This is a genomic window from Arthrobacter sp. ISL-95, assembly GCF_018613695.1.
Lineage (GTDB): Bacteria > Actinomycetota > Actinomycetes > Actinomycetales > Micrococcaceae > Arthrobacter.
In genome coordinates this window covers 318218-375888 of sequence record NZ_JAGGPR010000008.1, presented here as the reverse complement: position 1 = coordinate 375888, position 57671 = coordinate 318218, and the positions used below count along the sequence as shown (strand labels likewise).

Genomic DNA, 57671 nt, shown 5'->3' with positions numbered 1-57671 from the left:
GGCAGGGGCCGAAGGATCAGAAGGTCAGCATAGGGGTGACTGTGACGGTGTCTGCGCCTACGTCCAGCTGGGTGGTGAAGCTGAAATCGTGCTCTATGTTGAGGTCGTTGACGAAGCCTGTGAAGAGGTTGATTTCCCGGGCGGTCAGTGTGGCCTTGCCGTTGAGTGGGGCCACTACCCACTTGCCGCCGAACGGCTCAATGGTGATCTTGGGGTACTCGGTGATGGCCCACTTGATGGTTCCGTCCACCACGCGGGCATTGCTGGCGTGATAGAACGGGCAATCGGGCTGCAGGCGCTGCTGCTCGGTGGCTTGGGCGGCACACGTGTCCAGGAACTCCCGGACTTTGCCCCCCACGGCCTCATTCATGGCCTTGGTGGACCGCGTCTGCAGGTTCAGGGGCGCCTGTCCGCCGTCGCGCGTTGAAACAAGGGCCGACGCGGCCGGGGCTTCGAAGTAGGTGCCGTTCAGGCTTGCCTCGTACTTGCCGGGGAAGAAGACGGCGAAGTTGTTGCGCCCGTTGGGCATGTTCACGGGTACGCCGTTGAGGGTGGCCTCGCTGGAATTGACCACGGTGACTTCTATGGTGGGAAGCGTGGTGGGCACGAAGGCCCATTTGGCGAAGAACAGCCACTGGGTCCCGGTCCGTTCCATCAGGAATTCCGTGTGTAGACGGCTGCCATCAAGGGTGTAGTCCACCGGCACGGCCGTCCGGTTGCTGCCCCGGGCTTCAGGGTTTCCCACCTTGATATCGGACATCTTGGAGGCTGCCGTTTGCAGTGCTGTGCCGTCCAGCATGGCGGCGTTCGCACTGGGGACTTTGGCGCGTAGCAGGCCCAGCGCTTCTTCGCCTTCGCCCTTCTGGATGGCCTCCAAGTACTCCTTGACAGGCTGCTGCGGACTGGCCACAGAGGAGCTCACCAGGTTGATGCACACGATGGCTCCGGCGGCAGCAAGCATCAGACCGAGCAGCCATCCGGCTGCGGTCTTGACGAACGCTTGACTCAACTGCACGCCCTTTACGTTACCTGCCGCAGCAGCCAACGCCGTGCACGAAGGCCTCGGAACGACTTATATCCACCGATTGGAGAAGGCCCGACGCCGGGTGGCAGCAGGGATTGCTGCCACCCGGCGTCGTGGTTTCGGCCGTCACACAGGACTAGCGGCGACGCCGCGAGGACGTGCCGAAAACCCCGCGCATGAGGTCGCGGCCAAGTTGCGTTCCCATGGATCGGGCCATGCTCTTGAGCCCGCCACCCAGCGCTCCACCGAGGGCACCAGCGATGTCACCGAACATCCCTTCCTGCGGGGATGACTGCGGCGCGGGAGCCGGAGCGGGAGGAGCAGACGGTGCCGGGAATGACTCAGGCGACGAGGAACGTGAACTGGGACGGCCGAGGATTTCCTCTTCGATCCGGCGCGCTTCGGCGTCGATGTCGCCCTGTGAAGCCCCGGAGGCACCCGAAGCCCCGGCATCCCCGGAAGAGGGCGTTGGCGGCAACCCGGGTGCGGCGTCTCCGGTAGGGGCGGCTGCCTGGCCGGTGAGCTTCTCGTATGCGGAGAGGTTGTCCACGGCGGTGCCGTATTTCACCAGCAAAGAGGATGCGGCTACGGTGCTTTGGATAAGTTCGTCAGTGCTGGGGCCCATCACGGACTCGGGAGCACGGAGCCGGGTCAAGGCGACGGGGGTGGGTGCGCCTTTCTCATTCATCACGGTAATGACGGCCTCGCCGATGCCTGCAGAGGTGAGTGTCTCCTCGAGGTCGTAGTCGCTGACCGGGAACGTGGACACCGTGGCCTTCAATGCCTTGGCATCTTCGGGGGTGAAGGCGCGCAGGGCGTGCTGGACACGGTTGGCCAACTGCCCGAGGACGTCTGCCGGAACATCCTTGGGTGTCTGGGTGACAAAGAAGATGCCCACGCCTTTGGAGCGGATGAGCCGGACGGTGGTGGTGATGGCTTCAAGGAAGGCCTTGGACGCACCGTTGAAGAGCAGGTGTGCCTCGTCAAGGAAGAAGACGAGCTTGGGTTTGTCCAGGTCGCCGGCTTCGGGCAGGTCCTCGAAGAGGTCGGCCAGGAGCCACATGAGGAACGTGGAGAAGAGGAGCGGTTTGGTCTGCAGTGTGGGCAGTTCGAGGCAGCTGATCACACCCCGGCCATCCGGTGCTGTGCGGAGGAGCTCTGCGGTATCGAACTCGGGCTCGCCGAAGAACTTCTCCATACCTTGGGCTTCAAGGGTGACCAGCTCACGAAGGATCACGCCGGCCGTAGCTTTGGAAAGGCCGCCAAGGTTTGCGAGCTCTGCCTTGCCCTCGTCCGAGGTGAGGAACTGGATGACCGCCCTCAAATCCTTAAGATCAATGAGTTCCAGGTTGTTCTTGTCCGCGAAGTGGAAGATCAGTTGGAGGCTGGACTCTTGGGTGTCGTTGAGGTCCATGATGCGGGAGAGCAGGATGGGCCCGAACGAGGTGATGGTGGCGCGGACGGGGATGCCGTTGCCGTCCCCGCCGAGCGAGAGGAACTCAACCGGAAAATTCTTCGCAGACCATTCCTGCCCCAGCGCCGACGTGCGTGCGGTCAGCTTCTCACTGCCGGTGGCGGGCGTCGCCAGCCCTGACAGATCACCTTTGATGTCCGCGAGGAAAACCGGAACACCGGCGGTAGACAATTGCTCGGCAATCATGTGCAGCGTGACCGTCTTGCCGGTGCCCGTAGCGCCGGCCACCAGCCCGTGGCGGTTCATCATGGCGAGCGGAAGCCGGACCTGGGCCTCTTTGTGGATCTCGCCGTCAACGATCGCCGCCCCCAGCTCGATAGTGGCACCTTCCAAGGTGTACCCCTGCTGGATGGTGGCAAGTTTTTCGGCAGTTGTCGCGGTGGGTTTGTTGGCCATGCGCATAGCTTAGCTCTGCACGGGAAGATCCTTGCTGAAGGCCAAGTGCTTGATGTCCTCGGGGTCGGCGGCGAGGTCGAACAGTGCTTTGTAGCCGGTGGCGAGGTAGAGGTGCTTGGCTTCCGGCTGGCGTGGCCCGGTGGTGAGGTATAGCTTCCGATAGCCCCGGCGTCGAGCTTCATTCTCCAGTTCCGTCAGCACCAGCCGTGCCAGACCGCGACGACGATGGGCTGAGTGCGTCCAGATCCGCTTCAATTCAGCGGTGTGCTGGTCGTAGCGCCGGAACGCGCCGCCGGCCACGGACTCGCCGTTTTCCTGAATGATGATCAGCGCGCCGTGCGGAGCTTCGAATTCCTCTGCCGGGTACCTGTTCAGTTCCTCCGCAGCTCCTTCGCTGCTGAACAGGTCCCCGTAGCGGGTGTTGTATTCGACGGCGAGCTCGTCAAGGAGCGGACGAACGCGGGGATCGCGCATAGGCAGTCTGAGGACGGTAAGGCCCGACGTCGGCAGGGTTGGCGTTGTTGTCATGTCAGGCCTTTCGTAGGGCGTCGGTCAGCTGGCGGGTGGCAGCAATTGTGGACAGGATCCGGCGTGCCAGGGCGTCGTTTTCCCGGAAGGGTGCTGCGTTGGTGTTGGGACGGGCAAACGCACCCGCACCCCAACCGGACGTCCACGGTCCCACCGCGAACAAACCCTTCTGAGGAGTAGCAACAGGGGACAGGACCTCGTGATTCCCGGAGACCAGGAGTTTGCCGGTGGAGTGGGCGCCCTCGGACGTGAGAAGCCTCTGCTCGGTGCCCCATCCGGAGTGGTGCAGGTCAGCCAAGGCGGGATTCGCAGAACGTTCCACGGACGCGGAAGGCAGCCTGGCCTCAATGTACGCGGACGCATCCACCACCACAGGCGACTGGAACGTCCCGGCCACGAACCTGCCAACAGAGTCGTCTGCGCGGACCCACATGCCGGGGCCCAGGAACTTCAGGAGCCCGGCCCTGTGCAGTGCGAGCATTTCACGCAGACGGTGCGCCGGCGGTCCCGAGTCCACGAAACTGAAGAAACCGTGCCACCAACCATGGATGGTCTGCTGAGAGCGTGCGTTGAGCCGCTCCTGCGGAACCAGCCGGCCGAGGTCCATGTACACGAACAACAGGGCGGTGAACAGGGCGAGGGTCTCGGAATGGTCCGGGCTGGTCCGGAGGTTCAGGTCGTTCTGGATGTAGGCGGCCACGGAGCGCTGGACGGTGTTATGGTCCGCGAAAGCGCAGCCGCTCAGGGGGTGGTCAAGCTTTTCGAGGTCCAGGCGCAGAGCAGGATCCGGCACCGAGAATGCCACCAATTCCTCTCGGGCAGCGCTGTACCAATCAAGGGCATCGAGGCGCGACTCAAAGTCGGCCCACGTCCCCAGCACCCGTGACGGGTAGCCAGTGAACAGCTCGCGGTAGTAGGCGTAGCCCGCGTCCTTGGCGATCAACGGCCACAGGTGTGCACGGAAATCGAGTTCCTGGTGCTTAGCGAGCAGGGCGTCGATGGCTGAGGACGTGAAGTACCGCGGGCGGGATATCGGCTCGCCCTGCAGAACGGAGGAGATCTTGGAGTGGTACGGCACTCCGCGTCGTGAACCTGCCCAGACCCGCGGCTCGGCGCCGGAGGGCACGTAGTCCAGTTCGCCGTCGGGCCTTTCTTCAAAGCGGCCGCCGCGGCCCTCAAACAGCAGCACCATCAGGTCCACGAAGGCGAGCCCCATGCCGGAGACGATCACGTCCTGCCCGGCTTCAATCGCGGAGTAGTCCACGTCCGTGGTGTATGACGGCGGCGCATGGAACCCGCTGTGCCGGGCAGCGAATTCACTGAGGCGGGCGGACTCGGGATCAGTCAAGGAATCGGTGTGGCCCAGCGCGTAAACCACAACGTCGGCAACCACCTCGGCGCCGGAAGCCAGCCGCACGCGGTGCGGATGGTCGTCGTGCGTGTCAGACGAACCAGTGCCGTCCGCAGAAGAACGCACGACGCCGGTGGCTGTGTCGCGATGAACGGTCGCCGTGACTTCGGGACCAAGGTTGCTGACCGCCCGGCGGAAGAACCACTCAAGGTACTTGCTCTGCAGTTGCCGGGTGGGAAAAGACGCCGGCGTCAGCGCCCGGAGTTGGTCCAGCAGGTGCGGCTCCAACGCCGGGACGTCCCGGATGCTGCCATCGAGGACACCTGCCGCCCACGTGGACAGCCCGGGTCCGTCAACCGACGGACCATCGCAGGCCACAGAGGCATCGGTGAACATGGTGACGTCCGCAGCCGTGGAGTTCAGCAGCAGCCCGGGATCCTGGTCATAGCGCCAGATCCTCCCGGAACCGGGTTCATGGGGTTCGATCACGTGCAAGTGAAGGGGACCGCCGAAAAGTTCGGGCCGGTTGGCTGCAAGCCGCTCGAGGACACCGGCCGTGCGCGGGCCGCCGCCGATGAAGGCGATGGCGGGTACTCGTGACGGCATGGGATCTCCTGAAAAACAGTGGTTGGTGATGCCCAATCTAAGGACGAAGCAGGCTGCCGGTCGAGGCGGCGGTAACCGCCGTTCACCACACGTCACGCAACGTTAAGGCGCGCAAAATCCCGACGCACATGGCGCCTCATGACGAGGTTTGTGACGCCGTGCGAACCCCTGCGAAGCCGCGCGAAGTCCAGTGAAGAAGTGCAAATTCCCGCCTTGCTGTCGGGTTTCGCGCGGCCCTAGATTGGCAGCCATCCGATAGACAACAACCGATCTGAAATGAGGTGGCGCATGAGTGCAATCGCACCGCCTGCCACGGCGGAAACTGCACCGCCCACCCCGGATTACTCCGACTACCAGTTGGTTCCGGCCCGGCACCCCTGGCGTTGGGTGGGCACCGTACTGGTAGCCGCCGGCGTCGCGGCCATTGCGTGGTCGCTGGTCACCAACCCGCGCTGGGAGTGGGGCGTCGTGGCCGAATGGTTCACAGCCCAGTCGGTAGTCAACGGACTGATCGAGACCCTCAAGCTCACGGCCATTTCCGGTGTCCTTGGCTTCGTCCTCGGTTTCATCCTGGCCCTCATGCGTCTGTCCTCCTCTCCGCTGTTGGTCTCGGTGTCTTGGACGTTCTCCTGGATCTTCCGTTCCACGCCGCTGCTGGTCCAGCTTCTGCTCTGGTACAACCTGGGCTATCTGTACGAGAAGATCAGCCTGGGCATCCCTTTCACGGACGTCCGCTTCTTCGAGGCACAGACCACCACGCTCATCAGCCAGTTCGCTGCCGCCGTCCTGGGGCTCACGCTGAACCAGGCTGCCTACTCCGCCGAAATCATCCGCGGCGGCATTCTCTCCGTGGACCAGGGCCAGTTGGAAGCTGCCTCCGCGTTGGGCATCCCGGCATGGAAGCGGTCCACAAGGATTGTGCTGCCGCAAGCCATGCGGGCCATCCTGCCCAACGCGTTCAACGAGATCATCGGCCTGGTCAAGGGCACCTCGATTGTTTACGTCCTTGCTTACTCCGAGCTCTTTTACACGGTCCAGGTCATCTACAACCGGACCCAGCAGGTGCTTCCCCTGCTGCTGGTCGCCACGCTCTGGTACGTGGTGATCACCTCCGTGCTGAGCGTTTTCCAGTACTACATTGAGCGCCACTTCTCCAAGGGCGCCCTGCGGACCCTGCCGCTCACGCCGTTGCAGAAGGCCCGGAAGTTCTTCACTACCCACGTTGCTGCCTCTCCCACGAAGGACGCCCGATGAGCATCATCGCTGCACGCAAAGACTCCTCTGCTGCCGCTCAGGCCGCGGAAAAGACCCGGACAGCAGGTCCGGCGGGATCGGCCGGCGATCCTGACGGCACGACGACGGCACAGCCCGCCTCAGCGGACAGGCCGGCAACCCGCGGCCAGGTGGACATCACCAATGTCCGCAAGTCCTTTGGAGCGACCGAGGTCCTCAAGGGTGTCTCCTTGTCCGTGCCGCCGGGTGGTGTTGCCGTGATCGTGGGCCCGTCCGGCTCCGGCAAGTCCACCCTGCTGCGCACCATCAACCACTTGGAAAAAGTCGACGGCGGATACATCACCATCGACGGCGAACTGGTGGGCTACGAGGTCCGCGGCAACAAGCTCCACGAGCTTCGTGAGAAGGACATCCTCAAGCAGCGCACCCACATTGGCATGGTGTTCCAGAGCTTCAACCTGTTCCCGCACCTCACCGCTTTGGAGAACGTGATCGAGGCACCCATCGTGGCGCAGAAGCGGTCCAAAGCCGAAGCCCGGAAACGCGGCCTGGAACTCCTGGACCGTGTGGGTCTGAAGGACCGCGCCGGTGCCTACCCGCGGCAGCTTTCCGGCGGCCAACAGCAGCGCGTTGCGATTGCCCGCGCGCTGGCCCTCGATCCCAAGATCCTCCTGTTCGACGAGCCAACCTCGGCACTGGACCCGGAACTGGTGAACGAGGTCCTGGACGTCATCCGTGAACTGGCCAAGTCCGGTACCACCCTGATTGTGGTGACGCACGAGATGGGCTTCGCCCGGGATGTGGCGGACACCGTGGTGTTCATGGACCAGGGCCAGATTGTGGAGTCGGGCACGCCCCAGGAAATCTTTGCAAATCCCCGCGAGGAACGCACCCGCAGCTTCTTCTCCAAAGTCATCGAACCAGCCTTCAACATCTAGGACACCCCATGCTTCGCACTACCCGCGCCCTCGCTACCAACAAGAGCAAACTCCTGGCGCTCGCTGTACTTCCCGCCGTCGTGCTTCCGGTGCTGGCCGGGTGCTCCGATCCTGGAGCGTCGGCCGCCCAGCCGGAGTCCGAAGCTGCCAAGAACGGCATTGTTTACAACACTTCCGTGGACCAGAACCGAATCCGCGGTGAGAAAGACGCCGCTGCCACCTCCAAGGTTCCCGCAGCGATCGCCAAGGACGGCAAACTGACCGTTGCCACCACGGCGGGTTCAATTCCGCTGTCCTTCCACGCCACTGATGACAAGACGCCGATTGGTGTTGAGGTGGACATCGCCCAGCTCGTGGCGGACAAGCTTGGGCTGGAACTGGACCTCCAGGTGACGTCCTGGGAGAACTGGCCTCTCAAAACCCAGTCCGGTGACTTCGAGGCCGTTTTCTCCAACGTGGGCATCAACGCAGCCCGTGTGAAGCTGTTCGACTTCTCCACCTACCGCGCCGCGTACATGGGTTTCGAGGCGAAGAAGAGCTCCACGTACGACATCAAGGGCTCGGACGACATTTCCGGACTGAAGATCTCCGTGGGCTCAGGCACCAATCAGGAGAAAATCCTGTTGGCCTGGAACAAGGAACTCGAGGACAAGGGCAAGGCGCCGGCCACGCTGCAGTACTACTCATCGGACGCCGACACCATCCTGGCGCTTTCCTCGGGCCGCACCGACCTGAACTTGGCACCATACCCGTCGGTGACCTACCGCGAAAACACCCAGGATGACCTCAAAGTGGTAGGCAAGGTCAACGCCGGCTGGCCCGCAGAAACACTGGTTGCCGCCACCACCCTGAAAGGCAACGGGCTGGCTCCGGCCATCACCGACGCCCTGAACTCCACCATCAAGGACGGTTCCTACGGCAAGGTCCTGGAACGCTGGGGCCTCTCCGAGGAAGCCATCCCGGAATCCAAGACGGTCACTGAAGCGACCTTTGGTACCGGCAAATGAAGTTCCAGGTCCTGGACATCATTCCCCACCTGAAGAATCCGGTGACGGGGGAGATCGTCTCCACCGCTGACCGATTGAACCAGGTGGTGGAGACGGCCCGCCGTGCCGAGGAACTCGGCTTCGACAGTTTCTCCGTGGGGGAACGCCACGCCGGCGAGTTCGTCTCGTCATCCCCGACGACGGTCCTCGCCGCGATTGCCGCCGTCACCAGCCGCATCCGCCTCCAGACCGGTGTCACCGTGCTCTCCGTGCTGGATCCGGTGCGCGTGGCCGAGGACTACGCCACCATCGATCAACTCAGCCGGGGACGCCTGGAACTGGTGATCGGCAAAGGCAACGAAGTCCTGCAGTACCCGCTTTTCGGTCTGTCCCTGGATGATCAGTGGGACCTCCTGGCCGAGAAGTACGCGTTGCTGCGCACGCTGTGGCGCAAGGAAAGTGTCACCTGGTCCGGCCGCTTCAGGCCGGCGCTCACCGAGCCAACCACGACGACGCCCCGCCCCTTTGCCGGTTCGCCCCGGATTTGGCACGGCTCGGCTACAACCCTGACGTCCGCTGCGCTCGCCGCCAAATGGGGAGATCCTCTGTTCACGGCCAACGCCATCCAACCCCGGGAGAACTACAAGGTCCTGATCGACCACTACCGCGAAGAGTACGAGCGCCACGGGCACGATCCTCGGCACCAGTACCTGGGCTCGGGCAGTGGAGCGGGCGGGGTTTTCATTGCGGACACCACGCAGGAAGCCATTCGCCAGTACGGGCCGGTTTATGAAGGGCTGACCGCGAGCCGGAATGTCCCGGGCAATAACTCACCCTTCAGGGATATCCAGCACGCAGTGGCCGAGGGGCCTGCATTGGTTGGCAGTCCGGAACAGGTGATCGACAAGATCCTCAGCTACCACTCGCTGTACAACCACGATCTCCAGTCGATCTCCTTGCCCACCACGCTGCCGTTCGAGCAGCAGTTGGAGATCCTGGAACGCTTCGCGCTGGAGGTTATCCCGGCCGTCCGGGCTTCGGCGCCCACCACCTTGTGGGAATCCAGCGATCCATTCGGGGGCCGCCCGGAGTTCGCCGGGGCCACCGAACCTGACGCTGCAGCAGCAGTCACCGCCGATCACGCCTTCAACAGGAGCGACAACGCACATCCCCAGCTGCCCACTAACCTCGCAAGCTCGGCCAGGGAACCCGGCAGTCGTGGGCCCACGCACCACGGCCTCGAATCCTTTGACGAGGAATGGCAGGAATGGCACGCCGCCCACGAGCGTCACCGTGCTCACCCCCATGGCTTCCTCGCAGTGACCCACCTGCACTGGCTCAGTAACGAAGCCACCCGGCTGGAAGGTGCGCCGGGCGCGTGGAGTGTGCACGCCGACGTCGTACGTGTTGTCCTGGAACCGGGCGAAAGCCTGCAGCAAGACGGCGTTGAACTGAACACCGTCTCAGGCAAGACATTGGAGTTCGGGCCCATCGAGGAACGCGGTGGCATCAACCTGGTCTCCGGCGACACCGTCATTGAGGTGGCCAAGCGCGGCGGCGAGTACATTGTGCGGCCGCGAAACCCGGCCAACACCCTCCTGCAGGAGTATCAGGGCACGCCCGCCTACACGCCCAATGCTGCGTTTGCCGTGGCGGGTACGTTCGTCCCGTTCGAGGCTCCGCGCCCCACCACGATGGGCGCCGCCGTCGAGGGCATCCAGCACGTTTACGAAGCTCCGGGTGAGATTCGCTTCAAACTGGCCGGCGAGGAGCTGGCGCTGACCGCGTTTAACGGTTACGCGCCGGGATCCTTGTCCGTGCTGTTCACGGATCAGACCTCCGGCAAAACCACCTATGCGGCCAATCGCTCGCTGTCCGTGCTCCCGGCAGCTGACGGTTCCGTGGAACTCGACTTCAACCGGGCCGTCAATCTGCCCTGCGCCTATACCGACCTCGCCACCTGCCCGTTGCCGCCCGCCGAAAACCGGCTTCCGGTGGCCATTGAAGCCGGCGAAAAGATTCCCTACGAACGTCAGGACCAGCAGTGAGTACTTTCGAAGAACGCAAGGCCGGTTTCCTGGCCATTGAACTTGACGGCGCGGGGTATGAAAACCTTGCCACCGCCGTCCTCGCGGCCGAGTCCGCCGGTTTCCATGCGGCAACCTTCAAGGACACGCCGGAAGCCGGACGGACCAACGCCCTGCAGCGCGCCGCCTTTGCCGGGCCGGTGACCCGCACCATCGCGGTGGTCCCTGAGGTGGATACCGTCTACACGGAGCCTTTCCACGTGTCCACGCAACTCGCCAGCCTGGACTACGTGTCCGGAGGCCGGGCCGGGTGGATCGCTACCGCAGCGGAGTCGCGCGAGGCTGCTGCCGCCGTCGGACGTTCCTTTGTTCAGGGTGAGGCGTTGGCTCAGGAAGCCGCCGCGTCCATAGAGGTGAGCCGCCGCTTGTGGGATTCCTGGGAAGACGACGCCGTGATCCGCGACGTCGCCACAGGGCGCTACATCGACGTGGACAAGCTGCACTACGCGGACTTCGAAACTCCCGCGGACTTCGCCGGCCCCGCATATTCGGTGAAGGGCCCGTCCATCATTCCAAGGCCGCTCCAAGGGCAGCTGCCGGTGCTCGCCGCGGCGTCGCTGGTGGGCGAGGGCTTGGTTCCGGCCGATGCCGTGGACGCCGTGCTGGTGTCCGCTCCGACGCCGGAACTGCTGGCCGCCGAGATCCGCGACGCGCGGGCCCGGCTTGGTGCTTCGGTGGCGATTGTTGCCGAGCTCGACGTCGTTTTGGACTCGCGCGGGCAGGCTGCGGAGTTACGCGCCTTGACGTCTCAGGAAAGTGGCCCGGCCCGGTTCGTCGGTTCCGCAGCAGACCTCACCGAACTGCTTGACTCGCTGCTCCAGGAAGCCGACGGCGTTCGACTCCACACGGCTGTCCTGGACGTGGAGCTGGAAGAACTTTCACGGCTCGTCCTCCCGGAGCTGCGCCGCCGCGGGGCCTTGCGGCCGCCGATCCAGGACGGCACGTTCCGCGATGTCCTCGGCCTTGCACCGGCGGAGAACCGCTATTCAACCACTGCCGCGGCCACTGTTGCCGCCGAAAAGTAGGGGAACACCATGACACGCGATATCTTCCAGCCGAGCGGCCAGATCCAGTTCGGAATCTTCTTCCAAGGAGTCAACTCCGGCACCATCTGGAAGGCACCCCAAGCGGGCTCGCAGACGGACTTCGAATCCTTCCGCCACATCGCTCAAACCGCCGAGCGCGGTAAGTTCGCCGCCTTTTTCCTGGGCGAAGGGCTGCGCCTGCGTGAGCACCTCGGCCGTCCGCATGCACTCGATGTGGTGGGCAGGCCCGATGCCCAGACCATGCTTGCCGCGCTCGCCGCGGTGACCAAGAACATCGGTTTGGTGGCCACACAAAACACCACGTATAACGACCCCGCTGACCTGGCACACCGCTTGTCCTCACTGGATCTGATCTCGGGCGGCCGGGCTGCTTGGAACATCGTCACCACGGACAACGCCTGGACCGGTGCGAATTTCCGTCGCGGTGGTTACCTGGACCACGCCGACCGTTACAAGCACGCCGAAGCGTTTGTGGAAACCTCCAAGCGCCTTTGGGACTCGTGGGAAACTCCCACCGGACCCGCCCGGCGAGTCCACCACGAAGGCCAGCACTACACCGTTGACGTCACCCCGCGCCTGCTGCGCAGCGCCCAGTACCGCCCGGTGCTCTTCCAGGCCGGCGATTCCCCGGACGGCCGCGACTTCGCAGCCCGCCAGGCAGACGTGATCTTCTCCGCCCACCCCAAGTTCGATGACGCTGTGGAGTTCCGCCGCGATATTGTGGCACGCTCCATCGCCGCCGGCCGCGGTGCTAGCGCCGTGCAGATCATGCCTGCCAGTGAGTTCATCCTGGGCGCCACCGATCAGGAAGCGCAGGAGAAGAAGGCGTGGGTCCGCAGCTTGCAGATCGGTCCGCAGCAGGCCATCGCCTACCTGGAACAGTTCTGGGGCCGGGAACTCTCTTCCTATGACCCCGATGGCCCCCTGCCGGAGATCGACCCCGTGGTGGAGGAAACCTCGGAGACACGCGGCAGCGGCTTCCACGGTGCGAAGGCCCGCCAGCTTGCGGATCAGTGGAGGGCCGAGGCCAAAGACAAGGGCCTCTCCATCCGCCAATTCGTCACGTCCAAGACGGCACGAATCGACTCCACCTTTACCGGCTCCTACACCGCCGTGGCGGACCACCTCGCCGAATATGCGCGGGTTGGCGCCGTGGATGGCTTCAACATTTCACCGTGGCTCATCCCCACAGGTTTGGATGACATTGTCAACCACTTGGTGCCGGAGCTCCAGGAACGCGGCGTCTACCCGACGGAATACCGGGGCACCACGCTGCGCGAAAACCTGGGGCTGGAGACGCCGGTGCGGTCCGGAGAGCCGGCGCACGTCTGATGAAGGCTGAACGCCTGCTGAAGAACTTGCTGCGGCGGCTCGGCTTTCAGCCTCGCCACACTGCAAAAGCGCCCGACGCAATGGCGCCCGACGCAATGGCGCCCGACGACGGCGGCTCGAGTGCCGCCGTCGTCGACGTTTCGCGCGGGACAGTCAGCTTGCAACTGACGGTGGGTAGCCAGCCGCTGTAGTGGTTTACTAGAGGAGCTCGCGGAACACGTTCCAGCCATTGCCCACGGGCCCGTACGGTCCATAGAGGCCTGTAGTGGCGGCACCCGTGGAATACAACACCAGGTCACCGTTCTGGTTGACGGCTGCAAGGTTGTTGTACTTCTGGTGCGCGTAACTGCCCATGCCCGCGACGCTCCGGAAGTCGTTCCAGCCGCCCCCCATGAACGCTTGGGCGCCCCAGCCGCCTTGACCGTTGGCTGAGTACAGCTGAAGACCGCCAGCGTGGTCCCGGCCGAAGACCTCAACGGTGCCGTCACCGTTCATGTCGCCGCCGGGGATGATCTTGTCCATGACCTGCCAGCCCCAACCCACTTTGGACGGGGCGAGCCAGCCGCCGTCGCCGTCACCGGGGTAGAGGAACAAGTCGCCGGCGGCATTTCTGGCCAGGACGTCGTTGGTGCCGTCGCCGTTGAAATCTCCGGGTCCCACGATCGAATCGAAGACGTTCCACCCTGCACCCACCTGACGGGTGGGGAGCCAGCCGCCGTCGCCGTCACCGAGGTAGAGGAACAGCTGGCCGGACGCGTTCCTTGCCAGGAGATCGTTGAATCCATCACCATCGAAATCTCCGGGAGAGAAGACGATGTTGAACATGTTCCAGCCGGCACCCACCTGCCGGGGTTCATCCCAGGAACCGAAGTAGACCGGGCACGGGCCCTCGCACATGCCCTTGTAATAGGTGTAGGTACGCGGATACAGGACGAGCCTGCCGTCGTCGGTGCGGGCCAGAGGTTCAAAATTGCCGCGTCCCGTCCAGCCCATTGCGCGGCTGGAGGCCTTGATGGGCTTGGTCTCAGCGCTGAGTTGTGATCCGGTGGGGCAGCCTGGTTCGCCAGGGGTGAGCGGGTACACCCTCAAGGAGATGCGGCTGCCCAGGTCTTCAGGGAGGACACGCAAAGTCTCACCTTGACGCTCGGCAGGGAGAGGTTCGCCGTCGCGCAACCATTCCAGGGTGATCGCGTCCCCGGAACCGTCCGGGTTCCTGCAGCCCCAGTAGTCGTAGTTGTACTGCCGCCTCATCTCCGAGCCGACGTACGGAACGCCGTCGATGAACGGCGTGGGCTGGGACGCAGCAGTGGCTGGACCGGCAGCGAGCAGCCCGGAGCCAAGTAGTCCCATTGCAAGTGCGGTGGTGATAGTGCGCCTCAACGAGCGCGCCTGAAAGATCCCCATGTTTCCCCCCGGAAAGTATCGCGTCATAGCCGCGTGGTGTGTGCTGAGGGTACCGCACATCCGTCCTGGGAGTCAGGGCTTGACGGGAGCCACCATGAACACGTCAATGGGGTCCTCGGATTCCAGCACGAAGCCGTGGCGCTCGTAGAGGCGACGGGCCGGGCTTCCTTGCAACACGTCCAGACGGAACGGGCGCTCATCCACAGAAGCCGACATCACGTGGCGGAGCACGGCACTGCCCAGCCCTTTGCCCTGATGCGCCGGAGCCACGTAGAAGTGCTCAATCCATCGGCTGTCCGGTTCGGGGCGAATAGCGATCACGCCCGCGTCCACGCCGTCCGAATGGATGATGTACGTGTGCTCGGGCTCGAAGCCGTTCAGGAAGCGCTCGCGGACCCGAACAGGATCGAAACGCTGCAACCGTTCGAGGTCCGGACGCATCACCACGGCGCGCAGTTCTGCAATCCAGGCGGCATCGGTGGCAACAGTGGGGCGAAGAACGAAGTCAACAGACATGGGGACAAGCCTATGCCGGGAAGGCAGGCGCCCGCCCACGCAAACCATAGGATGAAACGGACGAAAGGTGCAGCCACGATGGTCACACGCGAAGAAGTAGAAGCAGCGTACTCACGGACGGCAGGGTGGGTTCGCCATACGCCGCTGGCCGAGAGCGGCGACCAGGAGACCTATCACCTGTGGTTCAAATGCGAGTACATGCAGCACACCGGCTCCTTCAAAGCGCGCGGAGCTTTCAACAGGCTCCTCACGGCGAAGGAAAACGGTGAGCTCAACCCGGAGGTGGGCGTCGTGGTGGCTTCCGGTGGCAATGCCGGCCTGGCCAATGCCTACGCAGCGGCCAAACTTGGGGTCCCGGCAACTGTGTTTGTCCCGGAGTCGGCTCCGGCAAACAAGGTCCATAAGCTCTACGCAATCGGTGCCACAGTGGTCCAGGGCGGCGCCGAGTACGCGGAGGCCTATGCCGCCGCGATCCGCTTCGCCGAGGATAAGGGTGCCGTCTACTGCCACGCTTATGATCAGCCCGAGATCGTGGCTGGCGCGGGTGGCGTGGGGCTCGAGTTGCTGGACGAACTGCCCGACGTCGATACCATCCTCGTTGCCGTGGGCGGCGGCGGGTTGATGGGTGGCATTGCTGCGGCCGCCGAAGGCAGGGCGCAGGTGGTGGGCGTGGAACCCGAGACGGTCCCCACCCTGCACACCGCGTTGGCCCAAGGTGAGCCGGTGGATGTAGCCGTGTCCGGCATCGCCGCGGATTCCCTCGGGGCCCGGCGGATCGGTGAGATTGGCTTTGGAGTTGCCCGGCGTACCGGTGTGCGGAGCCTGTTGGTTACGGACGAGGACATTGTCCAAGCACGCCGTGCCCTGTGGGAGAAGCACCGCATTGTAGTGGAGCATGGTGCCGCGGCGGCCTACGCGGCGTTGCTTTCCGGAGCGTACAAGCCGAACGACGGCGAGACCGTGGCGGTGATCCTCTGCGGAGCCAACACCGATCCCGCCCACTTCTAGCCCCACCCAACTGAGTCGCAGTAGCGCGCGTTTTGAGCGCTCAGAACGACCTCAACTGCGACTCAGTTGGGTCGGCGGGTATTCGGCGTCGGCAGGTTGCCCTGCCATAGCGATTCCTACTTCTTGGGCAGACCTGCCGGGTTCAGCTCGGACGTGGGAACCGCCTCGGAGGAGAGGCCCCAACGGTCCAGGATCTTGGCGTAGCTTCCGTCCTTGATGAGGGTGTTGAGTGCAGCCTGGGCCGCCACAGCCAGGCCGTTGCCCTTCTGGGTGGTGAAAGCAATTTCAGCCTTCAGCGGCCAGCCGCCTTCCAGCGTGCCCACTTCCTTGGTCTTCCCGTCTTTGGCGGCCTTGTAGGCCGCGGACGCGTTGGGTCCGAACGTCAGGTCCGCACGGCCTGACTGGAGGGCGAGCTGGGAGGCTGAGTCGTCGTCGTAATACTGGAACTCAACCGGCTTCAAGCCGTTCTTCTTGTTCTCCTCGTCCCAGCGCACCAGGATGGCTTCCTGGTTGGTGCCCGAACCAACCACGATCCGCTTGCCGGCCACATCCTTGGCTTCCTTGATGGGTGCTATGTCCGAGTCGGTTTTCGCATAGAAGCCCAAAAGGTCATTGCGGTACGTGGCGAAATCGAACTTCTCCTTGCGTGCCTCGGTGACCGTGACGTTGGAGAGAACGGCCTCGTACTTGCCGGATTCGACACCCAGCGGCCAGTCCGCCCACGCCACCGGCAGCACCTCAACCTGAAGGCCAAGGCTCTCGCCCACGGCATAGGCAATATCCACTTCGCTGCCAATGAGGGTCTTGTTATCCGTGGCGAAGGTGCTCAACGGGGGAGTGCCGCCGGTGGTCACCACGGTCAGTTTGCCGTCGGCCTTGATGGCGTCAGGAACCAGGGCCGCCGCGGCAGAGTCTACCGTCACCTTGATGCGATCCTGCTGCGGAGTCAGGTTGAACTCTTTGGTGCTGGAGGAAGCGTTCGCGCTTGCCGATCCCTGCGGGGCGGAGGCCCCCGTTGCGGCGGTCGCCCCAGGATCGGAGCAGGCAGCCAGCCCCAGTAACGCCGTAGCGGCCAGCGCCGCGGTGGCGCCGGTCTTGAGAGCAAAGCGTGCCATTGTGTCTCCTTGGGTTCCCCTGATCGTCGCGACAGGGAGGTCTGATGCGTACTTGTGGCTGCAACTATCCGGCAGCGTCCGGGAGTGGGTCAAAGCGGTCTGAAACGCTGGGATACAGGGGTTCACGGCGGTTAATCGGGCGTCGAACAGGGTCACAAAACTGCTCCGAAACCGCATGAATGGAATGCGCGACGCAACTCACAGAAATAAGCCGGGTGCCGCCGTCGTTGTCGCTAGAGTGCCCGGCAATCAACCGTGCGGACACCAAAACGTACCGAAAGGCCTTCCTGTGACTGTTCCTCTTTCCATCCTCGACCTGGCAACCATCGGGAAGGGCCAGACGGTGGCGGAAAGCCTGGCGGGCAGTGTTGCCATGGCGCAGAAAGCCGAAGAGCTGGGGTACCGCCGCGTTTGGTACGCCGAGCACCACAACATGTCGGCGATTGCCTCCTCCGCTACGAGCGTCTTGATCGCCCACGTCGCCGCGCACACCAACACCATCCGCCTCGGCGCAGGAGGTGTGATGCTGCCGAACCACTCGCCGCTGACCATCGCTGAGCAGTTCGGCACCTTGGAGACGCTGCACCCGGGACGGATCGATCTTGGCTTGGGCCGTGCCCCCGGCAGCGACCAGAACACCATGCGCGCGCTGCGCCGCGACCACACGTCCTCGGACAGATTCCCGCAGGACGTTCTGGAACTGCAGGGCTACCTCACCGGTCCCACCCGCATCCAAGGTGTTGAAGCGACGCCGGGCAAGGGCACCAACGTGCCGCTGTACATCCTGGGGTCTTCGCTGTTCGGCGCCCAGCTGGCCGCCCAATTGGGTCTTCCTTACGCTTTCGCTTCACACTTTGCGCCCGCCGCGCTGCAGGACGCTGTTGCCGTTTACCGCCGCGAATTCAAGCCCTCGGATCAGTTGTCCGAGCCCCACGTGATTGCCGGTGTGAACGTCACTGCCGCGGACTCCAACGCCGAGGCGCAGGCCATCCATCTCGCTGTGAAGCGCGCCCGCGTCTCGCTCTTCTTTGGTGGCGGCCGTGAGTTCACTGATGACGAGGCGGACATGGTGCTTGATTCCCCCCAGGGCCAGCACATCGCCCAGATGATGAAGTTCTCCGCCGTAGGTACCAAAGACGTGGTGCGCGAATACCTGGACGAGTTTGCGGCGTTCGCCGACGCCGATGAACTGATTGTGGCGCACCAAAGCATCGGCACCGAAGAGCGCCTGCGGTCGGTGGAACTCGTGGCCGAGGTTGCCGGGCTGGTGAGCGCGTAGGGCCTGACGCGCCGCTCACTGTCCCCGGATGAGGTGCGCCAGGAGCGCCACATGCAATGAGGTCCGCGATTCGGCGTCGTCCAGGTCCGCGCCCAGTAGTTCCTCCAGTTTGGCGAGCCGGGCGTATAGCGTGGGCCGGCTCAGATATCCGCTGCGTGCCATGGCAGCCTTGTTGCCACCGGATCCGAGGTAAAGCCCCAGCAGTTCCAGGTATTCGCCTTTGCCCTCGGCGTCCGCTTGGAGGACGGCGGACAACTCCGATTCCACGAATTGCTGAACGCGGGGATCTTTGCGCAAGAGGGCCAGCAGCCCGCGAAGGCGTACGTCCGTAGCGCGGAAGTAGGGCTTGCCCGCGTCCCGGAGCGTGGCAGCGCTTTCGGCCACATGGGCTGCTTCGTCGATGCCTGCTGCGGCCTCCAAGAGCGTTGCCTTCATGCGGCCAACGCCGATGATCCATGCAGGGGATGCCGCTTCAACCGACGGACCGGCGGCTGCATCGGCGAGGACGTGGAGCGTAGGCTCCTCCTGCTTCCGGGCGGGGAGGGCGAGAATCATCCCTACGGAACCGGACTGGATGCTTGCCGCCAAGGCTGTCCCCGCGCTGGACTTCAATCCCTTGGCCAGCCGTTCAAGAAGTTCGCGCTCGTCCTGCTGCCCGGCGAAGGGGTCACCGGGAAGGATGGCCGAGCCCCAGGCTGGGAGTGCGGTCCTGAAAACGATCGGGACGTAGTAGGACGAGCGCTTCAACCCCAGGGAACCGGCGCGTGCCAGCGCCTCGGCTTCACTGAGTCCCCGGGGCTGGCGGAGTGCGTTGAGGAGTCCGGCTTGTGCGTGGTGGCTGAGCTCGCGTTGATCCCGATCCGCCAGACGGTTGATGGCCAAGGTCTGGGCCGCCCGCTCCAGAACCATGATGGCCATGTCGTCATCAGCGTCCAAAGCAGCCGGGGGCATGGGCACCACCAACCTGCCCCACACTTGTTGACGAACCCCCACTGCCGCTTGGAGCCAGTGCTCCGGTCCGGATCGTCCGGTGTGCGCCGGGAAGGGCGTAGTCCGGGATCGTCTTTCCCAATCATGCAGAAGATCCGTGGTGGATACCCGCTGCCCCGCGTAGGCGAGAACCAGATGCGAAAGGTCCTCCAGCACTACCGAAGCACCGATCATGGTGGCCGCTTGCTCCACCACACGTTGGGTGTCGGCACTTTCCAAGCTCAGCACGGTGAACGCTTCATGGACGTCCCGGGCACGTTCCACGCGCTCCAGTTGTTCGGCCACGATCATCCTGTGGACGATCTCCGTGACTTGAACAAACCTGACTCGCTGTTCCACCACAACCACGGGCATTGATGCGGTACGGGCCGCTCTTTCCAGGGCCTTCCGACTGCGGGGCCGGTGGCCTACGAGTTCCACGATCAGTCCGGCCGCTCCGGCAGCTTCCAACGAACGGATGAACGACGCCGACTCTTCAGGGGACTTCTCCAGCTCCAGTCCCGTGGTCAGCACCAATTCCCCGCCTGACAGAAGGCCTCCGACGTCGAGGACTTCGCTGACGTGAACCCAGCGAACAGGTGCGTCCAAGCTGTGAGCGCCGCCGAGCACAGTGGGTGCGGCGGCTCGCAACACGGGAAGGTCAAGGATGGCACTGACGGTGGGCAGCATTTACACAGTGTAAGGCTCTCCAACAATTCTCTTACACAAGGGCTCTTCTGCAGTCGCTCAGCGGCGAACAGACTGATTCCAGGCTTCACACGACACCGCATCAAGGAGAACTCTTGAACACCATCGAGCACTGGATCAACGGCAGCTACGTCCCGGCCGGAGACCGCACCGCTCCCGTCACCAACCCGGCCACAGGAAAGGTAACCGGGCAGGTTGCTGTGGCCGGCGTGGAGGAGGGCAACGCCGCCGTCGCCGCTGCCAAAGCCGCCTTCCCGGCATGGCGGGATACCTCGTTGGCCCGCCGAACCCAGGTCCTTTTCGCTTTCCGTGAGCTTCTCAACTCCCGCAAGGACGAGCTCGCCGCGATCATCACCTCCGAGCACGGCAAGGTCCTGGACGATGCTCTGGGCGAGGTAAGCCGCGGCCAGGAAGTGGTGGAATTCGCCTGCGGTATCCCGCACCTGCTCAAGGGCAGTTACACCGAAAACGCCTCCACCAAGGTGGACATCCACTCCATCCGCCAAGCACTGGGTCCCGTGGCAATCATCAGCCCGTTCAACTTTCCGGCAATGGTCCCTATGTGGTTCTTCCCCATTGCGATCGCCGCAGGCAATACCGTGATCATCAAGCCCAGCGAGAAGGACCCCACGGCCGTCAATTGGGTGGCCGAGCTCTGGAAGGAAGCCGGCCTGCCCAACGGCGTCTTCAACGTCCTTCACGGCGACAAAGTAGCAGTGGATACCCTGCTGACCCACCCCGACGTCAAGGCCGTTTCCTTCGTGGGCTCCACGCCGATCGCCAAGTACGTCTACGAGACCGCCACAGCCCACGGCAAGCGGGTTCAGGCGCTTGGCGGTGCGAAGAACCACATGATTGTCCTGCCCGACGCCGATCTTGACCTTGCTGCCGACGCCGCCATCAACGCCGGGTTCGGTTCCGCCGGTGAACGGTGCATGGCTGTCTCAGCGCTCCTGGCCGTGGGTGACATTGCCGATGCGTTGGTGGATAAGATCGCGGATCGTGCCCGAACCCTGCGTACCGGTGACGGAATGCGTGGTTGCGATATGGGCCCCTTGGTGACGTCCCAGCATAGGGACAAGGTCTCGGGATACGTCGATGCCGGTGAAGCGTCAGGTGCCACGCTCGTCGTCGACGGCCGCGGCGTCATTCCGGACGCGGAAGGCGACGGGTTCTTCGTGGGCCCCACCCTCTTCGATCATGTCTCCACGGACATGTCCATCTACCAGGAAGAGATCTTCGGGCCCGTGCTCTCGGTGGTCCGGGTGGACAGCTACGACGACGCCCTGGCCACCATCAACGCCAATCCGTACGGCAACGGCACCGCGATTTTCACGAACGACGGCGGTGCGGCCCGCCGCTTCGAGAACGAGGTTGAGGTGGGAATGGTGGGCATCAACGTCCCCGTCCCGGTGCCCATGGCGTACTACTCCTTCGGCGGATGGAAGAACTCCCTGTTCGGCGACACCCATGCCCACGGCTCTGAAGGCGTTGGCTTCTTCACCCGGGGCAAGGCAGTGACCACACGCTGGCTGGATCCCAGCCACGGCGGGATCAACCTCGGCTTCCCACAGAACTCCTAAGCGTTCCCCAAAACTCCTCAGCGCCGACGTCAGGACAACCACCATGACCACCATCCTTGAACCACCACAGACGGACCGCCAGGCAGCGCAGCGCGCCTATGAGCTGGACCGCAAACACGTCTTCCACTCCTGGTCCGCCCAGGACACATTGGATCCCATGGTTATCAGCGCAGCAGAGGGCTCGCACGTCTGGGATGGCGAGGGCAACAAGTACCTGGACTTCTCCTCCCAGCTGGTCAACACCAACATCGGACACCAACACCCGGCCGTTGTTGCAGCGATCGCCGCGCAGGCGGCCAAGCTGTGCACCATTGCTCCCGGCTACGTCAACGACGCCCGATCGGAGGCCGCGCGGTTGATCGCCGAGCGAACCCCGGGGGAGCTGGACCGGATCTTCTTCACCAACGGCGGGGCGGATGCCAACGAGCACGCGGTCCGGATGGCCAGGCTGCACACGGGCCGCCACAAGGTCCTTTCCGCTTACCGCTCCTATCACGGCGGGACGCACTTGGCCGTCAATATCACCGGTGACCCCCGGCGGTGGGCCAGCGACAACGCCTCCACGGGCACCCTGCACTTCTTCCCGCCATACCTCTACCGCACGGCGTTCCACTCCACCACCGAGGCGGAGGAAGCCCAACGGGCCTTGGAACACCTGGAACAGCTCATCGAGTTCGAAGGTCCGTCCAGCATCGCGGCAATCATGCTGGAGAGCATCCCCGGGACGGCCGGGATCTACGTTCCGCCGATTGACTACATGCAGGGCGTGCGGGAACTGTGCACCAAACACGGCATCGTCCTGATCGCGGACGAGGTCATGGCCGGCTTCGGACGTACGGGCAAGTGGTTCGCCGTGGAGCATTTTGATGTTGTCCCGGACCTGATCACCTTCGCGAAAGGCGTGAACTCCGGCTACGTACCGTTGGGCGGCGTAGCCATCAGCCCGGAAATCGCAGCCACCTTTGGTACTCGCGCCTATCCCGGCGGGCTGACCTACTCCGGCCACCCGCTGGCTACCGCGGCCGCCGTCGCCACCATCAACGCCATGGAACGCGAAGGCATGGTGCAGCACGCGGCAACTCTGGGCAACGACGTGATCGGGCCGGCGCTCGCAGGTTTCGCCGAACGCCACCAGTCCGTGGGCGAAGTGCGGGGCCGGGGCGTTTTCTGGGCCATCGAGCTGGTCAAGGACCGCGCCAGCCGCGAACCGCTGGCTCCCTACGGTTCTTCCAGCCCCGAGATGAACCACCTCGTGGCAGCCTGCAAGTCGCGCGGACTGATCCCTTTTGCCAACTTCAACCGGATCCATGTTGTTCCGCCGTGCAATATCAGTGTTGAGGATGCCCGGGCGGGACTGGCCATTCTGGACGACGTCCTGGACATCGCGGACACGTTCGCGGCCTAGCCGTTGCGTCAGGTCCCGCCCCCGAGCCGGTAGGAAGAACCATTGCGCACGGGTGCGGGACCTTCGCGCATAAATCCAAGGAAAAGCTTTACGCATTTGCAATCTACTAGGTAGTCAAGCGAAACCGTGCGGGCGGAAACTGTAGCTATCCGCTTCGGAAGGATTCGCCATGCCTACGCACCTGAACCAAGCAGTGGCCGACTCGGCGCTGCTCATGAAATCGCTCCCGCTTGGCCTTCTTCGTACCGTCCTCCAGTCCGACGCGGAGAACGGCATTACGCCGCAACTGTTCTCGGAACTGAGGGCATTGGCCCGAGTCCCCGGCCTGCTGGTGGCGTGCAACTATGGCGGGACGCTTTGCTCCGCAGAAGGCGTGTCTACGGAAACGTTGCCGTTAGATAGCGCGGCGGTGGCGCTCCGGGCGCTCGCTGCCTTGCCCAACACGCACACGGCCGTCATCTCCGGACGGTCATTGCGGGATCTTGCAGCGGTTTCCCGTCTTCCTGCCGAGGTCCACCTGGTGGGTTCCCACGGTATGGAATTCGACATGGGCTATGCCTACACCCTGTCTCTGGCCACGGAACAGTTGCTCCAACAGGTGGCTACGGCGTTGACCGAGGCGGTGGGCTTTGAGAAGGGCATCAGCGTAGTCCGTAAGCCAGTGGGTATGGCGGTGCATACCCGGCCGGCCACACCCGAGGTAGTGGAACGGGTGATTTTCCTTTCGCAGCATATCGCCATCGAGTTCGGTCTCTACTTCATCATCGACGGCACCGTTTTGGACCTCACCGTGGAGGAGCCGGCCAAAGGCCAAGCGCTTGAGCAGCTGCGCGCACGGCTCGGGGTCAGCGCCGCGCTTTACGCAGGTGACGCCGAGAGTGACGAAAAAGCACTCGCCACCCTGCGCGGACCGGACCTGGGCCTTCATGTGGGTACGGGGGATACGACGGCGGCGCACACCATTGCGGACCCGGAAGCTTTTGCGCGCGTGCTGGCCTTGTTGTTCGAGCTGCGGCGGGCATGGCTGTTCGGCGAGGATGCGGTGGGGCTGGAACGGCATTCCATGATCGGCAACGGGAGCTCCACGGCATTGCTGACCCCCGACGCGAAGGTTTGTTGGATGAGCCACCCCTTGCCGGATTCGGGATCCATTTTTGCCCACATTCTTGGCGGTGAACCCGCCGGTCATTTCAGCATAGAGCCGGTGAAACCATCGCAGGTGCTGGCGCAGCGATATGTGGAGAACACCATGATCGTGGAGACGCGCTGGGCTGACGTCACGGTGATCGACTACTTGGAGCCGACGCCGGAAGGTATCACCAGCCTGGTACGGGTACTCTCCGGGACGGGCATGGCACGCGTAGTCTTCGCACCCAGGCCGGACTACGCCAACGCGCCCTTCAGCATGGAGATCCGGGGAGACGACGTCCACATCATGGGTACATCGGATCCCATCATCCTCTCCGCGCCCGGGGTTCCTTTCCGGATCACCAGTGACGGCAAGTACGCCACGGCCACCGCGGAAGTTCCACTCAACCATGGGCCTGTGGTGCTGAACCTTCGTTGCGGTGACACCGAGCCGCCACCCGCAGACCCGGGCGGCGAACCAAACCGGCGCACCGCCGTCGGGCAGTCTTCGCGTGATTGGATCAAGGCCTTGCAGCTGCCCACCATCAAAACGTCGTTGGTGCGCCGTTCGGCTTTGGTGCTGAAGTCGCTCGTCCATGAGCCCACCGGCGCTGTGTTGGCTGCGCCCACCACATCACTGCCTGAGGGCATCGGCGGGACCCGAAACTGGGATTACCGGTATTGCTGGCTGCGTGACGGGTCCATGACCGTGAATGCCCTGGTGTCGTTGGGCTCCACGCAGGAGGCCGACGGGTTCCTTGCCTGGTTGGGTCGCATCATCGAGAATGCGCCGGGACCCGAGTGGCTTCACCCCCTCTACTCGGTGACGGGGGCGCCGCTCTCCACGGAAGCAATCGTGGAAAGCCTGCCCGGTTATGCTGGCTCGCGACCCGTGCGCATTGGCAACGCGGCAGACCACCAGGTGCAGTTGGATGTGTTTGGACCCATCGCCGAGCTGATCCACGATCTTGCCGAGCGCCGCGGGTTCCTGCCCGATGAACACTGGTACCTGATAGAGCAGATGGCCCATGCGGTGCTGGCCCGCTGGCATGAACCTGACCACGGGATTTGGGAAGCAAGAAAGCCGCCCAGGCACCACGTTTACACCAAAGTGATGTGCTGGGTCACGCTGGACCGGGCCATCCGGGCTGCCGCTCAGCATGGGCGCCCGCCTCATACAGATTGGGCACCCACTGCCGAAACCATCCGCGAGGAAGTCCTGCACGAGGGTTGGGATTCGTCCGCAGCTTCCTACACGGTGGCCTATGACAGCCCCGACCTGGATGCCGCTGTTCTCCACATCGGGATCTCGGGCCTGCTGGACGTTCAGGATCAGCGCTTCCTGGATACCGTCACGGCCGTTGAACGCGAGTTGCGCGTAGGGCCCACCGTTTTCAGGTACAGGTACGACGACGGCCTGCCGGGTTTGGAGGGCGGCTTCCACATTTGCACCACCTGGCTGATCGAGGCCTACCTTGCCGTTGGCCGCCTGGATGACGCCTTGGAGCTGTTCAACCAGTTGGTGGCACTGTTCGGACCTACGGGCCTGTTGCCGGAAGAGTACGATCCCGGAACGGAAACGCACCTAGGCAACCATCCTCAGGCGTACTCGCATCTGGGCTTCATCCGCTGCGCCCAGCTTCTGGACTACTACCTGGCCAGTGCGGACGTGGAGTAACCCAATCTGGCTACCTACTTGGGTGGAACAGCGCTAGGCGAGCAGCAGTGCCACGGCGATCATGGCCGGCACCGCCACGATGGTGGTGATCAGCACTGTGTCCTTGGCCACGGTGATTCCTGCTTGGTAGCGGTTCGCTGCCACAAAGACGTTCTGTGCGGTAGGCAACGCAGAGGTGACCACCACGGCAAACAGTGCGTGCCCGTCCATCCCCAGTGCGAAGCGGGCAAACAGGTACGCGATCAGGGGGTGGACAATCAGCTTGAATCCGCTGGCCAGCAAGGTATCCATGCGGCGTCCTGCGGCCTTTTGCAGTGGCTTGGATCCGTTCAGGCTCATGCCGAAGGACATCAACATGGCCGGAATCGCCGCGCCGCCAATGAGATGGATGGGCTCCAGAATGAGCGTGGGGACTTGGAAACCAGTGCCCGCTACCAGGAGTCCCAGCGCTGAGCCCACGATCATGGGGTTCTTCACGATCATCAACAGGAAGCGCAGGGGAGTGGTGCGGTGCGAGCTTGTGCTGGCGTCAAGGGCCATCAAGTACAGGGGCGTGAAGAACGCCAACTGGAAGATCAACAGGGGCGCCACATAGCTGGCGTCTCCCAGGACAAACACGGCGATGGGGATGCCGAGGTTGGCTGAGTTGGCCAAGGACGCGCTCATGGATGACATGAGCGACTCCGGCAGGCTGCGCTTGAGCCAGAACTTCACGATCATAAAGAACAGCAGGCCGGTCAGCACGGCGCCCACTGCCGTGACCAGGAGGGGAGCCGCGAAGACATCGTGCAACTTGGCCTTGCTCAGTGTCTCGAACAGCAGAGCAGGGCTGGCCACGAAGAACGTCAGCGAACTCAGTACGGACCGGGCGTTCTCACCCAGGATGTTCCGCCGTCCAACAAACATGCCCACCAGGATGATGGCCCACACCACGAAGAACCCGGACAGTACGCCGATCATGGGGTAGCGCGGGAGCAGATTCGTCGGGTCACGAATGACAGCTTAGCCACAAACCCGATCTGAGTAAGCGTTTTCTCATGAGAATTCCGTCATACGGACGGTGGAAGTGTACGACGTCGGCACTCACCTGAGTGCCGACGGCGGACGCTTACCTGTGTGCCGACGTCGGGCCTTAACTGTCCTGGGGCTGATTCTTCGCCGGCTTTTCAGTCGTTTCGTTCGCGGTCTCGAGCGCGGATATCAATCGCCCCACTTGAATCACGGCGGACCTGATGCGGTGGGGGTCGCTGATGGTGAGGAATTGAAGCATAAGCCCGTCAAGGGCGGCGAAGACGGCCAGGGACGCTTCGTTGCGTGTATCCAGCCCACGGCGCGTCAATGCCTCTTCCACGGTGCTGACGTAATTGGCATAGAGGCGCTCAACCATCTCGCGGATCCGGGGGTTGCGCCTGGATTCGAGGATCATTTCGAACTGGAACAACTGCAGTTCAGGTTCGGCGGAGACGGTAGCAATAAGTGTGTCAGCGAAAGTTCCGTCAAAGTCCGCGATCCCGGAGAGCCCGGTTTCCTCAATGGACCGCTGGACGGACCATTCCATGGTGGCGGCCAGGAGCCCTTCCATGGAACCGAAGTGGTGGGTGACCAGTGCATGGTTGACGCCGGCCTTGGCGGCAACTGATCTGTAGGTTGCGCCGCGCAGGCCCTTCTCCGCCACAACATCCAGCACGGCAGCCAGCAGGGCATCCCGACCGTCTCCGTAGGGCAGCTTGCGCGCTTCCTGGCTCATACAGCGAGTCTAGCGGTGAAGAAATGAGGGGGAGGAACCCATTGACACCTCAAACTATACAAACGTATAGTTTGAAATGTGGCCCGGATCACCCGCCACCAAGAGTAGCTTCAGCCTCACCGCCCGGACACTTGTCCTCCGGCCGCAGGGCCCCCTATCCCTCCGCAGTGGCGATGGCGCCAGTGCATTCCGGAAAGAACAGCCTCATGAACGATTCCAGTCAGACCTCGGCCCCGGTCGGGCCCAAAGGCGCCAGCCCCAAAGACTCCAGCCCCAAAGGCGCCGATCCCTCGGCAGGTGCCGTCCGGCTCAGGGCGAACAAGCTTGGCGTTGTTGCCATTGCCTTCTTCGCCATTGCTGCCGCTGCCCCCATGGCCGCAGTGGTGGGCGCCAGCCCCGTCATTTTCTCCGCGAGCGGGCCCGGAACCCCGGTGATTTATGTGATTGCGGCACTTTTGGTAGCCCTCTTTTCGGTGGGATACCTGAGAATGAGCCAGCACATCACCAACGCCGGCGGATTCGTTGCCTACATAGCCAAGGGCTTGGGCAACAAGTGGGCCACGGGTGGTGCGGGAATCGCCATCCTTACCTATCTCAGCCTTCAGATCGGGTTGTGGTCCCAGTTTGGCGTCTTCGCGCAGCAGCTCGTGGAAAGCCTCACGGGCATTGGGCTACCCGTCTATTTCTGGATCGTTGTGGTCATGGCACTCACTACTGTGCTGACCATGAAAGGCGTGGACGCCAGCTTGAAGGTGCTGGGAGTACTCATCCTCGGCGAAACTCTGGTGGTGGCCGCGCTGGTCGCCTCCTTGATTGCGCAAAAAGGGTTGGGGATCTTCACGTTCGCCGGTTTCACCGGTGAGAACATCTTTGGGCCAGGCCTGGGAATCTCACTGCTGTTCGCCTTTGCATGCTTCACCAGCTTTGAGGCCACGGTTGTCTTCGCTGAAGAGGCAAGAAATCCGCGCCGCACCATCCCGCGTGCCGCCTACCTCGTCATTGCCTTCATCGGCGTGTTCTACATGTTGTCCACGTGGGCCATCAGCGGAGCCGTGGGGATCGATGGGATTCAGGCTGTAGCCACCGGGAATCCGTCCGGGATGATCTTCGACCTCGCTGAGTCCAGCGGCGGAGCCTGGCTGAGTCTTGCCATGCAGGTATTAGTGGTCACGAGCTTCGTAGCGATGCTCCTGGGCCTGTCCAACATGTTCTCCCGCTACCTCTTTGCTCTTGGCAGGGCAGGCGCGCTCCCGGCCAAGCTGTCTTCAGTTTCCTCAACAGGGGCGCCCTCCTTTGCCGGACTGGTCAATTCCTTGGTTGTCCTGGCAGTGATCAGTGCCTTCCTCCTGGCCGGTGCTGACCCGATCGCCACGGTCTTCGCCTGGTTTGTAGCCCTGGGAACGGCAGGATTCATCTCCATCCTGCTGCTGACCTCCGCCGCGGTTCTGGTGTACTTCGCCAGGTCCCGGACCCGCGACAACCTCTGGGTCACCGTGATCGCACCCGCCCTTTCCTTCCTGGCGTTCGTGGTGGTGGGCTACCTGACCTTGGACAACTATGACGTCCTGCTCGGCGGCGCAGGAGGGGTAGCGCGCTGGCTCCTTCTTGGCATCCCGCTGATCTTTGTGGTCGGCCTGATCCGGGGACGGCAAAAGCCTGCCATCAACTACGCCGCCGAAATTGTCTGAACCGACCTTCTCAGAACCGAATCGCCTCTATAACAAAAGGACCAAGCTCATGACCACCACTGAACTGCAGGACTACGTTCCCGAGGAAGAATGGCCGCCGGTCTCCACCATGCTGGACGGGTTCGGCGATCAGACCCTGCCTGCGTCTCCTGCGCTGGCTGCCACAACTATTTCCTTTCAGACAGCCGACGGAACCCTCATCGAGCACAACTTCCTCACGACCTCAACGCTCACGTGGTCCGAGGGCGATGCCAGCGGAACCGCTGCCTACAAGGCCATTGAAGCCCGCCCGGGAATCTTCATCATCGATTTCGTCCGTGGACAAAACCAAGGCAAAGACGCCGACGCCGAAAACGTCACCATTGTCTTCGACCAGTCCACAGGTGCCGTCACCGCAGCCGTCTCCAGGTTTGTCAGCTCGGACGGCAAGGTCCGGGGAACTACCGACTTCACGCACTCCAACGCCGGCGCCGAGGCTACGGTGCACCAGCGGTCCTCGGACCTCGTTGGGAAGCGCATCTTCTACCGTTACAGCGACGTCGAATCCTATGAGCACATTTACCTGAATCAAGGAACCTTCACGTGGCACTGCGTCCGGGGAGGGGAAGCGGGGCTGGCTGACACCGACCGTTGCATGACGTGGGCCGTCGCGGAGGACCTGTACATCTTCTTCTGGACCGAACAGGTGATGACCGTTGAAGCAGTGCTCCTGATCGACCTCCGCGAGCAGCGCTCCATCGGGCGGATGTTTGGCTGGGACAATCCTGCCGCGGAACCAGTCACCTTGCCGTTCAACTCCAGGCTCACTGTCCTGAACACCACGAGCTACCCCCAGGACACGCACAAGCACTGAACCCCTACAAGCACTGAACCCCCACAAACACTGAGTGGAGGCCCATCTCCGCGAATCCACCATAGAGGAGCAACACCATGTCTCAGGTCTTTCATGCCCACCTTGACCACGCAGCGTTTGAACCGTTCGCGCTTGGCTGTGTCCAATGGCTTCGGCGCCCCGGGGACAACGGAAACGACGTGCTCAGCGGCGGCATCTGGAAAGTTACGCCCGAGGAAGCGCCGGAACCGTTCGACCTGCCGATTGACCAGGATGAAACCATTTACATCATCTCCGGTCACCTTCGCATCGAGGTCAAGGGCGGGAGCACCCTTGAGCTGGAGGAAGGTTCCATGGCTTCGCTGTCCAAGGGGGCAATGACCCGCTGGAGTGTCCTGGAGCCGACCATCGAATTCTTCGTCTACAGCTGAGGAACGGGCAAAGTGGAAAACTCTGAGGTCATCGTTATCGGCGCTGGCTTTGCCGGTCTCACAGCGGCGAGGGAACTATCCCGCGGCGGACACACAACCATCTTGCTGGAGGCCAAGGACCGCATCGCCGGGCGAACCCACCTGGAGGAGCACCTTGGCCGGAACCTGGAACTTGGCGGCACCTGGGTGCACTGGACCCAGCCGTATGTCTGGGCGGAAATGGGGCGGTACGGAATCAAGGCTTTGCCGGGGCCGGAGTTCACCAAGGCCTTCTGGACTGTTGACGGACAAAGGCATCAAGGGAGCGCAGACAGCCTTCTGGAATTGCTTGATGGCCCGAATCGCCTGCTCCTGGCTGCGGCCCGGCGCTATTTTCCCCTTCCGTGGTCACCCCTGAATAACGCCGAAGTGGCAGATATCGATGAGCTCACACTTTCGGACGCCATTGAGCAGTTGAACCTCCAGGAAGATCAGCGTCAGCTCCTGAGATCTTTCTGGACCCTGAACTTCAACGGCAGGCTGGACCAAGCGGCCTACACCCAGGCATTGCGCTGGTGTGCCGTGGCCAGTGGTGACTGGCAGCTGATGTTTGAGGCATGCGCCAGCTTCAAGATCGACGGCGGCACCCGTCGCCTCGCCGAGGCAATCCTTGCCGACTCAACGTCAGAGCTGCGGCTGAACCAGGTGGTTGCCTCAATCGAGCAGGATCACGAGAGAGTCCTCGTGACAACAAAAGCGGGCAAACAATACAAGGCCCGTCAGGTCATTCTTGCGCTCCCGCTCAGCGTACTCAATGACATCGATATCCAACCCGCTTTGTCTCCCGGTAAGAGGGAGGCAGCAGCAAGGGGACAGGCAGGCCGCGGCGCAAAATTGTGGATCAAGGTGGACGGCCGGCAGGAAAGGTTCGTCGCGTTTGGGCCCGAGACGGCCGCCCTGAACTTCGTCCAAGCTGAGTACATCGATGAGGACACCACCACCCTTGTCTGCTTCGGTCCCGACGCCGGGGCCGTCGACGTCGCCGACGTCCCTGCAGCACAACGGCACCTTGACGCAATCGTCCCGGGGTTGAAAGTTCTGGATGTTGCCGGACACGACTGGGTAGCCGACGAACACGCACGGTCCACTTGGCCCATGCATTACGCCGGATACCTCACCCGGTACCTGGCGGAACTCCAGCAGCCCGAGGGAAGAATCGGGCTCGCGGGATCTGACATCGCCAACGGCTGGGGAGGGTTCATTGACGGTGCCATCGAGAGCGGCCTCGACGCTGCCCGCCAAGCAGCCTCCGCACTCGGCAATGACGCTAGATCACCCCTTCAGGCTCCTGCCATCGTGGGCTAAAGAAGCCGAAACGCGCCCGACGTCGGCACTCACCTGAGTTGCCGACGTCGAACGCTGTTGTGGAGACTGAGTTGTTGTGGCCTTAGCTGAGGTGCGCTGCGTTGCTCAGAGCGTGCGGCGGGCGCATCAGACCGGGGGTGTGGCCCTCGGCGGGGTCGTTGCCGAGTTGCAGGATCTTGTTGTCCTTGCCCACGTGGACCACCCGGGGCTCGTACGTCCGGGCCTCTTCCGTGGTCATCTCCGCGTAGGTGATGAGGATGACGGTGTCGCCAACGTGGACCATGTGGGCCGCAGCGCCGTTGATCCCGATCACGCCGGAACCGCGCTCGCCGGCAATGGTGTACGTCTCCAGCCGGGCGCCGTTGGTGACGTCCACAATGGAGACGAGCTCACCGGGAAGGATGTCGGCCGCGTCCAGGAGGTCCAGGTCGACAGTGACTGAACCGACGTAGTGGAGGTCGGCGTGGGTCACCGTTGCGCGGTGGATCTTGGACTTGAACATTGTGCGGATCATAATGCGACCAGTTTAGCGCGGTACCCCTATCCGGCGCTGTGACGTAGCAGACGTTCAGCACGCGCTGGCTCGCGGGTCTCGACCAGCGGACGCCGATCCGTGGCTTCCTGACCTTGATTGGAGACAGGATGGCCGCAAAGCAACCGTTGTAGGTTGTTTGGCGGCCAACCTCGTGTCAAAGAGGGTCAGGAAGGTACGCCGCTGACCTCATGTGCCGGTTGGTAGCGCACCAGCTCCTCGCCCGCGGCCACAAGTCCGCGCAGCTCGGCCAGTCCGCCGGCCACCACCCCTGCAGCGCGGGCCTGGACCAGGACATTGCCCTGCGCAGTCGCTTCGACGGGCCCCGCGATCACGGGCTTGCCCGTGGCATCAGCAGTGAGCTGGCACAGGAGCCGGTTTTGCGAACCGCCGCCCACAATGTGCACCACGCTGGTGCTGCCGCCCGTCAGGCGCTCAGCATCAGCGAGCGTCCGGGCGTACCCCGCCGCAAGGCTGTCCATGATGCAACGCACGACGGCGGCAGGCCGGTCCGGGAGCACCGCACCGGTGTTACGCACGGCTGCGCGGATACGGTCCGGCATGTTGTCGGGGGCCGTGAAGGCGGGATCGTCGGCGTTGATCTGCGGTCCGCCGCTAGGAAGCGCAGCAGCTGAGTCGAGCAAGGCCGGCAGCGACTGGCTGAACCCTTGGGCAGCCCACGCCCGCTGGCATTCGCTTAGAAGCCAGAGGCCACCGACGTTGCGCAGGTACCGGATGGTGCCATCCACGCCGCGTTCGTTGGTGAAGTTGGCCTTGCGGCTCGCTTCGCTCAGCACAGGAGCGTCCAACTCCACGCCCACCAGGGACCAGGTCCCTGAGGAGATGTAGGCGAAATCCTGCTCTCCAGTTGAATCCAAAACCTGTGCTGGGACGGCTGCCACGGCCGAGGCTGTGTCATGTGAGCCCACGGCCACCACGGTGGTGTCCGCTGGCAGGCCCGTCTGCTCGAGTATCCCCGGGAGCAGTGTGCCCACGGTTTCACCGGGCTGGATGAGCGGCGGGAAGATGTCGAAGGGGAGCCCCAGGGCATCCAGGAAGTCCGTGGCCCACTGGCCAGCCATGGCGTCGAAGAGCCCGGTGGTGGAGGCATTGGTAGCCTCGGTGCGGCGAACACCGGTGAGAAGGAACGCGATCAGATCCGGGATGAGGAGAGCCTGCACCCCGTCCAGGTTCGGTTCCGCAGCCAGTTGGTACACGGTGTTGAACTGCAAGTACTGCAAGCCAGTAGTGGCATACAGCTTCTCCGGGGAAATGACCGCATGAACCCGTTCCACAGTGGCCCGGCTGCGCTCGTCCCGGTAGCTGTACGGTTGCGCCGTGAGCTCGCCGGCTTTGTTCACCAGGCCGTAGTCCACCGCCCACGTGTCAATGCCGATGCTAAGGATGTGTTCCCCGTTCTCACGCGCCACGGCAGCAGCAGCCGCCAAGCCCTTGAGTACCTCAGCGAACAGGGCGTCGAAGTCCCAGCGGAGGCCGCCGTCGAGCTCCACAACCCCGTTGGGAAAGCGGTGAATCGTCTCGAGGGCCACACCGGAGGCTGCGGAAACGCGACCCAGCATGACGCGGCCGGAGGAGGCGCCGATGTCAATGGCGACAAACACGTTGTGCGAGGACACCGCCCCGGCGGGTGCCGGGACGGTGCTCGCGGTGGTTCGGTTGTTCACAGTCCGTCCTAGCGCAGGAAAGCTGCCGCGACGCCGGCGTCTACGGGGATGTGGAGGCCGGTGGTGTGGGAAAGCTCGTTGCTGGTGAGCACGGAGGCGGCGTTGGCCACGTGTTCCGGCAGGACTTCGCGTTTGAGGAGCGTGCGCTGGGCGTAGTACTTGCCCAGTTCCTGCTCATCCACGCCGTACACAGCTGCGCGCTTGGCACCCCAGCCGCCGGCGAAGATGCCGGAGCCACGGACCACACCGTCGGGGTTGATGCCGTTGACCCGGACACCGTATTCGCCCAGTTCAGCGGCGAGTAGGCGGACCTGATGGGCCTGGTCAGCCTTGGTGGCGGAGTAGGCGATGTTGTTGGGGCCGGCGAAGACCGAGTTCTTGGAGGAGATGTAGATGATGTCTCCACCCAGCCCCTGTTCGATCATCACCTTTGCAGCGGCCTTGGACACCAGGAACGAGCCCTTGGCCATGACGTTGTGCTGCAGGTCCCAGTCCTTCTCGGTGGTTTCCAGCAACGGCTTGGAGATGGACAGGCCGGCGTTGTTGACCACCAGGTCCAGGCCACCGAACGCGAGCACGGCTTCCTGGATGGCGGCGGCGATCTGGGCTTCGTCGGTGACGTCAGCCTGGACACCGATGGCGACGTCGGAACCGCCCAGTTCCTCGGCAACCTTTTGCGCGTTCTCAAGGTTCAGATCGGCAATCACTACGCACGCGCCGTCGGACGCCAAACGGGTGGCGATCGCCTTGCCAATGCCCGACGCCGCTCCGGTCACCAGTGCGATGCGGGTGGCGTGTGACTTTGGCTTGGGCATGCGGGCAAGCTTGGCTTCTTCCAGCGCCCAGTACTCGATGCGGAATTTCTCGGATTCCTCAATCGGGGCATAGGTGGAAATCGCCTCGGCGCCGCGCATCACGTTGATGGCGTTGATGTAGAACTCGCCGGCCACGCGGGCGGTCTGCTTGTCCTTGCCGAAGGAGAACATGCCGACGCCGGGGATCAGCACGATCGCTGGGTCTGCGCCGCGCAGTGCCGGGCTGTTCTCGTCTGCATGGCGGTCGTAGTACGCCTGGTAGTCCTCGCGGTAGGCCGCGTGCAGTTCCTTCAGCCGGGTGACCGAGTCCTCGATCGAGGCGTCGGCCGGGAGGTCCAGGACCAGCGGCTTGACCTTGGTGCGCAGGAAGTGATCCGGGCAGGAGGTGCCCAGCGAGCCGAGGCGCGGGTGCTCTTCCGAGGCAAGGAATTCAAGAACTACGCCGTCATCACTGAAGTGCCCCAGTTGCGGCTTGTCTGTGGAAGCCAGGCCGCGGATCACGGGAGCGAGGGCGGCAGCTTTCGCTTTGCGCTCAGCTTCGGGGAGGGCGCCGTAGCCGGGGAGCTTGGCGCCGAATGGCTCGGACTTGCCGTTTTCCTTGATGTAAGTCTCAGCCTGGTCAATGATCCAGAGCGAGTTGGCCTCGGCCTCTTCGCTGGTGGCACCCCAGGCGGTGATTCCGTGGCCACCCAGGATGGTGCCGATGGCCTGCGGGTTGGCTTCCTTGATCGCGGCGATGTCCAGGCCCAGCTGGAAACCGGGGCGACGCCAAGGAACCCACACAACCTTGCTGCCGAACACCTTCGAGGTCAGCGCTTCGCCGTCAACGGCGGTTGCGATGGCGATGCCCGAGTCCGGGTGCAGGTGGTCAACGTGTGCAGCATCAACGAGGCCGTGCATGGCGGTATCGATCGACGGCGCAGCGCCGCCCTTGCCGTGCAGGCAGTAGTCGAACGCGGCCACCATTTCGTCTTCACGCTCGACGCCGGGGTAAACATCCTTGAGTGCCTGCAGCCGGTCCAGGCGGAGTACGGCAAGGTTCTCAGCTTTCAGTGTGCCGAGGTCGCCACCGGAACCCTTCACCCAGAGGAGCTCGACGTCCTGGCCCGTGACAGGGTCCTTTTCGGTGCCCTTGGCAGAGGTGTTGCCGCCGGCGAAGTTGGTGTTCCGCTTGTCCGCACCGAGGCGGTTGGAACGGGAGATCAGTTCTTCAACAGTTGTGGTGGTCATTTTGTTAAGCGCCCCATCCGGCTTGCTGGCCGCCTGCGCGGTCCTCGTTGATCTTCTTCTGGTATCCGCTGGCTTTGTAGGCAGCCATCGGATCGGCGGGGAGGCCGCGGGATTCGCGCCACTCGGCCAGGACCGGGCGGACATCGGTGTAGAAGGCATCGTTGAAGATGCCGTTGGCGGCCAGGACATCGCCGGCACGCTGGGCTTCGGAAAGCGCCGCGGTGTCAATGAGCAGGGCGCGGGCGGTCATTTCCTGGACGTTGAGCACCGAGCGGATTTGGCCCGGGATCTTTTCTTCCAGGTTGTGGCACTGATCCAGCATCAGCGCGACGCCCGAATCCTTGCCGAAACCGCCCCCACGGATGACTTCGTGCATGATGCGGAACAACTGGAACGGATCAGCTGCACCAACAATCAGGTCGTCGTCCGCGTAGAAGCGGGAGTTGAAGTCGAACGAGCCGAGTTTGCCCAGGCGCAGGAGCTGCATGACGATGAACTCGATGTTGGTACCCGGCGCATGGTGGCCGGTGTCCAGGCAGACGAACGCCTTCTCGCCCAGGGCAAGGGTCTGTGCGTAGGACGTACCCCAGTCCGGAACATCGGTGTGATAGAAAGCGGGCTCGAAGAACTTGTACTCCAGGACCAGGCGCTGCTCGTCGCCGAGGCCCGCGTAGATTTCCTGGAGGGACTCTGCCAGGCGGTCCTGGCGGCCGCGAATGTCATCCTGGCCAGGGTAGTTGGTGCCGTCGGCCAGCCAAATCTTCAGGTCCTTGGACCCGGTGGCGTGCATGATCTCGATGCACTCAAGGTGGTGATCGATCGCCCGGCGGCGCACGGACTCGTTGGAGGAGGTCAGGGAGCCGAACTTGTACTCGTCATCCTGGAAGGTGTTGGAGTTGATGGTGCCCAGCCCAACGCCAAGTCCTGCTGCGTACTCGCGCAGTGCTGCGTAGTCATCCACCTTGTCCCACGGAATGTGCAGAGCCACGGTGGGGGCCAGGCCGGTGAGCTCGTGAACCTTTGCGGCGTCGGCGATCTTTTCCTGGACGGTGCGCGGAGTACCCGGGGTGCCGAAGACCTTGAACCGGGTCCCGGAGTTTCCGTAGGCCCAGGACGGCACTTCAATGGCCAGTTCTCCCAGACGGCCCAGGGCCGATTCTGTGGTGTTCATGCTTGTTCCTTTTGGTTTTCGTGGGCGGGGTCTTTGTCTATATGTGTGTGGTGGGCGGCATCTGTGACGCCTGCAGCGGCGAGCTGGTCCTCGAGGTTGAAGACTTCTTCGACGATTTCAAAGCCCTGGTCCGGCGGGACATCGCTGTTCGCAAAGAGGGTGGCCATCTCCGCCTGCCAGCGGGCATTGACCTCCGTGAGGGCCATGCGGGCCTGGGCTGACTCGTAGTTTTCGCATTCCAAATAGCCGATGAGTTGGCCGTCCGAAGCGAGGAACAGCGAGTAGTTGTTCCACCCTGCTTTCTTCAGTGCGGACAGCATCTCCGGCCATACTGCGGCGTGGCGCTGCTTGTACTCGGCCATCAGTTCCGGCTGGACTGAAGAGCGGAAACAAACCCTCATGTGCGGTTCTCCAGGGTCACTCGTCTTTGAATCGTTTCATTTGTTACGATTCAAATTACCCTCGTAAACGGGAGGGTGTCAAGGCGTTTCCAACACATTGACGTCAGCCAGCGGAGATCGGAAAGCATGTCCCAGACAGCGAGCATCAAAGACGTTGCCACTCACGCCCAGGTAGCAGTGGGAACTGTTTCCAATGTGCTGAATTATCCGGACAGGGTTTCGCAGAGGACCAAGGAACGCGTCCTGAAATCCATCGCTGAACTTGGCTTCGTCCGCAACGACGCCGCCCGCCAGCTCCGCGCCGGCCAGAGCCGGACCATCGGCTTGATCGTGCTGGACGTTGGGAACCCCTTCTTCTCCTCCGTGGCTCGCGCGGCGGAAGATGCGGCAACGGCCCTGGGCAGCGTCGTACTGGTGGGGGACAGCGGGCAAGATGCCTCGCGCGAAGCCCACTACATGGACCTTTTCCAAGAGCAGCGCGTCCAGGGCCTGCTGATCTCTCCCGTAGGCAATGTGGCGGAGCGGATCGATACCCTCCGCGAACGCGGTGTGCCCACCGTCCTGGTGGACGAACTCGCGGACACCGATCGCTGCAGCTCAGTCTCCGTGGATGACGAGGAAGGCGGGTACCTGGCCGCCAAGCACGTGCTGGACCTGGGCCGCCGTCGTCTGGCCTTTGTTGGTACGCCCTCCATTCGCCAGGTGGCCAGCCGACTCAAGGGCGCGCAGCGTGCTGTGGCCGAAGTGTCGGATGCCAGTGTTGAAGTTCTGGACTCCGCCGGTCAGACCGTGCTGGCCGGACGGCAGGTGGGTAACAGCTTGGTGGAACGTGCCCCGGAGCTTCGGCCTGAAGCGGTGTTCTGCTCCAACGACCTCCTGGCGCTGGGTGTCATGCAGTCGCTGACCATGTTGCGGACGGTTCGGATTCCCGAGGACATCGCGCTGATCGGCTATGACGACATCGACTTCGCCATCTCCGCCGTAGTCCCCTTGTCCTCCATCCGCCAGCCCACCGAGGCCTTGGGCCGGACCGCCATCGAGTTGCTCGCGGAGGAACAGGAGAGCGGCGGAACCAAGCACCGGTCCGTGGTGTTCACGCCCGAACTGGTGGTCCGCCAAAGCACTGCGGGCGCTGGCAGTTAAGTCCCCGCGCACCCAACTGAGTCGCAGTTAAGCGCGTTTTGAGTGGTCAAAACGCGCTTAACTGCTACTTAGTTGGGTGGCTACAGGGCGTAGATGCTCCAGGACGCCGTGTGCTGGGCGCCCGGTTCCAGCCGGATCAGGTCCGTGCCGCTGTTGAAGGCGTCCGGCGGGCAGGTCATGGGCTCCACGGCAAGGCCGATCCGGCTGGGGATCGGCGCTGGCTTGTCGGCCGTGTGGATTTGCAGCCACGGGCAGCTTTCGTCCCACGACATCCCTACCCCGGACGTCCCGACGCCGGTGCCCGCCGGGTCGCGCAGCGACAACCGCGCCAGACCGCCGTCGAACGCTATTCCCGTAAAGGCGTGATCGATCTCGGTGCTGCCGATGGCGCGCGCGGAACGGAAGTCGAAAGCGTGGCCGTCCACGGGAACAACGCCAACGGGCAGTAGCCGGTCCGGCGTGACGTCCAGGAAAGAGTCGGCGTCAAACTCGAGAACCCATTCGTCCAGCGGCGACGAGCCGGCCACGAGGTACGGGTGCGGGCACACTCCGTAGGGAGCGGCGACATCAGCGGCGTTCCGGGCAGTGATGGAGGTGTGCAGACCGGCCTTATCCAGCGTGAACCGGGCCGAAAGCTCAAGCACGAACGGGTATCCCGCGGTGGGCCCCACCGTGCACGTCAAGGTAAGCGCGCCGGCGTCGGACTCTTTCACCGCCCAGTCGAGCGCGAAGGCGAGCCCGTGCAAGGCAGTTGCCCGCTCAGGTTCGTTGATCGGCACCTGGTGCTCGACGCCGTCGAAACTGTACGTGCCGTCCGCGATCCTGTTGGGCCACGGCGCGGCAATGACGCCGCGGTAGTCCGGGATGGGACCACCCTCCGGAAATGGAACAACGAGATCCCGGCCCTCATACTGCAGAACGCGCAGCGCGGCCGCGCGGGCGGTCACAACTGCTGTGTAACCGCCCGCGCTCAGCGTGAATTCCGTGCTCACAGGCCGCCGGCCAACTTGTAGTAGGCGGCGTTCCAGTTGAGTTCCTTCTTAAACTGTTTGATGGTGGTGCCTTCGTCAATGGTAAGGAGTTCCGTTTTGGCGATTTCGGCGAAATCCTCGAACACGTCCAGGCCCACCTGCGTGGACAATACCGTGTGGTGAGCTGCGCCGGCGGTGAGCCACGCGGCGGCGGAGGTAGCGAAGTTGGGCTTCGGTTCCCAGAGCGCGCGGGCAACCGGCAGGTTCGGGAGTGGCTGGTCGAGGTCCACGACGTCCACCACGTTCGCCACCAGGCGGAACCGATCGCGCATATCGGACAGCGCTACCACAATGCCGGGGCCGGCGTCGGTATCGAACACCATGCGGACGGGGTCTTCCTTGCCGCCAATGCCCAGCGGGTGAATCTCTACGCGCGGCTTCTTGGCGGTCAGCGACGGGCAAACCTCCAGCATGTGCGCGCCCAGGATCTTCTCGCTCCCCGGCTCCAGATGGTACGTGTAGTCCTCCATGAGCGACGCACCACCGGGCAGGTCGCCGCCCATGACCTTGGCGGCGCGGACCAGGATGGCGGTCTTCCAGTCGCCCTCGGCGCCAAAGCCGTACCCGTCGGCCATCAGGCGCTGGACGGCCATGCCCGGCAGCTGACGCAGGGCGCCCAAATCCTCGAAGGACGTCGTGAATGCCGCGGATCCGTTGGCTTCAAGGAAGCTGCGGAGACCCAGTTCGATCTTGGCGCTGTACCGCAGCGACTCGTGGCGGGCGCCGTCGGCCTTTAGCTCGTCAGCCACCTCATAAAGGCGCTCGTACTCGGCAACCAAGGCGTCGACGTCGGACTCTGCGGTTGCGTGGACAGCGTCCGCAAGCTCATTGACGGACCACGTGTTGACCGAGACGCCGAAGCGAAGCTCAGCTTCGGTCTTGTCACCTTCCGTGACGGCGACGTTGCGCATGTTGTCGCCGAAACGGGTCAGCTTCAGGGTACGGATCGCCGCCCAGCCGGCCGAGGCGCGCTGCCAGGCGCCCACCTGCCGGGCAACCTCAGGGTTACTGACATGCCCGACGACGGTCTTCCGTGGCACGCCGAGCCGCGACTGGATGTATCCAAACTCCCGGTCACCGTGGGCTGCCTGGTTGAGGTTCATGAAATCGAAATCGATGTCAGCCCACGGCAGGTCCCTGTTGGCTTGCGTGTGCAGGTGAAGCAGGGGCTTGCGCAAGGCGTCCAGGCCCTGGATCCACATTTTGGCCGGGCTGAACGTGTGCATCCAGGCGGTCACGCCGATCACGGAGTCATCGGCGTTCGCTTCCAGCGCGGTGCGGCGGATGGCATCGGAATCGGTGAGGACCGGCTTCCACACGAGCTTGACTGGAACATCGCTGCTGGCGTTGAGCGCGTTGGCAATCTCCTGTGACTGCGCGGCCACCTGCTTGAGGACGTCCTCCCCGTAGAGGTGCTGGCTGCCGGTAAGGAACCAGACCTCGTATTGTTCGAGGGAAGTGTTGTTTGCGCTGGGCATTTCGTGGCTCCTGGGTGCTTTTGAGTTTCGAGTGGCTTCTGGTTGTCCGCAGCAGCGGCCTGGTTGTCCGCGTTAGCGGCCGTAAACGTTCTGGTATCGGTTGTAGAGGGAATCGATCTTGTCCTGATCAATGGGCAGCGGCTCGCCCAGTTGCCGGGAAATATGGACCGTCCTGGCCACTTCCTCGCACATCACTGCGGCTTTGACGGCCTCACGGGCGGACTTGCCGATAGTGAAGGGGCCGTGGTTCTGCATCAGCACAGCGGGGGAGTTGGAGTTCTTGAGCGTCTCCACAATGCCCTGGCCGATGGAGTCGTCGCCGATCAGCGCGAACGGTCCCACGGGAATCGATCCGCCGAATTCGTCGCCCATCATGGTGAGTACGCACGGGATTGCTTCACCGCGTGCAGCCCAGGCCGTGGCGTACGTTGAGTGCGTGTGGACCACGCCGCCAACCTCGGGCATGTGCCGGTAGACGTAGGCGTGCGCGGCCGTATCAGAAGACGGCGAGAGGTCCGGGTTGCCCCAGTCCACGGTGCCTGCACTGCCGGTGTTCATTCCCCGCACAGGTGTGCCATAAAGGTCAGTGACCACCATGAGATCGGGTGTGAGGTCATCGTAGGAAACGCCTGACGGCTTGATCACCATGAGATCGTGCACGGGGATACGGCCCGAGACGTTGCCTGCGGTCCACACCACCAGTTCATAGCGGGTCAGTTCGGCGTGAAGGTCGCAGACGTCCTTGCGGACTTTGGCAATGGACTCCAGGAGCGCGCTCATGCTGAGGCTCCTTCCAGGGCGCTGGGCTGGGTAGCTGAGCCCTGTCCTGAGCCTTGAATCGCTGCCCGTTGAATGGCCTTGAGGCGGTGCATGACGTTGTTGGTGCCCCGGCCGAAGTAGTCGTGCAGAGCTTTGTATTCCTGGAAGAGGACCTCGTAGGCGGCCACGTTTTCGGGGATGGGGGTGTAGACGGCGCCGGGAGCTGCTGCCATGGACGCTGCGGCTTCGCGGATGTCCTTGTACTTCCCGGCCGCCACGGCTGCATGGATTGCGGAGCCCAGCGCAGGACCCTGTTCGGATCCGATCGTGGAGAGCGGCAGGCCGGTGATGTCGGCGTAGACCTGCATCAGGAACTTGTTCTTCAGCAGCCCGCCGGCCACGATGAATTCCTTGACCGGAACACCGGAGTCGCGGAACGCGTCAACGATGGTGCGGGTTCCGAAGGCCGTGGCTTCCAGCAGTGCCCGGTACGTGTCCTCAGGTTTGGTGGCCAAGGTCTGGCCCACCACCACGCCGGAAAGCTCGTGGTCCACCAGCACTGAGCGGTTGCCGGAGTGCCAGTCCAGGGCGATCAGTCCGTGCTCGCCGATTGCTTGCTTCTCCGCGAGTTCGGTGAGGTATTCGTGGATACCCAAGCCCTTGTCTTTGGCGGCTTGGTGGTACTCCGGTGGTACGCCGTTCTTGGTGAACCAACCGAAGATGTCGCCCACCCCGGACTGGCCTGCTTCGTAACCCCAAAGCCCATCCACGATGCCGCCGTCCACTACTCCGCACATGCCGGGGACTTCACGGAGGACGTCGCCGTTCATGACGTGGCAGGTGGACGTGCCCATGATGGCCACGAGCTGTCCGGGTTCAACAGCTTTTGCGGCAGGTGCGCTGACGTGGGCATCAACGTTGCCCACTGCTACGGCGATCCCTGCGGGAAGCCCGGTCCACGCCGCGGCTTCCTCGGTGAGGTAGCCGGCAGCGTCGCCCAAACGGCCGATGGTGTGTTCCAGCTTCTCGGACACGAAGCCCTTGAACTCCGGGTTAAGCGCTGCCAGGAAGTCCTCGGACGGGTACTTCCCGTCCTGGTAGATGCCTTTGTAGCCGGCTGTGCACGCGTTGCGGACATAGCTGCCGCAGAGCTGCCAGACGATCCAGTCCGCGGCCTCGACCCAGTGATCCATGGCGCCGTAGACTTCCGGATCCTCTTCGAGGAGTTGCAGCCCCTTGGCGAATTCCCATTCAGAGGAGATCAGGCCACCGTAACGGGGAAGCCAGGACTCGCCGCGTTCTTCGGCAAGCTTGTTGATGCGGTCCGCCTGCGGCTGGGCTGCGTGATGACGCCACAGCTTGACGAAAGCGTGTGGCCGGTCCGAGAAGCGTTCCAGCTCGTTCAGCGGCGTGCCATCAGCCGTAGTTGGAACCATGGTGCACGCGGTGAAGTCAGTAGCGATGCCCACCACACAATCCGGGTTGATTCCGGCATCGGCGACGGCGGCCGGTACAGCATTGCGCAGGACGTCGCGGTAGTCGTTGGGCACCTGAAGGGCCCAGTCGGCCGGGAGTCGCTGGCCGGAGCCGGGGAGACGATCCGAGACCACTGCGTGCGGGTATTCGAAGACGCCGCTGCCGATCTCTGCGCCGTCAGATACGCGCACCACGACGGCGCGGCCGGACAAAGTGCCATAGTCCACGCCAATGACGAACTGCTCATCGAGCGGGATGTTTTCAGAGGTATTCATGGGGTCTCCATCCGGCTGGCCAAGGCCTCATTGCCGGGGGTCGGGGTGGAAAACTGAAGAAGGTCTGATGCAATTGTTAGCGCTCACAACTTTGATGTCAAGAGGAGACCGCGTGGAACTGGTACTTATGAAGGGGCCAACCGCAGGCCCACCCAAGTAGGGGACAGCTAATGCCTTATTGGGGGCCGCATAAGAGTGTCTGCTGTTCCCCGGTTAAGTTCAGTAGTGAGGCTTAGGCTAGCTGGCGGCGGTAGCCGTGGTGGATCGGATAACCAGCCGCGGCGCCACCGTGGCAGGCGTGCCGGTAGAGCCGCTTTCCAGCCGATCCAAGAGCAAGCCGATGCAGCGCCGGCCGAGTTCCTCGAAGTCCTGCGCCACCGTGGTCAGCGGCGGTATGAAGTATGCCGATTCCGGTTGGTCGTCAAAGCCCACTACGCTGATGTCCTCCGGCACCTGGACGCCAACTTCATGAAATGCCCGGAGGACGCCCAGGGCCATCTGATCATTGGCGACGAACAGGGCTGTCACGGAGCGTTCGGCGGCGATTTTCAAGCCTTCCCGGTACCCGCATTCGGCACTCCAGTCGCCCTCGATAAGGGTCTCCGGGTCAACCCCGGCCTCGCCCAGCGCGTCCCGCCAACCTTCGATCCGGGCAGCGGTATCAATCCAATCGGCGGGTCCGGACAGGTGCCCGATCCGCTGGTGCCCAAGTTCCAAAAGATGCTCGACGGCGAGTCGGGCACCCTGCCGCTGGTCAACCGTGGCGCCGGTGAGGTGTTCATCGCCGATGGATCCAACAGCAACCAGCGGCACTTGAGCAGTGATGTCTTTGAGGACATCAAAAGTCCCCGGGTGGGGCACAGTTACTACGATGCCGTCTACGCCTTGGTCCATGAAGTGCGCCATGGCGTCCTTGATGGTTTCAGGCGTTACTTCCCGCAGCCCGGCGACGCTCACGAAGTAGCCCGCATCCCGTGCTGCCTGTTGAACCCCGAGGAGCGTGTGGGACGGCCCGTACTGTGCCATCTCGCTGCCGAGCACGCCAATGGTCTGGGAACGCCGAGTGACCAGGCTTCGGGCGGCGGTGTTCCGGCGGTACCCCAGTTCAGTGATGGCCTGTTCCACGCGCTCGCGGGTCTTGGAACTCACGTTGGGGTGGTTGTTCAGGACCCGGGAGACGGTCTGGTGGGAGACACCTGCCACGCGGGCAACGTCCTCCATCACGGGAGGCCGGGTGGATGCGGATTGTTCAGTGCTCACCCTGTCACGATAGAGCACCCGCAACGGCGATCAGCCTTTGGCCACCTTGGCGGCGTAATAGCGGTACCTTGTCAGGAACTCCGGAGTAAGGAACTCGGGGTTCCCGGCGTCAGTTCGGTGGTGAACCACGGTTCCCTCAAGAGACCATGAGGGCAGTTTTCCTGTGAGAATGCCTGCGGCTTGCCGGGCCGCGCCGTCCGCCACGTATTCTCCGGGTTCGGGGACGAACACCGGCACACCAAAGGCTGCAGCCGCGATCTGCTGGACCGCCTCCGATTGCGCACCGCCGCCCACCAGGATGATGCGCCGGGCGGAGACGCCCTGTGCCTGCAAAGCAGCAAGTCCGTCGGCCAGGGAACACAGCACGCCCTCTACGGCGGCCCGTGCCATGTTGGCTGGAGTGTAGTTGGAAACCGTGATGCCGTGGAGGGAACCGGTGGCGTCCGGCAGATTTGGGGTCCGTTCGCCCTCGAAATACGGGACGAGGGTCAGCCCTTGGGCGCCTTCCGGAGCGGACAGGGCCAAGTTGCCGAGTTCCGCAAGGGTTACGCCGAGCAGTGCAGCTGTGGCCTCGAAGATTCGGGTCGCGTTGAGTGTGCAGGCCAACGGCAGGTAGTTGCCGGTAGCGTCCGCGAAGCCAGCCACGAGCCCGCTGGCGTCCATCGCCGGAACATCCGAAACCGCGAAGACCGTCCCTGACGTTCCAATTGACATGACGACGTCCCCGACGGCGGCACTCACGCCCAGCCCTGCTGCAGCGTTGTCGCCCGCACCCGGGCCGATCAGTGCCCCGCCCGGTGTCTTACCCGCAGTTTCCAAGGGGCCGACGACGACCGGCAGTACTGGGACGTGGCCAAGGGTGTCTTTGAGGACCTCCGGCAGGTATTCGCCGCTGGAGGACGAGAAGTAGCCCGTACCGGAAGCATCCGAGCGGTCTGTGCGGAGGAGGTCCAAAGAAGCCGGTCCACTGCCGGGTCCGTGTCCGGCCAGGCGCCAGGACAGCCAATCGTGGGGTAGGCACAGGGCTGCAGTCCGTTGGGCGTTCGCGGGTTCGTTCCGTGCCAACCATCGGAGCTTGGTGGCAGTCAACGACGCGACGGGCACGGTTCCGGTGTTTGACGCCCAGTAGGACGCTCCGGCGGCGGCGTCGCCATGGCCGGCTTCGAGGATCAGCTCCTCAGCGTCCGGGGCAGAGCGGGTGTCGTTCCACAACAGGGCCGGGCGGACGACGTCTCCGGATTCGTCAAGGCACACCATGCCGTGCTGCTGGCCGCCGACCGACACGGCGTCGACGTCTTCCAAGCCGCCGGCCTGTGCAATCGCTTCCTGCAGGGCAGACCACCAGTGCTCCGGATGGACTTCCGTCCCCTCAGGGTGGGACGCTCGGCCCTGACGCACCAACGCGCCGGTAACTGAATCCCGGATGACAACTTTGCAGGACTGGGTGGAGCTGTCGATCCCGGCTACGAGAGGCATGTTTGTGTTCCTTAGGGGGACCGCCGCCGGGCTGACAAGGAAACCCCGAAAGGAATCTCTTGCGCCCGGCGACGGGGTTGCGGTGGGTGAAGTGACCTAGCGGGCGCCGAGAAGGTGCTCGATAGCCAGCTGGTTAAGGCGGACGAAGGCGAACGAGCGCTCGGCGGCCTTGTCGGCGTCGAACGTCTCGTAAGCGGTTGCGTCAGCCAGCAAGTCCGCAGTGGTCTCTCCGGCGTTCAGCGTTGACTCGCCGAGTTCGAACACGCCTGAGGTGGCGAGTGCTTCCTGGACGTCCGGGTCTGCACGGAAAGCCAAAGCGCGTTCCTTCAGCAAGAGATACATGGACATGTTGGACGTGGCAGATTCCCACACGCCGTCATAACCATCGGTGCGGGACGGCTTGTAGTCGAAGTGGCGCGGACCATCGTACGTGGGGCCGCCATTGGGGAAGCCGTTCTCCAGCAGGTCCACGGTGAAGAAGGCGCTGGTGAGGTCTCCGTGGCCGAAAACGAGGTCTTGGTCGTACTTGATGCCGCGCTGACCATTGAGGTCGATGTGGAAGAGCTTGCCCGCCCACAGTGCCTGGGCAATGCCGTGCGTGAAGTTCAGCCCGGCCATCTGCTCGTGGCCGGTTTCCGGGTTGAGGCCCACGATGTCGCCGTGTTCGAGCTGCGCAATGAAGGCCAAGCCGTGGCCGACGGTGGGCAGGAAGATGTCGCCGCGGGGTTCGTTCGGCTTGGGTTCCAGGGCGATCCGGAGGCCGTAGCCCTTTTCCTTGATGTACCCGGCTGCGGTGTCCACGCCTTCCTTCATGCGGTCCAGCGCTGCCGAGAGGTCCTTGGAACCGTCGTATTCGCTGCCTTCACGGCCGCCCCACATTACGAAGGTCTCGGCACCCAGTTCAGCGGCGAGATCGATGTTCCGGAGGATCTTGCTCAGGGCAAAGCGGCGGATGGAGCGATCATTCGAGGTGAATCCGCCGTCCTTGAACACGGGGTGGCTGAACAGGTTGGTGGTAACCATGGGCGTCTTCAGGCCGGTCTCGGCCAAGGCTGCCTTGAAGTTCTTCAGGATGAGGTCACGCTCGGAGGCCGTGGCATCGAAAGGAATGAGGTCGTTGTCATGGAACGTGATCCCGTAAGCGCCAAGCTCAGCGAGCTTGTGAACTGCTTCTACAGGATCCAACGCCGGACGCGTGGCTACGCCGAAGGGATCGGCGCCGGTCCAGCCGACAGTCCAGAGGCCAAAGGTGAAGCGGTCCTGCGGGGTGGGCTGCGGGGTCATTTTTGCTCCTTTGCAAAGCACTGGGGAAGGACTTGAAGAAGTGCATTCCAATTAGTTTTCAATCTGAACTATATGGGGGATGATGGATCATGGTCAATGGAAGCCGGAAGAAATTATTCGAATCCGCAAGGAGGTCCCACGCCAGTGAATGAGCAAGCCGCGCCCGGGCGCGTAGGGGACGTCCGCCGTCGGAATCTTTCCCTGGTGATGGACTCCATTGCGCGGACCGGGGATGCCAAGCCCAGCCGTGCGCAATTGGCTGCGGGAACAGGGCTCACCAAGGCCGCGGTGTCCAGCCTGGTGGCTGATCTTGTGGAGTCCGGGCTGGTCTCCGAAGTGGGCCTGTACCGCGACGGAGAGCGGGGTCGCCCCGGCCAGGGTTTGGAACTGAGCTCGCGTCGCGGCGTAGTGGGCATGGAGATCAACGTGGACTACTTGGCCGTCGGCCTCGTGGACCTGGGGGGAAACCTCCGCTTCCACTCAACAGTCGAATCGCGCAACCGGGGGCTCGCGCCCCACAAGGTTATGGAACGCCTGGGTGGCCTTGCTGCCGAAGCCGTCGCTGCCGCGGCCGCAGCGGACATCTCAATCCTGGGCGGCGGGTTAGCGGTGCCGGGTCTCGTGGATGAGCAGCGCAACCTTGTCCTGTCCGCTCCCAACCTCCACTGGGAACACGAGGAACTGAAACCGCGGTCCCTGCTGGAAGGCGCGCCGCTTGGCGTCAGGTTATCCAATGAGGCAAACAGTGCCGCACTCGGAGAGCTTTGGTATGGCAAGGGACAACCCGACTTCCTCTATGTTTCAGGCGAGGTGGGCGTGGGCGGCGGCGTCATTATTGGCTCCGAGCTCTACACCGGGCCAGGCGGATCTGCGGGCGAACTCGGCCACATTGTTGTCCACCCGGACGGTCCTGCCTGTTCCTGCGGCGGGGCGGGGTGCCTGGAAACCTTTGCCGGCCAGGAAGCTATTTTTGAGGCTGCGCGGATTCCGGATGGCTCGCTCGGCGTACGCACTGAACTGCTGCTGGCGGCCTTGGCTGCCCGGGAGCCGCAGGCTACTCGGGCAGTTCATGACGCCGGGAGGTACTTGGGCGTCGCGCTTGCCTCTTCTGCCCGGTTGATGGATATTGAGGCCGTCGTCCTCGGCGGGCACTTTGCCGTTCTGGCGGAATGGCTCAAACCGGCACTGATGAGTAGCCTGGAGCGATACGCTCCGGGTCTGCTGGATCCGGATAACCTGACAGTTTCCGCCCTGGAGCACTCGGGAACGCTTCTCGGCGCTGCGGGCCAGGTGATCCGGTCCGTGATTGAGTCGCCGTTCGAGTTCCTGCTGGCCAGCAAACTGGCCTGATCGGGGAGCTTGGATCCGCCATAATCTTTCGGGGCCGTAGGCGATAAATCGGCGTGGGTTCTTCCGAATGAATCATCAGGATGCTTACTATTGATGGGTCAGTTGTTCGCGCAAACTACCCCAACGGACGAGTGCCCCATGACCACACAAGACTCAGCCCACACCAGCACAGCCAAGGCGCAGACCGCTCCTTCCCCGGAAGACTCCCGCAAGCCGGACAGTCCCAACGATCTCGTCAAGCCCACATGGATGTACATCGCCAAACGGACGCTGCGGGAGTTCACTAAGGATCAGTGCCCGGACGCCGCAGCTGGTCTTACCTACTATGGGGTCCTCGCCCTCTTCCCAGCACTCCTGGCGTTGGTCTCCCTGTTGGGAATCTTTGGGGACGCGGGGAAAACCACGTCCGCACTGCTGGATATCGCCCAGCAGTTCGCGCCAGGTCCTGGCGTTGACACCCTGCGGCAGCCCATCGAGGAACTGACCAAATCCAATGCGGCGGGCTTCGCATTGTTCTTCGGCATTGTGGTGGCGCTGTGGTCAGCCTCCGGCTACGTCACCGCGTTCAGCCGCGCCATGAACCGCGTGTACGAAGTGGACGAGGGCCGTGGCTTCATCAAGCTGCGGGGCACCATGCTCGCCGTCACCGTCGTCGCCGTCGTGGGTGCTGCGCTCGCCGCAGCCATGCTGGTCCTGAGCGGCCCGGTGGCGGAAGCCATCGGTGGTGCCATCGGTTTGTCGGAAACGTTCCTGACCGTCTGGAACATTGCCAAGTGGCCGGTCCTCATTCTGGTAGTCATCGTCATCATTGCGGTGCTGTACTACTTCACGCCCAACGTGAAGCAGCCCAAGTTCCGTTGGATGAGCATGGGCTCCCTGATCGCGCTGGTGATCTTCGCCATCGCATCGCTGGGCTTCGGGTTCTACGTGGCAAACTTCAGCAACTACAACAAGACCTACGGTGCCCTGGCCGGCGTGATCATCATGTTGCTGTGGCTCTGGATCCTGAACATGTCCTTGTTGTTCGGTGCGGAATTCGACGCCGAGATGGAGCGCGGCCGCCAGCTGCAAGGCGGTATTGAAGCCGAAGAAAGCATCCAGCTGCCGCCGCGGGATACCAAGAAGAGCGACAAGATGCAGGAAAAGGAAGACCAAGTCATTCGGGACGGTGAAGAGATCCGCGAAACCCACGGTGATGAACCGAAAAAGAACAAATAGTGGAGACTCCTGAAATGCGCACTGATGTGCAACAGAAGAAGCTCAAAGCCATCAAGGGTGGCGACAACGTCCGGATCAGCGGTGAGGTTTTCCAAGTCAACTCAGTGGAGTCCCAAGAGGGATCGCGAAACATCACGCTGGAACTGAAAGGGCACGACGGCGGCTCGGTCACCTTTATCGGGTTGCCGAAGGCCAAGGTACAGCTCGCTGCGCGAGCATCCTGAATTCGCCCAGCCTCAACTTTCACTTCCCGTCCGGCCGCACTCATGTCATGGTTTCACCATGCAAACGGTGTACGAGGCGGCGGGCGGTGCGGACTTTTTCCTGGCGCTGGCCACGGGCGATCGGGTGCTTTGACCAAGCGCTAACGGACGTGGGCGTGGTGGATGATCCGCTCCGCACAGTCCTGCATGATTACTTCGCTTGGGTTACTACGAACACCATGGCGCGCTATGAGCGTTCAGCTGACGACGTCCCTGCCGGGCTGCGCCTCACCGAGTGGTCTTGGGGCGGGCTCGTGGCGGGCTGAAAGCTCAGGCCTCGGCGGGAAAGCCTTGATCGGCGTCATCCCACCAGCCCTCCCAAGCGCTGGATGTCAGACGCTCGGTGGCAATGGCGGGGGAGTGCTTCGGGTTGGATTCGCCGGAGGGGCCGCTCTGGCTGCCGCTGGCATCGAGGAAGAAGCTGAGTGTCTTCAAGAGCATCATGGTGGTGTCCTTTCGGTGGTTTCGTGGACGTCTCTGTCCAGGTAAAACCAGCGTAGGTGGGCATTGTTTCCTCCCATCGACGCAATGTTTCCGCTGTGTACCTTTTATCTCACCTGCCCGTTCCGTGACTCACAGCAGACACAAAGCCGGGCACCAAAAAGCGGGCCCCTGCCGTGACCTTGGCAGGAACCCGCTGGTTCTTGGAGCGATCCTCCCGCGGAGCTTAGGGCATCCGCGAGAGGATCACGTTGTTATGCGAACGGGAGAACAAGCTCCGCGTAGCGCTGCTTCATGGTTTCCAGGACGGTGTCACCATCGGCATCCCAGATTTCCTGATTGAAGATTTCAACTTCGATGTCGCCCGTGTATCCGGTGTCCCTGACCCAGGTGCCGATCGTTGCGAAGTCGATGACGCCGTCGCCCATCATGCCGCGGGACAACAGCGCGTCCGCAGCGATCGGCAGGTTGAAGTCGCATACCTGGTAGGAGGCAATGCGGTTTTCGCGCCCGGCACGTTCGATCTGCGCCTTCAGTTCCGGATCCCACCAGACGTGGAAGGTATCGACGGCGACGCCCACAGCCTTTGCGTCGTAGGGCGCGGCAAGATCGAGTGCCTGGCCAAGGGTGGAGATCAGCGCGCGGTCGGCAGCGTACATCGGGTGCAGGGGCTCCAGCACCAAGCGGACGCCGTTTTCTGAGGCAAAGGGCACAAGTTCCTCAAGACGATCAGCGACGCGCTGGCGTGCTGCCACAACGTCCTTCTCACCTGGAGCGAGCCCGCCAACCACCAGGAACAGTTCCTGCGTGTCCAGGGCTACTGCTTCACGGACGGCTTCGAAGTTGTCGGCCAGTGCTGCGGCCTGTCCCTCCGGATCTGCCGCCGTGAGGAAACCTCCGCGGCAGAGCGAGGAAACCCTCAGGCCAGCATCCTTGATGAGCTTGGCTGCTTTATCCAGTCCGGCCTCGGCCACGCGGTCACGCCACGGCCCGATCGCGGGGATGCCGGCGCGGGCGCAACCATCAACGGCTTCGGCGAGCGTCCACTTCTTGGTGGTGGCGCTGTTCAGTGACAGCCGTGAGAAATCCGGGCTCATGCGCCCACCCCGTTGATCCGCAGGAAGTCGGACATCCGGAACGCGGCCAGCGACGGATCCTTCAGCAAACCGGCTTGGTCTGCCAGTTCGAAGGTCTTGGCCAGGTGGAGGACCGAACGGCCCGAGTGCAGGCCGCCTACCATTTGGAAACCGGGCTGCTTGCCGTTGAGCCAGGACATGAAGGCGATGCCGGTCTTGTAGTAGAACGTGGGTGCACTGAAGATGTGCTTTCCGAGCTCACGGGTGGAGTCCAGGACTGCGCGACCCTCGGCACCTTGCCCGGCGTCGTACTTCTGCAAGGCAACCGAAGCGGCCGGGTAGATGGCAGCGAAGATGCCCAGCAGGGCGTCCGAGTGGTGGGTGGCGTCGCCGTCGATCAGTTCCGGGTAGTTGAAGTCGTCGCCGGTGTAGAGGCGGACGCCTTCCGGAAGGTTGGCGCGGAGAGCAACCTCATGCGATGCATCCAGCAGCGAAACCTTCACGCCGTCAACTTTGTCCGAGTGCTCGCGGATCAGGCTGAGGAACGTTTCGGTGGCAACTGAGACGTCGTCGGAGCCCCAGTATCCGGCCAGGGCGGGGTCGAACATAGTGCCAAGCCAATGCAGGATGACGGGCTGGTCAACTTCCTGCAGGAGCGTCGAGTAGACGTGCAGGTAGTCGTCGGCACCGTTGGCAACCTTGGCCAGGGCGCGGGATGCCATGAGGATGACCTTGGGTCCGGCCTCGCTGACGACGGCGATCTGCTCGCGGTAGGCGTCGATGACAGCCCGGATGCCCGCTGCACCCTCGGGGAGCGCGGCGATGTCCAACTGATCGGTGCCTGCGCCGCACGACACGAGGTCGCGGACGGACTTGCCGGTAACGGCGGCGTTGCCTGCCGAAACAACGGAGGCAGCTTCTGCGCCGGTGCGCTTGATGAGCTGCTGCGTGGCTGCCCAGTCCAGGCCCATGCCGCGCTGGGCGGTGTCCATGGCATCAGCAACGCCCAGGCCGTAGGACCACAGCTCGTGCCGGTAGGCCAGCGTGGCGTCCCAGTCGAGCTGGGCCGGTGCGCCGGGCGTGTTGTCCGCGGCGACCTCAGGGATGACGTGGGCTGCGGCGTAGGCGCGGCGGGCCGTCAAAGGAGCGGTTGGTTTGGCCCACGATGTGGCTGCCTGAAGGCGGTACTCGCGGGTGCCGCCGTCGTTGGTGGGAAGAATCAGTGACGTCATTAGAGGGTGATCTCCGGGATGTCGATGGTGCGGCGCTCGGCGGAGGACTGCAGGCCGAGTTCGGCCAGCTGCACGCCGCGTGCTGCGGAGAGCAGGCCGAAGCGGTGCTCGCGGCCGGCAACGACGTCGCGCAGAAATTCTTCCCACTGCAGCTTGAAGCCGTTGTCCAGTTCAGCGTTGGCGGGAACTTCCTGCCACTGACTGCGGAACGATTCGGTGACGGGCAGGTCCGGGTTCCAGACGGGCTTGGGGGTGTGGGCGCGCTGCTGCGCAACGCACTTGTTCAAACCGGCGACGGCGGAACCGTGCGTGCCGTCGATCTGGAACTCAACCAGTTCGTCGCGGTAGACGCGAACGGCCCAGGAGGAATTGATCTGGCCGATGACGTCGTCGCCGCCCGGGGTTTCGAGTTCGAAGATGCCGTAGGAAGCGTCGTCTGCGGTGGCCTTGTATTCCTTGCCGGCCTCGTCCCAACGTGCGGGGATGTGCGTGGCGGTCTTGGCGTTGACGCTCTTGACCTTGCCGATGATGCCTTCAAGGACGTAGTTCCAGTGGCAGAACATGTCCGTGGTCATTCCGCCGCCGTCTTCCTTGCGGTAGTTCCAGGACGGACGCTGAGCAGCTTGGACGTCGCCTTCGAAGACCCAGTAGCCGAATTCGCCACGGATGGAGAGGATGCGGCCGAAGAAGCCTTCGTCCACCAGGCGGCGGAGCTTGACCAGGCCGGGGAGGTAGAGCTTGTCATGCACAACGCCTGCAGTGACGCCGGCTTCCTTGCCGATCTGTGCCAGCTCAATTGCCTCTTCGAGGGTCTCGGCCGTGGGCTTCTCGGTGAAGATGTGCTTGCCGGCGCGCATTGCCTTCTTCAACGTGGCGGCGCGAAGGCTGGTCATGGAAGCGTCAAAGATGATGTCCACGGTGGGATCGGCGATCACGGCGTCGAGGTCCGTGGTCCATTCGGAAACCTTGTGGAGCTCGGCCAGTTCGCGGATCTTGGCTTCGTTGCGGCCAACGAGGATCGGCTCAACCTGAACCTTGGTGCCGTCTTCCAGGGTGAAGCCCCCGGCATCGCGGATGGGCAGGATGGACCGCAGCAAGTGCTGGCGGTAGCCCATGCGTCCGGTGATGCCGTTCATGGCGATGCGGATCGTCTTTGTTTCGTAGCCCATGTTTTCTCCAGTGCCTTGGGTGCCGGTCGCTCAGCGGATGCCGGTGCTTGCAGTTCATGTGGGAAAGCGCATTCCCGTTGCAATCGATCATGCACCATGACGCGCCGGATTGGCAAGCGCTTTCCCGAAGTTCGCGAAAGACTGCCATAATTTCCTTAGCGCCAGTCCCGACGCTTGCAGAAAAGGAGGGCCCCGTGGCCGCCAGCACACTGAGTGAAGTTGCCCGTCTAGCCGGGGTCTCCCTGGCCACGGCATCCCGGGTCCTCAACGGCTCATCGCGTAAACCGGCTGAGGACATCGCAGGACGCGTTCGCGACGCCGCCGAAAAGCTCGGTTACGTCCCCAACGCGCAGGCGCAGGCCTTGGCGAAATCGAGCTCAGGATTGATCGGCCTCATTGTCCACGACATTGCCGACCCCTATTTCTCAGCCATCGCCCGCGGAGTCCAGGAAGCAGCCCGTCAGCAAAACCGTATGGTCCTGCTGGCCAGCACATCCGGCGCCCCGCATGACGAAAAAGAAGCAGTAGCTGCGTTCGCCGCCCGCCGTGCCGACTCCATCGTGATCGCCGGCTCGCGCTCCGTCCGTGCCCAGGACAAGCAAGGCAACACCGAACTCGCCGCAGAATTGGACCGCTATTGCCGTAACGGAGGGCACGTGGGCGTAGTGGGACACCCGGTGGTTGGCGCGTCCACCACCGAGGGCTACCACGTGGTGAAGGTCCCTAACGAGGAACTCGCTGCCGGCCTCGCCGCCGAACTAGCCGCTACTCACCACGGCGAGTTCCTGATCGTTGCCGGCCCCGAAGGGCTCTACACCTCCGACGACCGTGTGCGCGGTTTTCAGCGAGGACTCACCGACGCCGGCAGGCCCGCAGCGGAAATCATCCGCACCGGCTTCAACCGTGCGGGAGGATACGACGCCGGACTCGCGCTCGCCGATCGGATCAAGGCCTCCAAAGAACGACTCTGCATCTTTGCCGTAAACGACGTCATGGCCATTGGTGTTACCGCCGCGCTCCGACCCGAAGGCGTATGGATTCCCCGGGATGCCACCATTGCCGGTTTTGACGATATTGAGACCCTGCGTGACTTCCGGCCGGCCCTGTCCACGGTGCATTTGCCCCTCGAGGACATTGGCCGTCTCGCTGCCGGGGATCCTGACACCCCTCCTGTCAGCGGGGCGGTCAAGCTACGCCGCAGCACTGAAACCCCGGTGGAATCGCAGGTATGACCGCCGCGACGGTTGAAGCGCCCCGGGCGCTCACGGTGATTCCCGCCGTCGGGGTTTCCAGCAATGGTGGGCACTCAGCCGAGTCAGCGCCAGCCGTCCTGGTCCTTCCCGGCGGCGGCTACGCGAAAACGACAGATCACGAAGCCGAGCCTGTGGCTGAATGGCTCGCCTCGCTGGGGATCCACGCTTTTGTGCTGCGCTACCGGGTGGCGCCGGATCAGCACCCGGCCCCGTTGCTGGATGCGAAGCAGGCAATGCTGTGGATCCGGGATGGCGATCACGGATTGAACGTTGATCCGGATCGGGTGGGGGTCCTCGGGTTCTCTGCCGGTGGGCATCTTGCGGCCACCTTGTCCGTGCAGGTGGCCAGCGGCGATCCTGCGTTGGACGTTTCCGGTGCCGTGCCGGACCTCAGCATCCTCTGTTACCCGGTAATTTCCTTCGTGGATTCCGTTCATCAGGGGTCCGTGGACAATCTCGCCGGAATGGGCGCCGCGCCTGACGTCCTGCGAGGGCTGTCAACGGAACTTCACGTCACCTCATCCACGCCGCCCGCGTTCCTGTGGCACACCGCCGATGATCAATCAGTCCCCGTCAGCCACAGCCTCGCGTACGCAGGCGCGCTGAGCGGGGCCGGTGTTCCGGTGGAGCTTCACGTTTTCCCGAGCGGAATTCACGGGATTGGTTTGGCCTCCGGAACACCCGGCGCCGAGCAATGGACCGGGCTCTGCGCCGCGTGGCTTCGGCGGATGGGCTGGACTGCGTAACCCGCGCTGCGTAAGGGGGCGTTAGTCCTCGCCCAACGTGATGGTGTGCAGGAAAGTGGCGTCGTTGAGCACATTGTCCGGAAGGTCGTCCTGGACAAATTCCAGCATGATGTCCATGTCCTTGCCGTTGCCGCGGAGGACGTCCGTAACGGTCTGCCACAGCAGCTTCCGATTCCGCAGCGGGAAGCGCTCGGCTTCCGGCCCCCACGAGAAACAATGCACGCCCACTACATGCGGCAGGACCTGGTGGAGCGAGTCCAGCGCCTGCTGGTCTGAAAGTCCGACGGCGGGCTGCCAGTACGTGCCCACATTGGAGTGATTCACCCGGTTCAGTAAGTTGAGCGTGGTCGCGGGGGAGTCGGTGAGGGTGTTGCCGTGGTACTCAAAAGCGATGGCCACCCCGCGTTCGGCTGCCAGATCGGCAATGCGCCGAGTGTCTTCGACCACCGCGTCCCAGTGATCTTCAGTGGCTTCGGCGGAGCCACGTTCCCCGGCCCATACTCGGATCCTGGGCGCACCAAGCGCTGTGGCGATGTCCAGCACCCGTCCGAAGTCTCCGAACACACCGCAACGGTAGTACGAGCCGAGCGATAGGACACTGAGCCCGGCCGCTGCTGTTGCATTCTTGGCGTGCTGGGCTGAATCGGCATCGCTGACGTGAACATCGGTGCCCCACTCGATGCCGGCCAGGCCCGCATTCGAGGAAATGTGGACCACCTCTTCAATCCCTTTCGAGCGGAGAGTGACTGAACAAATGCCCGGCGTGAGGTCAGCCAGCGTGGTGAGGTCGATCATCTTCACAGGATAGCGGGAATGCGCTTACCCGGTAAGGGTGTATCGCCTACTGAACACATCCGCGCACCCGTTCCCGCCGTGCGCACCCCTCTCGCACTAACACCGCACCCGTTCCCGCCGTGCGCACCCCTCTCGCACTAACACCGCACCCGTTCCCGCCGTGCGCACCCTTTACGCGCTAACACCGCACACGTTCCCACCCTGCGCACCAGAGGTTACGTGTGCAAACGGCGTAAAAGGGTGCGGCAGGGGGAGCTGCTGCCGAGTTCGGGGTGG

Annotated in this window: 50 protein-coding genes and 1 pseudogene; 24 read left to right on the top strand and 27 right to left on the bottom strand. The window is 63.4% G+C overall.

Going from position 1 to position 57671, the window contains the following annotated elements; translation table 11 throughout:
* Positions 1-16 precede the first annotated feature (16 nt).
* The 4 genes from J7I86_RS13880 to J7I86_RS13865 all read right to left on the bottom strand — a co-directional run bounded on the left by J7I86_RS13880 (position 17) and on the right by J7I86_RS13865 (position 5379).
* Positions 17-1045: a hypothetical protein gene (locus tag J7I86_RS13880; protein ID WP_214820698.1), complete on the bottom strand. Its 1029-nt coding sequence runs from the start codon at positions 1043-1045 to the stop codon at positions 17-19.
* A 115-nt stretch (positions 1046-1160) separates the two neighbouring features.
* Positions 1161-2900 carry a helicase HerA-like domain-containing protein gene (locus tag J7I86_RS13875; RefSeq protein ID WP_214820696.1) on the bottom strand — a complete coding sequence of 580 codons (1740 nt, stop codon included), beginning with the start codon at positions 2898-2900 and terminating at the stop codon, positions 1161-1163.
* Between the two features lie 3 nt (positions 2901-2903).
* Positions 2904-3422: a GNAT family N-acetyltransferase gene (locus J7I86_RS13870; protein WP_214820693.1), complete on the bottom strand. Its 519-nt coding sequence runs from the start codon at positions 3420-3422 to the stop codon at positions 2904-2906.
* 1 nt (position 3423) lies between these two features.
* Positions 3424-5379 carry an FAD/NAD(P)-binding domain-containing protein gene (locus J7I86_RS13865; protein WP_214820691.1) on the bottom strand — a complete coding sequence of 652 codons (1956 nt, stop codon included), beginning with the start codon at positions 5377-5379 and terminating at the stop codon, positions 3424-3426.
* A gap of 288 nt (positions 5380-5667) precedes the next feature.
* Here J7I86_RS13865 and J7I86_RS13860 point away from each other — a divergent pair, with 288 nt between their 5' ends.
* The 8 genes and pseudogenes from J7I86_RS13860 to J7I86_RS13825 all read left to right on the top strand — a co-directional run bounded on the left by J7I86_RS13860 (position 5668) and on the right by J7I86_RS13825 (position 13192).
* Positions 5668-6633: an amino acid ABC transporter permease gene (locus J7I86_RS13860; protein WP_181152010.1), complete on the top strand. Its 966-nt coding sequence runs from the start codon at positions 5668-5670 to the stop codon at positions 6631-6633.
* Positions 6630-7550: an amino acid ABC transporter ATP-binding protein gene (locus J7I86_RS13855; protein WP_286179748.1), complete on the top strand. Its 921-nt coding sequence runs from the start codon at positions 6630-6632 to the stop codon at positions 7548-7550. The genes J7I86_RS13860 and J7I86_RS13855 overlap by 4 nt, the downstream gene beginning before the upstream one ends.
* A gap of 8 nt (positions 7551-7558) precedes the next feature.
* On the top strand, positions 7559-8557 hold the full coding sequence (locus tag J7I86_RS13850) for an ABC transporter substrate-binding protein (RefSeq protein WP_214820688.1): 999 nt from the start codon (positions 7559-7561) through the stop codon (positions 8555-8557).
* Positions 8554-9705: pseudogene (locus J7I86_RS13845) on the top strand (LLM class flavin-dependent oxidoreductase); the annotation flags it as partial. The gene J7I86_RS13850 and the pseudogene J7I86_RS13845, both read left to right, overlap by 4 nt.
* A gap of 6 nt (positions 9706-9711) precedes the next feature.
* Positions 9712-10584 carry a DUF1684 domain-containing protein gene (locus J7I86_RS13840; protein WP_214820744.1) on the top strand — a complete coding sequence of 291 codons (873 nt, stop codon included), beginning with the start codon at positions 9712-9714 and terminating at the stop codon, positions 10582-10584.
* Positions 10581-11648, top strand: a complete 1068-nt coding sequence (locus J7I86_RS13835; RefSeq protein WP_214820686.1) for an LLM class flavin-dependent oxidoreductase — start codon at positions 10581-10583, stop codon at positions 11646-11648. The genes J7I86_RS13840 and J7I86_RS13835 overlap by 4 nt, the downstream gene beginning before the upstream one ends.
* 9 nt (positions 11649-11657) lie before the next feature.
* Positions 11658-13001, top strand: coding sequence for an NtaA/DmoA family FMN-dependent monooxygenase (locus tag J7I86_RS13830; RefSeq protein WP_214820684.1), 1344 nt, complete (start codon positions 11658-11660; stop codon positions 12999-13001).
* On the top strand, positions 13001-13192 hold the full coding sequence (locus J7I86_RS13825) for a hypothetical protein (protein WP_214820682.1): 192 nt from the start codon (positions 13001-13003) through the stop codon (positions 13190-13192). Before J7I86_RS13830 ends, J7I86_RS13825 begins: the two co-directional genes overlap by 1 nt.
* Positions 13193-13199: 7 nt before the next feature.
* Here the strand turns inward: J7I86_RS13825 and J7I86_RS13820 are convergent, their stop codons facing one another.
* Both J7I86_RS13820 and J7I86_RS13815 read right to left on the bottom strand, forming a co-directional pair.
* Positions 13200-14405 carry a VCBS repeat-containing protein gene (locus J7I86_RS13820; protein WP_214820680.1) on the bottom strand — a complete coding sequence of 402 codons (1206 nt, stop codon included), beginning with the start codon at positions 14403-14405 and terminating at the stop codon, positions 13200-13202.
* Positions 14406-14477: 72 nt separating this feature from the next.
* The gene (locus tag J7I86_RS13815; RefSeq protein ID WP_214820678.1) at positions 14478-14921 is read right to left on the bottom strand and encodes a GNAT family N-acetyltransferase; all 444 of its coding nucleotides are present in this window, start codon (positions 14919-14921) and stop codon (positions 14478-14480) included.
* Between the two features lie 78 nt (positions 14922-14999).
* On the opposite strand from J7I86_RS13815, the gene J7I86_RS13810 reads away from it, so the two are divergent.
* Entirely contained in the window at positions 15000-15929 is a 930-nt protein-coding gene (locus tag J7I86_RS13810; RefSeq protein WP_214820676.1) for a threonine/serine dehydratase, read from the top strand.
* A 116-nt stretch (positions 15930-16045) separates the two neighbouring features.
* Here J7I86_RS13810 and J7I86_RS13805 read toward each other — a convergent pair whose 3' ends face one another.
* Positions 16046-17044: an ABC transporter substrate-binding protein gene (locus J7I86_RS13805; protein WP_214820674.1), complete on the bottom strand. Its 999-nt coding sequence runs from the start codon at positions 17042-17044 to the stop codon at positions 16046-16048.
* 289 nt (positions 17045-17333) lie between these two features.
* On the opposite strand from J7I86_RS13805, the gene J7I86_RS13800 reads away from it, so the two are divergent.
* Positions 17334-18323 (top strand): LLM class flavin-dependent oxidoreductase, encoded by a 990-nt coding sequence (locus J7I86_RS13800; RefSeq protein WP_214820672.1) that lies wholly within the window; start codon positions 17334-17336, stop codon positions 18321-18323.
* A gap of 15 nt (positions 18324-18338) precedes the next feature.
* On the opposite strand, the gene J7I86_RS13795 is transcribed toward J7I86_RS13800, so the two are convergent.
* Positions 18339-19982, bottom strand: coding sequence for a PucR family transcriptional regulator (locus J7I86_RS13795; protein ID WP_214820671.1), 1644 nt, complete (start codon positions 19980-19982; stop codon positions 18339-18341).
* 113 nt (positions 19983-20095) lie between these two features.
* On the opposite strand from J7I86_RS13795, the gene J7I86_RS13790 reads away from it, so the two are divergent.
* The 3 genes from J7I86_RS13790 (at position 20096) to J7I86_RS13780 (ending at position 25794) form a co-directional block, all read left to right on the top strand.
* A complete protein-coding gene (locus J7I86_RS13790; RefSeq protein ID WP_214820670.1) occupies positions 20096-21583 on the top strand; it encodes a CoA-acylating methylmalonate-semialdehyde dehydrogenase in 1488 nt (495 codons plus the stop codon).
* Between the two features lie 43 nt (positions 21584-21626).
* Positions 21627-22988, top strand: coding sequence for an aspartate aminotransferase family protein (locus tag J7I86_RS13785; protein WP_214820669.1), 1362 nt, complete (start codon positions 21627-21629; stop codon positions 22986-22988).
* A gap of 169 nt (positions 22989-23157) precedes the next feature.
* Entirely contained in the window at positions 23158-25794 is a 2637-nt protein-coding gene (locus J7I86_RS13780; protein WP_214820668.1) for a trehalase-like domain-containing protein, read from the top strand.
* A 33-nt stretch (positions 25795-25827) separates the two neighbouring features.
* Here J7I86_RS13780 and J7I86_RS13775 read toward each other — a convergent pair whose 3' ends face one another.
* Both J7I86_RS13775 and J7I86_RS13770 read right to left on the bottom strand, forming a co-directional pair.
* Positions 25828-26754 (bottom strand): AEC family transporter, encoded by a 927-nt coding sequence (locus J7I86_RS13775; RefSeq protein WP_214820667.1) that lies wholly within the window; start codon positions 26752-26754, stop codon positions 25828-25830.
* A 172-nt stretch (positions 26755-26926) separates the two neighbouring features.
* Complete coding sequence (locus J7I86_RS13770) at positions 26927-27541, bottom strand: TetR/AcrR family transcriptional regulator (RefSeq protein WP_214820666.1); 615 nt, start codon at positions 27539-27541, stop codon at positions 26927-26929.
* Positions 27542-27747: 206 nt separating this feature from the next.
* Here J7I86_RS13770 and J7I86_RS13765 point away from each other — a divergent pair, with 206 nt between their 5' ends.
* The 4 genes from J7I86_RS13765 to J7I86_RS13750 all read left to right on the top strand — a co-directional run bounded on the left by J7I86_RS13765 (position 27748) and on the right by J7I86_RS13750 (position 31836).
* Positions 27748-29229, top strand: coding sequence for an APC family permease (locus J7I86_RS13765; protein WP_214820665.1), 1482 nt, complete (start codon positions 27748-27750; stop codon positions 29227-29229).
* 49 nt (positions 29230-29278) lie between these two features.
* Positions 29279-30082: a MoaF C-terminal domain-containing protein gene (locus tag J7I86_RS13760; RefSeq protein ID WP_214820663.1), complete on the top strand. Its 804-nt coding sequence runs from the start codon at positions 29279-29281 to the stop codon at positions 30080-30082.
* A gap of 77 nt (positions 30083-30159) precedes the next feature.
* Entirely contained in the window at positions 30160-30492 is a 333-nt protein-coding gene (locus J7I86_RS13755) for a cupin domain-containing protein (protein ID WP_214820661.1), read from the top strand.
* A gap of 12 nt (positions 30493-30504) precedes the next feature.
* The gene (locus J7I86_RS13750; protein ID WP_214820659.1) at positions 30505-31836 is read left to right on the top strand and encodes an NAD(P)/FAD-dependent oxidoreductase; all 1332 of its coding nucleotides are present in this window, start codon (positions 30505-30507) and stop codon (positions 31834-31836) included.
* Between the two features lie 82 nt (positions 31837-31918).
* Here J7I86_RS13750 and panD read toward each other — a convergent pair whose 3' ends face one another.
* The 5 genes from panD to J7I86_RS13725 all read right to left on the bottom strand — a co-directional run bounded on the left by panD (position 31919) and on the right by J7I86_RS13725 (position 37670).
* On the bottom strand, positions 31919-32350 hold the full coding sequence (gene panD / locus J7I86_RS13745) for an aspartate 1-decarboxylase (protein WP_178995752.1): 432 nt from the start codon (positions 32348-32350) through the stop codon (positions 31919-31921).
* A gap of 185 nt (positions 32351-32535) precedes the next feature.
* Positions 32536-34053, bottom strand: a complete 1518-nt coding sequence (locus tag J7I86_RS13740; protein ID WP_214820657.1) for a rhamnulokinase family protein — start codon at positions 34051-34053, stop codon at positions 32536-32538.
* Between the two features lie 8 nt (positions 34054-34061).
* A complete protein-coding gene (locus J7I86_RS13735; protein ID WP_214820655.1) occupies positions 34062-36098 on the bottom strand; it encodes a bifunctional aldolase/short-chain dehydrogenase in 2037 nt (678 codons plus the stop codon).
* 4 nt (positions 36099-36102) lie between these two features.
* Positions 36103-37269, bottom strand: coding sequence for an L-rhamnose isomerase (gene rhaI / locus J7I86_RS13730; protein WP_214820653.1), 1167 nt, complete (start codon positions 37267-37269; stop codon positions 36103-36105).
* Positions 37266-37670 (bottom strand): L-rhamnose mutarotase, encoded by a 405-nt coding sequence (locus J7I86_RS13725; protein WP_214820651.1) that lies wholly within the window; start codon positions 37668-37670, stop codon positions 37266-37268. The genes rhaI and J7I86_RS13725 overlap by 4 nt, the downstream gene beginning before the upstream one ends.
* A 126-nt stretch (positions 37671-37796) precedes the next feature.
* Here J7I86_RS13725 and J7I86_RS13720 point away from each other — a divergent pair, with 126 nt between their 5' ends.
* Complete coding sequence (locus J7I86_RS13720) at positions 37797-38813, top strand: LacI family DNA-binding transcriptional regulator (RefSeq protein ID WP_214820649.1); 1017 nt, start codon at positions 37797-37799, stop codon at positions 38811-38813.
* An 80-nt stretch (positions 38814-38893) separates the two neighbouring features.
* Here the strand turns inward: J7I86_RS13720 and J7I86_RS13715 are convergent, their stop codons facing one another.
* The 7 genes from J7I86_RS13715 to xylA form a co-directional block, all read right to left on the bottom strand.
* Positions 38894-39805, bottom strand: a complete 912-nt coding sequence (locus J7I86_RS13715) for an aldose 1-epimerase family protein (protein WP_214820647.1) — start codon at positions 39803-39805, stop codon at positions 38894-38896.
* Positions 39802-41322, bottom strand: a complete 1521-nt coding sequence (araA, locus tag J7I86_RS13710) for an L-arabinose isomerase (RefSeq protein ID WP_214820645.1) — start codon at positions 41320-41322, stop codon at positions 39802-39804. The genes J7I86_RS13715 and araA overlap by 4 nt, the downstream gene beginning before the upstream one ends.
* Positions 41323-41394: 72 nt before the next feature.
* Positions 41395-42102 (bottom strand): L-ribulose-5-phosphate 4-epimerase, encoded by a 708-nt coding sequence (locus J7I86_RS13705; RefSeq protein WP_214820643.1) that lies wholly within the window; start codon positions 42100-42102, stop codon positions 41395-41397.
* The gene (gene araB, locus J7I86_RS13700; RefSeq protein WP_214820641.1) at positions 42099-43832 is read right to left on the bottom strand and encodes a ribulokinase; all 1734 of its coding nucleotides are present in this window, start codon (positions 43830-43832) and stop codon (positions 42099-42101) included. Before araB ends, J7I86_RS13705 begins: the two co-directional genes overlap by 4 nt.
* Before the next feature lie 237 nt (positions 43833-44069).
* Entirely contained in the window at positions 44070-45053 is a 984-nt protein-coding gene (locus J7I86_RS13695) for a LacI family DNA-binding transcriptional regulator (RefSeq protein ID WP_214820742.1), read from the bottom strand.
* Between the two features lie 69 nt (positions 45054-45122).
* Complete coding sequence (locus J7I86_RS13690; RefSeq protein ID WP_214820639.1) at positions 45123-46568, bottom strand: xylulokinase; 1446 nt, start codon at positions 46566-46568, stop codon at positions 45123-45125.
* A gap of 96 nt (positions 46569-46664) precedes the next feature.
* Complete coding sequence (gene xylA / locus J7I86_RS13685) at positions 46665-47852, bottom strand: xylose isomerase (RefSeq protein ID WP_214820637.1); 1188 nt, start codon at positions 47850-47852, stop codon at positions 46665-46667.
* 144 nt (positions 47853-47996) lie between these two features.
* Between xylA and J7I86_RS13680 the strand changes: the two genes are divergently transcribed.
* The 4 genes from J7I86_RS13680 to J7I86_RS13665 all read left to right on the top strand — a co-directional run bounded on the left by J7I86_RS13680 (position 47997) and on the right by J7I86_RS13665 (position 50949).
* Entirely contained in the window at positions 47997-49202 is a 1206-nt protein-coding gene (locus tag J7I86_RS13680; protein ID WP_214820635.1) for an ROK family transcriptional regulator, read from the top strand.
* 138 nt (positions 49203-49340) lie between these two features.
* Entirely contained in the window at positions 49341-50420 is a 1080-nt protein-coding gene (locus J7I86_RS13675) for a YihY/virulence factor BrkB family protein (RefSeq protein ID WP_214820634.1), read from the top strand.
* Positions 50421-50434: 14 nt separating this feature from the next.
* On the top strand, positions 50435-50644 hold the full coding sequence (locus J7I86_RS13670; RefSeq protein WP_214820632.1) for a hypothetical protein: 210 nt from the start codon (positions 50435-50437) through the stop codon (positions 50642-50644).
* 86 nt (positions 50645-50730) lie between these two features.
* Entirely contained in the window at positions 50731-50949 is a 219-nt protein-coding gene (locus tag J7I86_RS13665; protein ID WP_214820630.1) for a hypothetical protein, read from the top strand.
* Positions 50950-50953: 4 nt separating this feature from the next.
* Here J7I86_RS13665 and J7I86_RS13660 read toward each other — a convergent pair whose 3' ends face one another.
* The 4 genes from J7I86_RS13660 to J7I86_RS13645 form a co-directional block, all read right to left on the bottom strand.
* The gene (locus J7I86_RS13660; protein ID WP_214820628.1) at positions 50954-51127 is read right to left on the bottom strand and encodes a hypothetical protein; all 174 of its coding nucleotides are present in this window, start codon (positions 51125-51127) and stop codon (positions 50954-50956) included.
* A gap of 251 nt (positions 51128-51378) precedes the next feature.
* A complete protein-coding gene (locus tag J7I86_RS13655; RefSeq protein ID WP_214820626.1) occupies positions 51379-52221 on the bottom strand; it encodes a sugar phosphate isomerase/epimerase in 843 nt (280 codons plus the stop codon).
* The gene (locus J7I86_RS13650) at positions 52218-53432 is read right to left on the bottom strand and encodes a dihydrodipicolinate synthase family protein (protein WP_214820624.1); all 1215 of its coding nucleotides are present in this window, start codon (positions 53430-53432) and stop codon (positions 52218-52220) included. The genes J7I86_RS13655 and J7I86_RS13650 overlap by 4 nt, the downstream gene beginning before the upstream one ends.
* Positions 53432-54601, bottom strand: coding sequence for a Gfo/Idh/MocA family protein (locus tag J7I86_RS13645; protein WP_026543316.1), 1170 nt, complete (start codon positions 54599-54601; stop codon positions 53432-53434). The genes J7I86_RS13650 and J7I86_RS13645 overlap by 1 nt, the downstream gene beginning before the upstream one ends.
* A 194-nt stretch (positions 54602-54795) precedes the next feature.
* Here J7I86_RS13645 and J7I86_RS13640 point away from each other — a divergent pair, with 194 nt between their 5' ends.
* Both J7I86_RS13640 and J7I86_RS13635 read left to right on the top strand, forming a co-directional pair.
* On the top strand, positions 54796-55833 hold the full coding sequence (locus tag J7I86_RS13640; protein WP_214820622.1) for a LacI family DNA-binding transcriptional regulator: 1038 nt from the start codon (positions 54796-54798) through the stop codon (positions 55831-55833).
* Positions 55830-56600 (top strand): alpha/beta hydrolase, encoded by a 771-nt coding sequence (locus J7I86_RS13635; RefSeq protein ID WP_214820620.1) that lies wholly within the window; start codon positions 55830-55832, stop codon positions 56598-56600. The genes J7I86_RS13640 and J7I86_RS13635 overlap by 4 nt, the downstream gene beginning before the upstream one ends.
* 21 nt (positions 56601-56621) lie before the next feature.
* Here J7I86_RS13635 and J7I86_RS13630 read toward each other — a convergent pair whose 3' ends face one another.
* Positions 56622-57395, bottom strand: a complete 774-nt coding sequence (locus tag J7I86_RS13630) for a sugar phosphate isomerase/epimerase (protein ID WP_214820618.1) — start codon at positions 57393-57395, stop codon at positions 56622-56624.
* Positions 57396-57671 lie beyond the last annotated feature (276 nt).

Bases quoted from the DNA above. Each gene is read 5' to 3' on its own strand.
- J7I86_RS13875 (WP_214820696.1), bottom strand. From the start codon at position 2,900: ATGCGCATGGCCAACAAACCCACCGCGACAACTGCCGAAAAACTTGCC.
- J7I86_RS13870 (WP_214820693.1), bottom strand. From the start codon at position 3,422: ATGACAACAACGCCAACCCTGCCGACGTCGGGCCTTACCGTCCTCAGA.
- J7I86_RS13865 (WP_214820691.1), bottom strand. From the start codon at position 5,379: ATGCCGTCACGAGTACCCGCCATCGCCTTCATCGGCGGCGGCCCGCGC.
- J7I86_RS13860 (WP_181152010.1), top strand. From the start codon at position 5,668: ATGAGTGCAATCGCACCGCCTGCCACGGCGGAAACTGCACCGCCCACC.
- J7I86_RS13855 (WP_286179748.1), top strand. From the start codon at position 6,630: ATGAGCATCATCGCTGCACGCAAAGACTCCTCTGCTGCCGCTCAGGCC.
- J7I86_RS13850 (WP_214820688.1), top strand. From the start codon at position 7,559: ATGCTTCGCACTACCCGCGCCCTCGCTACCAACAAGAGCAAACTCCTG.
- J7I86_RS13830 (WP_214820684.1), top strand. From the start codon at position 11,658: ATGACACGCGATATCTTCCAGCCGAGCGGCCAGATCCAGTTCGGAATC.
- J7I86_RS13825 (WP_214820682.1), top strand. From the start codon at position 13,001: ATGAAGGCTGAACGCCTGCTGAAGAACTTGCTGCGGCGGCTCGGCTTT.
- J7I86_RS13820 (WP_214820680.1), bottom strand. From the start codon at position 14,405: ATGGGGATCTTTCAGGCGCGCTCGTTGAGGCGCACTATCACCACCGCA.
- J7I86_RS13815 (WP_214820678.1), bottom strand. From the start codon at position 14,921: ATGTCTGTTGACTTCGTTCTTCGCCCCACTGTTGCCACCGATGCCGCC.
- J7I86_RS13810 (WP_214820676.1), top strand. From the start codon at position 15,000: ATGGTCACACGCGAAGAAGTAGAAGCAGCGTACTCACGGACGGCAGGG.
- J7I86_RS13805 (WP_214820674.1), bottom strand. From the start codon at position 17,044: ATGGCACGCTTTGCTCTCAAGACCGGCGCCACCGCGGCGCTGGCCGCT.
- J7I86_RS13795 (WP_214820671.1), bottom strand. From the start codon at position 19,982: ATGCTGCCCACCGTCAGTGCCATCCTTGACCTTCCCGTGTTGCGAGCC.
- J7I86_RS13785 (WP_214820669.1), top strand. From the start codon at position 21,627: ATGACCACCATCCTTGAACCACCACAGACGGACCGCCAGGCAGCGCAG.
- J7I86_RS13780 (WP_214820668.1), top strand. From the start codon at position 23,158: ATGCCTACGCACCTGAACCAAGCAGTGGCCGACTCGGCGCTGCTCATG.
- J7I86_RS13775 (WP_214820667.1), bottom strand. From the start codon at position 26,754: ATGATCGGCGTACTGTCCGGGTTCTTCGTGGTGTGGGCCATCATCCTG.
- J7I86_RS13770 (WP_214820666.1), bottom strand. From the start codon at position 27,541: ATGAGCCAGGAAGCGCGCAAGCTGCCCTACGGAGACGGTCGGGATGCC.
- J7I86_RS13765 (WP_214820665.1), top strand. From the start codon at position 27,748: ATGAACGATTCCAGTCAGACCTCGGCCCCGGTCGGGCCCAAAGGCGCC.
- J7I86_RS13760 (WP_214820663.1), top strand. From the start codon at position 29,279: ATGACCACCACTGAACTGCAGGACTACGTTCCCGAGGAAGAATGGCCG.
- J7I86_RS13755 (WP_214820661.1), top strand. From the start codon at position 30,160: ATGTCTCAGGTCTTTCATGCCCACCTTGACCACGCAGCGTTTGAACCG.
- panD (WP_178995752.1), bottom strand. From the start codon at position 32,350: ATGATCCGCACAATGTTCAAGTCCAAGATCCACCGCGCAACGGTGACC.
- J7I86_RS13735 (WP_214820655.1), bottom strand. From the start codon at position 36,098: ATGACCACCACAACTGTTGAAGAACTGATCTCCCGTTCCAACCGCCTC.
- rhaI (WP_214820653.1), bottom strand. From the start codon at position 37,269: ATGAACACCACAGAATCGGCCCTGGGCCGTCTGGGAGAACTGGCCATT.
- J7I86_RS13725 (WP_214820651.1), bottom strand. From the start codon at position 37,670: ATGAGGGTTTGTTTCCGCTCTTCAGTCCAGCCGGAACTGATGGCCGAG.
- J7I86_RS13720 (WP_214820649.1), top strand. From the start codon at position 37,797: ATGTCCCAGACAGCGAGCATCAAAGACGTTGCCACTCACGCCCAGGTA.
- araA (WP_214820645.1), bottom strand. From the start codon at position 41,322: ATGCCCAGCGCAAACAACACTTCCCTCGAACAATACGAGGTCTGGTTC.
- J7I86_RS13705 (WP_214820643.1), bottom strand. From the start codon at position 42,102: ATGAGCGCGCTCCTGGAGTCCATTGCCAAAGTCCGCAAGGACGTCTGC.
- araB (WP_214820641.1), bottom strand. From the start codon at position 43,832: ATGAATACCTCTGAAAACATCCCGCTCGATGAGCAGTTCGTCATTGGC.
- J7I86_RS13695 (WP_214820742.1), bottom strand. From the start codon at position 45,053: ATGGAGGACGTTGCCCGCGTGGCAGGTGTCTCCCACCAGACCGTCTCC.
- J7I86_RS13690 (WP_214820639.1), bottom strand. From the start codon at position 46,568: ATGCCTCTCGTAGCCGGGATCGACAGCTCCACCCAGTCCTGCAAAGTT.
- xylA (WP_214820637.1), bottom strand. From the start codon at position 47,852: ATGACCCCGCAGCCCACCCCGCAGGACCGCTTCACCTTTGGCCTCTGG.
- J7I86_RS13675 (WP_214820634.1), top strand. From the start codon at position 49,341: ATGACCACACAAGACTCAGCCCACACCAGCACAGCCAAGGCGCAGACC.
- J7I86_RS13670 (WP_214820632.1), top strand. From the start codon at position 50,435: ATGCGCACTGATGTGCAACAGAAGAAGCTCAAAGCCATCAAGGGTGGC.
- J7I86_RS13660 (WP_214820628.1), bottom strand. From the start codon at position 51,127: ATGATGCTCTTGAAGACACTCAGCTTCTTCCTCGATGCCAGCGGCAGC.
- J7I86_RS13655 (WP_214820626.1), bottom strand. From the start codon at position 52,221: ATGAGCCCGGATTTCTCACGGCTGTCACTGAACAGCGCCACCACCAAG.
- J7I86_RS13650 (WP_214820624.1), bottom strand. From the start codon at position 53,432: ATGACGTCACTGATTCTTCCCACCAACGACGGCGGCACCCGCGAGTAC.
- J7I86_RS13645 (WP_026543316.1), bottom strand. From the start codon at position 54,601: ATGGGCTACGAAACAAAGACGATCCGCATCGCCATGAACGGCATCACC.
- J7I86_RS13635 (WP_214820620.1), top strand. From the start codon at position 55,830: ATGACCGCCGCGACGGTTGAAGCGCCCCGGGCGCTCACGGTGATTCCC.
- J7I86_RS13630 (WP_214820618.1), bottom strand. From the start codon at position 57,395: ATGATCGACCTCACCACGCTGGCTGACCTCACGCCGGGCATTTGTTCA.